Below are 55,309 nucleotides of genomic sequence, written 5' to 3'. Positions count from 1 at the left end.
TAAGCCACACCTTAATTTAACTGACGTAGAGCTCAACGCACTAGTTATCGCTTAAGCAGATCTCAGGTTAATTAAAAACGGTAATATTGGTGGCATTAAAGAAACCATGGCTAAATCAACAGAGATGGGCATGCAAACCTTTGACCAAGCGCTGTTTGAGCTTTACAGACAGCAACGTATTAATTATGCCGATGCGCTGCATCATGCGGATTCGCCAAATGACTTACGCTTGATGATTAAACTACGTAATAACGAGCAACAAGGCGCAGGCTTCTTACAAGGTGTGACCATTGATGGCCTTGATGACAAAGGCAATATGACTTAGTCTTAACACACATAAAAAAAGCGCCTAAGGCGCTTTTTTTATGTGGGTTTAAGTACTTTACTCACCATAACTGGCTTCAAAAAAACTCTCTAGAATGATCACCGCAGACATATTATCTACGTTACCTTTACCTAAATTTTTATAGCCACCACGTTCAAACAACCGTGCCTTTGCATCTGCAGTCGTTAAGCGCTCATCTTGGGTATGAACCGCAATACCGTAATGGTTGTGCAAACGATTAGCAAACTTTTTAGCTTTAAAGGTAACCTCTTGCGAGGTGCCATCCATGTTTAGCGGTAAACCGACAACCATTAAATCGGGTTGCCATTCTTTTACTTGCACAGCAATGTCATCCCAATTAGGGATGCCATCTTGGGCTTTCACCGCCTTTAAGCTGGTCGCACTGCCAGTGAGCTCTTGACCAATAGCAATACCAATACTCTTGGTACCAAAGTCAAATCCCATAACGGTGCGCTCACCTTGCGCTTTTACAATTTTTTTAGTCATGTTTGTCTTTTATGTTATTAAGCATGTCCAGCTTCGGGGCTTAATTGGCCAATATCAAAACCAAGCATAGAGACTGCCATTTCCCAGCGATTTTCTACTGGAGTATCAAAAATTATTTTAGGATCGGCTTTAATGATCAGCCAGCTATTATCAAGTAGCTCTTGCTCTAATTGGCCTTGTTCCCAACCGGAGTAGCCTAAAGTAATAATAAATTGCTCGGGTGCTTGGGCTGTGGTTAACGTGGCTAACACATCTTTTGAGGTGGTGATCATAATATCACTGCTCAACTTTTGGCTTGCCGAGTACCCAGGTTTAGGTGAATGTAGTACAAAACCACGGTCTGTTTTTACCGGCCCGCCAGCAAACACAGTCACTTGCGCGGCATGTTGAGATTTATCGTTATCAATATCAATTTTGTCGAGTAACTCACCTACGGTGACATCAATCGGCTGATTGATCACCAATCCCATAGCGCCTTCTTCGTTGTGTTCACAAATATAAGTGACGGCACGTTTAAAAAAAGGGTCTTGCATTGATGGCATTGCGATTAAAAAGTGATTTTCTAATGACTGCATAAGTTTTACCCTTTTAGTTATTGAATCTTGAGTATGGCATAGTCCCATGTTTTAACACTAAAAATTTATTCGAGTTTTCAGCGATGACACGATAAGCGTCATCGCTTTATATCTTTGAACTGATTCAGTGATAATTTATTTATTAAGCTTTTTCTCTATGGCGTCAAATAAAATGCCGGTAATTGAAATATCGTAAGCGGCTTCAATTTCTTTTACGCAGGTTGGCGCTGTTACGTTAATCTCAGTTAACTTATCACCAATAATATCTAAACCAACAAATATTAAGCCTTTTTCTTTCAAAGTAGGGGCGACCGCCTTTGCAATTTTAAGATCTGATTCGCTAATTGGGCGTGCTTCACCACGACCGCCTGCGGCTAAATTACCGCGTGTTTCGCCATTTTGTGGAATACGCGCTAAGCAATAAGGAATCACTTCACCATCAACAACCAATACGCGCTTATCGCCTTGAGTGATCTCTGGGATATAATTTTGCGCCATGGCAAAGCGGCTACCATGCTCGGTTAAGGTTTCGCATATTACGCCTATATTGGCATCATCGGCTTTTACTCTAAAAATAGAGGCGCCACCCATGCCATCAAGCGGTTTTAAAATAATATCTTTATGCTGGGCTAAAAACTCACGGATTTGTTTTTGGCTGCGTGTTACTAATGTATCTGGCGTGTGTTCACTAAACCAAGCTGTAAAGAGTTTTTCATTGGCGTCGCGCAAGCTTTGTGGTTTATTAATCACTAATGTGCCTGCTTGCTCTGCACGCTCTAAAATATACGTTGCGTAAATATATTCAGTATCAAAAGGCGGATCTTTACGCATTAAAATAACGTCTAAATCAGCCAGCGCTATGGTTTCTTTTTCTTCAAGTTGGTACCACTTTTGAGCGTTATCAAAAACTTGAGCTTTGGCTGCAGTGGCGTAGGCATTGCCTTGACGCAGCGATAAATCATCCATTTCCATGTAGTAAATTTCGTAGCCACGGGTTTGTGCTTGCATCATCATTGCAAAACCGGTGTCTTTTTTAATATTAAATCCACTAATAGGATCTGAAATAATACCTAACTTAATTGCCATGCGCTGTGCCTTAATTTATGTGTTTTTTACAACTGTAATCTTGATATGTGGGTGCTTTTAGTTATTTCAATTAGCTAAATCGCCAAATTGTAATTGCAGTGCACTTAAAACGGTTAACGCTGCTGTTTCTGTGCGAAGTACTCGCGGACCTAAGCGAATATCTACAAATTCTTGTTGTTTAGTTTGCGCCATTTCATCATCGGTAAATCCCCCTTCAGGGCCCACTAAAAAGCGTACGCCACCATCAGGAACAGTAATGGTTTTAATGCTGTGCTCGGCGCGCGGGTGTAAGGTTAATTTAATTGCATCGGTTTGCTGTTCAAGCCAGTGTTTTAAATCTACGGGAGGATTAATGGTTGGTACAAAGTTGCGTCCGGATTGCTCTGCAGCAGCAATGGCTATTTTTTGCCATTGCTGGTGTTTTTTTTCTAGGCGGTCGCCACTGAGTTTTACGCCGCAGCGCTGACTAAAAATAGGCGTTATTTCAGTGATCCCTAATTCAACCGACTTTTGAATGGTAAAATCCATTTTATCGCCACGGGATACACACTGGCCTAAATGAATCTTTAATGGCGATTCAACGTCATGAGGATTAAATTCAAGGGGCATAACAACCACGGTTTTTTTGCTCACTTCAATAATTTCACTGAGAAATTCCCCCCCTTCACCATTAAAAATAGAAACCTGCTCGCCCACTTTCATACGTAGCACACGGCCTACATGGCCTGCAGCGTCATCGTCAAGATTTAAAGGGGTGTTGAGAGCAATCGGTGATGATTGATAAATATGGGGCACTCGCATGGCAAATCACTTTTTTACATAGAGGTTATATCTCTCTATGGTAAGTAAGCAAAGGCTTGGGTGCAATTATTTATTTTTCATATTCGGGGGTTAAAAGCTCTGTTAACTCTTGTGCAGTTTGAGCTATGTCGGTATCACACGATAAATGGTTTGAATGGCATTCATCTTTTATGGGCTTAATTTCATACCCTTGATCTGTTTGAATAACCATATAGCGTTTTTCATGCAGTGAATTATAAATAAAGCGCTGTGTATCATCGGCGAGCAAGTAATCTGTTTGGTTAAACAGTACCCCCTGAATATTGTGGTGTTCGTGTAGGTAGCTTGCCAGCTCAGAAATGCTTATTTCGTTTTCAATATCGCAATAGCAATAATCTTTAACGAGTTCATCAAACATCATTTTAACCAGCTTTTGGGTATTAGCCCCGGCGATAACGATGTCTTTTTTAGCTGGATAATTTGAGTTTATATAGTATTTAATAAATGAACGACTAAACTCGTTGTCTATATCAATTAAGAGATAACTCGCTGTTTTTATTTCCATATGCCTAAAGTCCCTGTTAATTTACCAGACTATTAAATAGGGACGTTTAGTAACGGCTTAATTTAACCAGTTTGGTACTAAATTGAAAACATACTTATAAGTAAGTAACCAATAGCACAAAATACAGCAAATTCAATACACGCAATACCAATATTATCTTGATGATCGACTTCAAGTGCGGTGTCGATATTAGGCATTGAAATAATTTTTATAATATACGTTAAACAGTATAGTAACAGCCACATCACACCGCAATGCATTACCAAGGTAAATAAGTTTTCTACCATTTTACCATTTTGAAAGGCCGCACTAGATAAACCAGCATACGCCGCAAGTGCTAATCCAATTGACTTACCCGCATAGCGAATACCAATAGAGGTATTTTCTAAGCCAAAATTACTTTGCAATGAGGCGCCTTGATTTGCTTTAGCAAAGCGGTATTCACGTATTTTACTGTCCAAAGCAAACATTCCTTGCAACACAAAAAAGCTTACTGAGGCAATTAATAAATTACTAAACCCCTGAGTATGTGTCCATGTATATAAACCCAGCGCTAAAATACAATTGGCAATAAGCATCCCCGAGTCAACCAGCGCAGCACAGACGTTTTGCTTTAGTATTGCGGCTTCCTCATTAAAGCGGCGTAATATCCATTTACGATGGATTAAATGCCCCATTTTAATAAATGAAAAGAGCAGCACAATTAACAAAATCACTTTTAATGGGTTTGATTGTGCGGTGCTAATACTAATTTCATCAAATAAAAACGCCATGGTGGCTATAACAACAGATATTTCAGAGGCAAAACTAATCCCCATTGCAAAGTTATCATGCTGCGCCAATTCTTCTTTAAGTGCTTGTTTTGCTTTTATTTGAGTAACAATTCTTAAACTGATGATGATGACACAAATAACCACAAAACTAATAGCAATCGCAACTAAACTAGTGTTAGATAATGACAAATATGACATGGTGTTCCTAAATAGATTTACCTTGATAGGTTTTTAACCATTCTAGTATGGTTATTGGTGAGATAAAAGAGGGTATTGATGAGTAACGACACGCAGCTTCCTATTGAATTACAAAAACTCGGTGAAACACGCTTTGCCGCGCTGTACCCAGAGCAACAAAACCAGCAGCAGATAATACGGCTATTGGCGTTAAGTGATTTTGCTTGGCGCAGCTTAAGCTCTCAACCTGCGCTACTGTCTTGGTTACTGTGTGAGCACGAAATTAAAAATAGAGAAATTTTAGACCCTTTTGCACAGCTAGATATAACTAAAATAGAAGAGAGTGAGTGCCATAAGTTACTGCGCCAATACCGAGAAAAATACTGGTTAAAGGTGGCTTTTTTAGATTTATGCTGCAAAAACCCGATTGAAAATAGTATTAAATACATTAGTGAACTTGCTAATAAACTGATCGACAGTGCTAATCAATGGGCCTATAAAAATGTCGCTAAAACCAATGGTGAGCCATTAGATGAGCACAACAACCCGTTACCGTTAATGGTATTAGGAATGGGTAAACTAGGTGGACAAGAACTCAATTATTCATCTGATATCGATCTTATTTTTGCATATCCTCGCAATGTTAAAACCCAAGGTGGGCGTCGCTCGCTTGAAGCATCTGTCTTTTATACTAAAGTTGCCCAAAAGCTAATTACAGCACTTAATCAATGTACGGTCGATGGCCAAGTTTTTCGCGTAGATATGCGTTTGCGACCATTTGGGGAAAGTGGTCCGTTGGTAATGAGCTTTAACGCGATTGAAGATTATTACCAAGAACAAGGGCGTGATTGGGAACGCTACGCGATGTTAAAAGGGCGCTTAATTGGCACGCCTAACATTTATTGGCAGGAGTTTAATACGTTATTAAAGCCTTTTGTGTATCGCCGTTATATTGATTTTTCGGTTATTGAGTCGCTAAGAAAAATGAAGCTTATGATTGCCCAAGAGGTGCGTCGTAAGCGCTTAACCAATAATATTAAGTTAGGTGGTGGTGGCATTCGCGAAGTGGAGTTTATTGTTCAGGCTTTGCAAATGGTGCGAGGCGGCAGAGAGGCAAACTTACAAACGCAATCTTTATTAATTGCATTAAAAGAGTTAACACTAAGCCAAGTTATTGATGAGCTTGAAGCTAAAGATTTAAAAAGCAATTACTTATACTTACGCAAAGTAGAGCAATACCTACAAATATTTGATGATCAACAAACACAAACACTGCCCGATGATGAGCTAAATCAACAGCGACTCAATGTGTTGCTCGCTCAGGCAGATTTTGCGGCAACGCTTGTGAAAATAGAACATGTGATGAGCCAAATACATAACGAATTTACACAGGTTATAGGCGAAGAAACTGAACCACTTGATACCTGTGAAGGGGCGTTTATTAGTGCTTGGGATCACGGCGATGTTAGCTTTTTAAATGAGCCCAGAGATGAGTGGCAAACACCATTATACGACTTTAAACAACGACTTTCTAAAGCTAAAGTAGGCAATCGTGGGCGCGATATTCTTGATAAATTAATGCCGGCATTACTTAAACAGTTAAACGACTTTAATGCCAGTGCTAGCGCCTTTGCAACGGTATGCCAAATATTAAATAAAATTATTTCGCGCACCGCTTATCTAGAGTTGCTGTATGAAAATCCAGGAACGCTAAAACAATTGGTTTTACTTTGTTGTCACAGTAAATGGATTGGCGAGCATATTTCACTGTATCCAATTTTGCTCGATGAACTTATCGACCCTGCTGTGCTTTACAAGCCAACCCCATTAACTGCGTATAAAGATGAAATAAGACAGTATTTTTTACGCATTGAACATGATGATTTAGAGCTGCAAATGGAAGCGCTGCGTCAGTTTAAGCAAACCCATCAATTACGCATTGCCGCAGCTGATGCGACGGGCGTTATTGATGTAATGAAAGTAAGCGATCACTTAACAGCATTGGCTGAAGCTATAGTCGATCAGGCTGTAAATATTGCGTGGTACCACTGCGTAAAACGCTTTGGTATGCCACCTAACACCGATGATGAAAACAAGGGGTTTGCAGTTATTGCTTATGGTAAAACTGGCGGTTTTGAGGTGGGTTATGACTCTGATCTCGATTTAGTCTTTGTGCATAACCATGATGGTACAAGTTACACCAATGGTGATAAAGCGATTGACTCAAGGCAGTTTTATTTAAAACTCGCACAACGATTAATGCATTTATTTAATACCCGTACCGCCTCAGGTATTTTATATGAGTTAGATACTCGTCTGCGTCCAGAAGGTGCATCAGGGCTATTAGCTATTAACCTAGAAAGCTTTAATCATTATCAGCAAACGCAAGCATGGACATGGGAGCATCAAGCGCTGGTTAGAGCGAGGCTGATTTTAGGCCAAGCTGAATTAGTAACACGATTTGCACAAATTCGCGCCGAGATATTGTGCCAACAACGTGATGAAGATACTTTAAAAGCAGACGTGATTAAAATGCGCGAAAAAATGCGTGGCCATTTGGCTAAAGGCAATGCGCAGCAATTTGACTTAAAACAAGATGTGGGTGCCATGACCGATATTGAGTTTATAACGCAATACTTGGTATTAAAACATGCCCATGAGTTTACCCACTTATGCGATAATTCTGACAATGTGAGAATTTTAACTGATGCGGCTAAAATTGGCTGTATCAGCGATATTCAAAAACAGCAGCTTATTCAAGCGTATATAGACTATCGCTCACGCTATCATGTATTGAGCTTAGACCAGCAAGGTCGCTGCGTTAAACGCGAAGAGTTTAGTGAAAATATCAATAATGTTAGCACGGTTTGGAAGGCAATATTTGGGCTAGATTGAGCAATTTAATGTTATGCGCTCAGCAATATTTGAGCGCATATCAACAAAATTAAACCGAATGTAGTTAATTGCTTAGCTTTAAACAGTTTGAGCGTACAAATTCAGACGGTAGCTCGGTAATCACCGCTGCACGTTGTTTAGGGCAGAAAAACGCATACACTTCATTTGAAAAGTCATCATTAATAGAGCGGCTAACGCGGTATAAAGCGGAGTTAAAACTGCTATCTATACGAAAGTGATCTTTTATTACGTAATCTTTGTCTAAGTACCACATTAAAGTAATACCTTCGTTATTAGCATATTGGGTCAGTACAGTACGCAAGGTTGAGTCACGTTGAAAGCGGCGCGGGCCTACTTCTCCATTCCAATTTAAAGGCATAGGCTCTACTACAAAAGAGCGTTGGTTTAGCGCTCTGTCGAGGCTAAGATCGGGTTTTTCGAGTTGAATGACAAATTTGTCATTGTCTTTATTGACAGTAATTCTATCTCGAATTGATGCATAAAACCGCGATAACCCTTCAGCAGCAGCGTTGGTGGTTTGTTGATAATTAAGTGACGACGTACCATTTAGTAAAAAGTAAATGGCTGCACCAATTAACAATAAAGCTAAAAGTATATATCTAATCCAAAACCACATGGCTGTCACTCATCTTTGTTATTTTAATAACCCATCTTTAATAAAAAGAGGGGGCGTCTTTATCGGGTCGTGTTTTAAAACGTCTATGCAACCACATATATTGTTCAGGGGCGGCATTTATTGATTGTTCCATGCGCTGATTAACACGTGTTACATCGGCTTTATTATCGCCGCTTGGGAAGTTTTCAAGCTCAGGCACGATTTCTAGGTGATATTTTCCGTTGTCATCCCGACGCGTAATTAGGCTCATGGTTTCGCAATTTTTACTGCCTGCAAACATCAGTGTTCCGGTGGTAGTTGCTGTATTAGGTACTGCGTAAAATGGCACAAACTCACAGCGGTTACGGCCATAATCTTGATCAGGTAAGTAATAACAAACTTTTTTATTTTTTAAAGCTTTTAATAGCCCTTTTACGTCTTTTTTACCAACCATGTATTCGTTAGAGCGAAGGCGTCCATTGGTGGTGAAATATTCCATCAGCGAGTTATTGTGTGGGCGATAAAAACCAATACCTTGGCACTTTAATCCCATCACTCGACTTGCCATTTCAAGATGAAGCACATGTGGAATTAACAATAAAACGCCTTTTCCTGATTGTTGTACGCGTTCAAAGTGCTCAAGTCCTTTTATTGATCCTAATACTTTTTCGACCCGCCATTGTGGCCACCACCAAGCCATGCCGGTTTCAACCATGGCAATGCCAGTATTTTCCATGTTTTTTAATACTAAGTGTTGCTGCTCGGCTTCGCTCATCGAAGGGAAACAGTGTTTAATATTAACTTCAGCAATGTGCCTTCTACGCTTCATATATTTATGAACCAAGCGTCCAAGCTGCTTACCCATAGCTAATTGTAGTTTTTGTGGTAACCAAGAAATGAGATATAAAAACAAGACACCAATCCAAGTTAGCCAGTAACGAGGACCTAAAAAAGAGACTTTAAAAGGGGATGAGTTGACCACAAAAATTTCTCTAAAAAATAAAAGGCTAGTTTAACGCTATGCGCTCAAAAATACAAAAAGCCAGCAAAAAGCTGGCTTTAGTAATTATTTATAATGAAGTCGTGTGTTTAGTTAACCGTATTTAACCCTTGGTTTATACCCACTAAGTCTTCGCGGCTTAATGTGCCTGTTGCTTGTTTTAGACGAAGCGTTGACACAACATAGCGATAACGCACATCAGCAAGATTACGCTTTGCGTTGTACAAGTTTTGCGTACTGACGAGCACATCAACAATGGTACGTGTACCCACTTCAAAACCCGCTTCAGTGGCTTTTAGTGCACTTTGTGCTGAAATAACCGCTTGTTCAAGCGCTTTATAGGTCGCAATATCAGATACCACTTGGTTATAAGAAGTAATAACAGAGCGAGTTACTGCGCGATAATCCGTTTCAAAATCTTGGCTCGCAGCAACGTAAAATGCACGTGCTTGATCTGTTGCAGCAACCGTTGCGCCACCAGAGTAAAGTGGTACGCTAAAGTTAAGTCCAACAGATGTTGAATCTGAACGAGGCTGGTCGTCAAAACTAGCGCCATTTAACTCGCTATCTGTTAATGAGTCGCCGTAACTAGCATTTAAAGTTAGTTTTGGATAATGCCCTGCTTTAGCAAGTTCAATTTGCTCTTTAGCGATATCAACCGTAATTTTTGATACTTGCAGATTTAAGTTTTTGTCTTTCGCTATTTTAACTAAATCAGTTGCAGGCGTACTTGGCTTAACAGTAGAAAACGTTTCGGTGTTTAACATATCTAGCTTTGCATGGTATTTACCGGTGATCTCACGTAGTTGCTCACGGGCTGTTTCTACCGCATTATTAGCAATGATTTCTTGCGCTACTGAGTTATCAAATTGTGCTTGTGCTTCATGTACATCGGTAATAGCCGTTAAACCTACAGCGTAACGTTGTTTAGTTTGTTCAAGTTGGCGCTCAATGGCACGTTTTTCAGCTTGTACAAATTCAAGGTTATCAATAGCGCTTAATACGTTAAAATAGCCTTCAGCCACACGTACTATTAAATCTTGTTTAGCAAAATCGTACTGGCCACTAGCTTGCAGTGCTTGTTTGTCAGCAATGCCGAGTGAATTCCACGCGCCCAAATCAAATAGCGTTTGGCTTAAGCTAATACCACGTCTGAATTGGTCCGTTTCACTTTCGACTTTAACTTGGTTTGATAAATCGCCTACGCTTTGAAAAGAGGTCGAGTCACTTTTTTCATAACTCATGCTTAAACCAATTTGCGGTAATAGTGCGCTCATAGCGCGATCGCTTTGGTATGATTGTGCATCAGCTTGGGCTTTTGCTTTTAAAACGGTAGGATCGTTGGCTGTTGCGATTTCAAAAACTTGAAGTAAATCTTCTGCATTGGCTACGGTTGAGCCCAATGCGCATGATAAACTAACCAGTGCAGCAAGGATGTTCTTTTTCATGTGATGTTCGGTCCTTAGACAATTTTTGTACTAGTAGCATGTTAACCTGTTTTAACTAATAACTAAAAAAAAAATTAGTAAAACAGCGTTCTCAAGTGTAACAGAATATATACCTAAATGACGTTGATGTATTTGCACCCTCAAAAAGGAAAGAATAGATGGCGAATAAAAGTCGTATTAAATTTACCCATGACGATGTGAGATTAAAACCAATTGAAAATTTGTATGATGGTTTTTTTAAAATAAACCTTTATCAATTTAAGCATGCCTTATTTGCGGGTGGAGAGTCTGAGGTAATTCGTCGAGAAATTCTTGAACGCGGAGATGCGGTCGCAGTTTTACCTTATGACCCAGTGACTGAGCAAGTGCTGCTAATTGAACAAATTCGAATTGGCGCAATTAAAAGCAAACACACGCCTTGGCTGTTAGAATGTATAGCGGGCATGACCGATGGCAGTGAAGATTACGAGTCGGTTGTTAAAAAAGAAGCGTTTGAAGAAGCCGGGCTTAATTTAACAGAGCTTGAGTTTATGTTGTCTTACCTTTCAAGCCCCGGCGGTACTACAGAGCGTTTGTTTTTATATTTAGCTCATGCCGATTTAAGCCAAATGAGCACCGGCATTTATGGGTTAGACACCGAAGGTGAAGATATTAAAACGCATATTATGGATTTAGATGAAGCATTTGAGCGACTCAATCGTGGCGAGATAGATAATGCGGCTACGGTAATTTGCTTGCAATGGTTAGCACTAAATCGCGACAGAATACGTAAGAAGTGGGCATAGTTTTTAATTTTTTAATAGTAATGGCGGTATTTTGACAGCACTTTTAACGACTAATCGATACATTCAAAGCCTTCCAAAGTATTTAACACTTTGTGAGCATAATTACGTACGCCTTTTAAAATTACTACCTAGTGAACGAGCGATTGGCAGTGTTAGAGAAATCAAACTGGGCCACAGTGAATTTGCCATCAACATAGATGACATTGCCAAGTACACCCTTGATGTATCTATTAAACAGTTATCAGGAATGGTAAGTGGTATTTCGCCTTTGTATTTAACAGTGCGCTTATATAATGATGCTAAGGTAGCCGAAATTGTCCACCATGATTACCACCAACGAATCAAACCTTCCTATGGCTACCCTAATCCTAAGATGCATCAAAAAGATGAAAAATATCAGTTGAATGCTTTTTTATATGATTGGTTGGTTGCCTGCGTAGAGCGAGGTCAATCAACACTTAATTGGGATGTAAATAATGGCTTGGTTTGATGATACGTATTATTTTGAGCAAGCCCAGCTTCGTATAGCCCATATAACGGATTGTCACCTTTTTAGCGATAAGCAGGGCGAGTATTTTGGGGTTAACACCGCAGAACATTTTACTAGGGCACTTACAGATATAGCAAAACAGCAGCCTGATGCCTTGATATTTGGTGGCGATTTAACCCAAGATCACAGCTTTAATTCCTATTTATTATTTGCTGAACTGATTCATAATAGTGACCTTGATTGCCCCGTATTTTGGGTTCCCGGCAATCATGATGAAATTGATCAGCTCAATTTAATTAGTGGCGGGCAAATACAACGCGCTAAACATATTGTGGCGCAAGGGTTTGAACTGATATTAATTAATTCTAAAGGAAATACTCCTGCTGGGTGGGTGACGCCCTCGCATTTAGAGGAAATTATGGCGTGTTTAGTCGATTCAGATAATCGTCATATTGTATTTTGCCATCATAACCCATTGCCTATTAATGGCTACCTAGATAAACACATGCTAGAAAATGGGCCGCAGCTATTAAATTTATTAGTTAATAATGGCCGCGTTGATGCGCTGTTTCATGGGCATGTTCACAATGACTACCAACAGCAATTTAGAGAGCTTGATATTTACGCGACACCGGCCAGTTCCGTGCAGTTTACAAAGCACAGTGCTACTTGGCAGCAAGAAGATAAAGGGGCGGCTTATCGTATGCTGCACTTAAATGCTGAGCAACAAAAGGTGCATATACGCACGGACGTGGTATGGTTAAACGAGTAATCTATATTCACGGTTTTAATAGCTCTGAAAAATCATATAAAGCTGTGCGCTTTGGTGAGCTTATGGCACACTATGATGTTGATTATTGTGTGCCACGCTTAAATCATGAACCTATAGAGGCGATTATAGCGCTTGAACAACTATTAACACCGAATACCGTATTATTGGGCAGCTCGTTAGGTGGTTTTTTTGCCACGTATTTATCGCAGCGTTATCAAATTCCTGCGGTGGTAATTAATCCTGCCGTTGCCCCATATACATTATTAGAGCCTATACTTGGGCCTAATTATAATCCGTATCAAGATTATAATTACCAATTACAATCTCGTCATATAGATGCGTTAAAAGCATTAACGGTGACAGAGTTAAAACACCCTGAACTGTTGTATTTATTACAGCAAACAGGGGATGAAGTGTTAAATTTTCAGCACGCAATAAAGTATTACTCACAATGTAAACAGTTAATTGAATTTGGCGGCGATCATAGCTTTAATGGCTTTGAGCGAGCTTTTTCAAGCATTGTCGATTTTCTTAAAATCAGATATTAGCGTATATAAAGATAAAAACTATGACTCAACAAAATTATAACGCCGAAGCCATTGAAGTACTTAATGGATTAGAGCCGGTAAAACGCCGCCCAGGCATGTATACAGACACATCGCGCCCCAATCATTTAGGCCAAGAGGTTATTGATAACAGTGTTGATGAAGCAATGGCCGGGCATGCGACGCGTATTGATGTCATTTTGCATGAAGATAACTCACTTGAAGTGAGCGATGATGGTCGGGGGATGCCGATAGATATTCACCCTGAAGAAGGTATTCCTGGGGTTGAACTAATATTCACCAAATTACACGCAGGTGGTAAATTTTCAAATAAAAATTACCAGTTCTCTGGTGGTTTGCATGGGGTAGGTATCTCGGTCGTTAATGCGCTATCTACCCGCGTGGAAGTAACGGTTCGCCGTGACGCACAGCAATTTAGAATGGCTTTTGAGCATGGCGATAAAGTTGAAGATTTAAATGTTATTGGCTCAGTGGGTAAACGCAATACCGGTACTACCGTGCGCTTTTGGCCAGATACCAGCTATTTTGATTCTGCTAACTTTTCACTGACTAAGCTTAACCATTTATTAAAAGCCAAAGCGGTACTATGCCCAGGTTTGCGTATTAAGTTTGTAAATAAACAAACGAAAGAAACCCAAGAGTGGTTTTATGAAACCGGCTTAAAAGATTACTTAGTAGAAGCAGTTAAAGGCTATGAAATACTGCCTAAAGACCCATTTGTAGGTGAGTTTTCAAGTTCTATTGAAGGCGCTGATTGGGCCGTTGTATGGATGCCTGAAGGCGGTGAGTCAACAGCCGAAAGTTATGTAAACTTAATTCCTACCGCACAAGGTGGCACCCACGTAAATGGCCTGCGCCAAGGGCTTTTAGAGGCGATGCGTGAATTTTGTGAATTTAGAAACTTATTACCACGTGGTGTAAAGCTCACCCCAGATGATATTTGGGAACGTTGTAGTTATGTATTGTCGGTAAAAATGCAAGACCCACAATTTGCAGGGCAAACCAAAGAAAAACTCTCATCACGTTCATGTGCTGCGTTTGTATCGGGTGTCGTAAAAGATGCTTTTAGCTTATGGCTAAATGAGCACACTGACACTGCAGAGTTACTCTCTGAATTGTGTATTTCAAATGCACAGCGTCGCTTACGCGCGGCTAAAAAAGTAGTTCGTAAACGTGTTACTTCAGGCCCTGCATTACCAGGCAAACTGACCGATTGTAGTGCTGCTGATAATGACCGCACGGAATTGTTTTTAGTAGAGGGTGATTCAGCGGGTGGCTCAGCTAAACAAGCGCGAGATCGTGAGTTCCAAGCAATCATGCCACTAAGAGGTAAAATTTTAAATACTTGGGAAGTAGAATCAGGGCAAATTTTGGCCTCTCAAGAAGTGCATGATATTTCAGTGGCATTGGGTATTGACCCCGATTCAAGTGATTTATCAGGGCTGCGTTACAATAAAATATGTATATTAGCGGATGCTGACTCGGATGGACTGCACATTGCCACTTTATTGTGTGCCTTATTTGTGCGCCACTTCCCACAATTGGTAAAAACTGGGCATGTGTATGTTGCTATGCCACCGCTGTTTAGAATTGATATTGGTAAAGATGTTTATTACGCGCTTGATGAAGATGAAAAAACGGGCATTTTAGCGCGTATAGAAGCAGAGAAAAAACGCGGTAAGGTAAACGTGCAACGCTTTAAAGGCTTGGGTGAAATGAACCCGCTACAATTGCGTGAAACAACCATGGATCCAAATACCCGTCGTTTAGTGCAGCTAACACTTGATGAAGAAGAACAAACAATGGAAATGATGGATATGTTACTTGCTAAAAAGCGTTCATCAGATCGCCGCCAATGGCTTGAAGATCACGGTAACAAAGCACAAGTTTAATAAGCCTTTGGGCTACAGGAGAGGCAAATGAAAAGACTATTTAGCACACTGTTGTTACTCGGCTTTATGTCATCGCCAGTGATGGCGAAAAATATTCTCGACAAGCTGACGGCTGCCCCAGGGTTTGAAATAAGCTTATTTGCTGATGATGTTGAAAATGCTCGGCAAATTGCAGTATCAAGCCGGGGTATAGTGTATGCAGGGTCGCGTAATGCGGGTAATGTGTATGCATTGATTGATCATAACAGCGACGGCGTTGCAGATAAAAAAATAGTGATTGCAGAGGGACTCAATATGCCCTCGGGTTTAGCGATTAAAGACGGTGACTTATATGTCGGTGAAGTGCACCGTATTATTCGTTTTAAAAATATCGATAAACACCTCAAAAACCCTGAGTATGAAGTGTTTTATAGCGATTTACCGTCAGAGCGCCACCATGGCTGGAAATTTTTACGCTTTGCGCCAAACGGCGAGCTGATTATTCCGGTGGGTGTTCCCTGTAATATTTGCGAAGAAGATCCTCGGTTTGGTCGTATTTTTTCGTTAAACACCGACACCAAAGAAATAACCACTTTAGCCAAAGGTGTGCGCAATACTGTAGGCTTTGACTTTCACCCTAGCACGCAAATGCTATGGTTTAGCGATAATGGCCGCGACATGATGGGGGATGATATTCCACCCGATGAGCTAAACCGCATCACTAAAGAAGAAGAACATTTTGGTTTTCCATACGTGCATGGCGGCGTTATTGTTGATCCGGAGTTTGGTGAAGGCAAAAACATTGCTGACTACACTCAACCTGCATTGGCATTAGGTGCGCATGTTGCGCCATTAGGTATTCATTTTTATACCGGCAAGCAGTTCCCTGATAGCTATAAACAACAGTTATTTGTAGCTGAGCACGGTTCATGGAACCGCTCTAAAAAGGTCGGTTATAAAGTGGCAGTGGCAACTATAGAAAATGCCAAGGTAACAAAGTATACGCCACTGATCACCGGCTTTATGCAAGACGAAACGACATTTGGACGCCCTGTTGCATTTGCACAATTAAATGATGGCAGTCTATTGGTAAGCGATGATTACGCAAACGTAATTTACCGCGTAAGCTATAAGAAAAACTAGGTAAGCTTTAATGAGTGATACAGATACCTTGCTAATGCAAGGAATTGAACAACAAACAATGGGGCGTTTTACCGAAGACGCCTATTTAAATTATTCAATGTACGTGATCATGGATCGTGCCTTACCGCACGTTGGTGACGGCCTAAAACCAGTGCAACGTCGTATTATTTATGCGATGAGTGAGTTGGGATTATCGGCAAATGCAAAATACAAAAAATCAGCCCGTACCGTGGGTGACGTATTAGGTAAATACCATCCTCATGGTGATAGTGCCTGTTATGAAGCCATGGTGCTGATGGCGCAGCCGTTCTCTTATCGCTACCCCTTGGTGGATGGGCAAGGTAACTGGGGTGCAGCTGATGATCCTAAGTCATTTGCGGCAATGCGTTACACTGAAGCGCGTTTATCTAAATTCTCTGAGGTATTACTTAAAGAATTAGGTCAAGGGACCGTTGATTGGACGCCAAATTTCGATGGCACAATGGATGAGCCTTTAGTGTTGCCATCGCGCTTACCGCATATATTACTTAATGGGGTAACTGGTATTGCTGTGGGTATGGCAACCGATATACCACCGCATAATGTGCGTGAAGTGGCCAGTGCCTGTTGTTTATTACTTGATAAGCCAAAAACAGAGCTCGAAGAGTTACTGGATTTAGTGCATGCGCCAGATTACCCAACCGATGCTGAAATAATTACGCCTAAAGCTGATATTCACAAAATTTATAAAACCGGCCGTGGCTCAATTAAAATGCGTGCAGTGTATTGTGAAGAGCAGGGCGATATCGTCATTACCGCTTTGCCGCACCAATGTTCGGGTGCAAAAGTACTTGAGCAAATTGCAGCGCAAATGAACGCTAAAAAGTTACCAATGGTGGCTGACTTACGTGATGAGTCTGATCACGAAAATCCAACCCGTATTGTGATTGTGCCGCGTTCAAACCGAATTAAAGCTGAGCCATTAATGGCGCACTTATTTGCAACAACCGATCTTGAAAAAAATTACCGCGTAAACTTAAACATGCTGGGCTTAGATGGCCGTCCACAGGTTAAAGACTTACGTAGTATTTTAACTGAATGGTTAACCTTTAGACGTGAAACAGTGCGTCGTCGTTTGCAATATCGACTCGATAAAGTACTCGCAAGATTACATATTTTAGAGGGCTTGCTTGCTGCCTTTTTAAATATTGACGAAGTTATAGAAATTATCCGCTCTGAAGATAAGCCTAAACCATTATTAATGGAACGCTTTGAGTTAACTGATATTCAAGCGGAAGCCATTTTAGAATTAAAACTTCGCCATTTAGCAAAGCTTGAAGAGTTTAAAATTCGTGGTGAGCAAGACGAATTAGCCAAAGAGCGTGACAAATTAGAGCAAACATTAGGCTCAGACCGTCGCATGTCGACGTTGCTTAAAAAAGAAATTCAAGAAGCCGCAGAAATGTATGGCGACGATCGTCGCTCACCTGTTATTGAGCGTGTGGAAGCCAAAGCACTGAGCGAAAAAGATTTAATCCCTTCAGAGTCTGTGACTGTTGTTCTATCTGATAAAGGCTGGGCACGTGTTGGTAAGGGTCATGACTTAGATGTAGAAGGGTTAAATTACCGTGCCGGTGATGGCTATAGAGCATCAGCGCGAGGTAAAAGTAATCAACCTGCGGTATTTTTAGATTCAGCTGGGCGTGCATTTGCGACCGATGCCCACAGCCTACCTTCTGCAAGAAGCCAAGGCGAGCCTATGACAGGGCGCTTTAACTTAACCTCAGGCGCAAGCTTTGAGCACGTAGTTATGGGTGAAGACGCTCAAGTATTGCTAATGGCTTCTGATGCCGGTTATGGCTTTATTACTGACTTTAAAGATTTAGTCAGTAAAAACAAAAACGGTAAAGCCTTAGTGAGTGTGCCAAAAGGTGGTGTGTTACTTTCGCCAATTCGCGTTAATGACGTTGCCAGTGATTACTGTATGGCAATTTCTAACGAGGGGCGAATGTTGTTATTCCCACTGCGTGATTTACCTAAGCTAGGTAAAGGGAAGGGCAATAAGATTATTTCTATTCCGGGCGCTAAAGTACAAGCGCGCGAAGAGTTTGTAAAAGTATTAGCTGTTGTGCCGCAAGGCAGCAGTGTTACGCTGCATGCAGGTAAGCGTAAATTGACGCTTAAACCAAGCGACCTTGAGCATTACCATGGCGAGCGAGGCCGCAGAGGGAACAAGTTACCTCGTGGTTTACAGCGCGTTGATGAAGCCGTGGTAGAGTTAACACCTCAGCAAGTTGATGAGCCAAATTCAGATACTGAGCAAAGTTAAAACACTCGAAAAATTAGACTAAACTAGATAACGGCTTACTTAGGTAAGCCGTTTTTTTATGACTGTTTTATTTCAGCGAACGCTTGTGCGCTATTTTCTCGTCTGCGCAACAAAATAACGTTATAATAAAGCAATACATGATTGTGGTTATATTGGAGAGGCGCACTTGCTAGCTGTTATACGTATTTTAATAATGCTGTTGTTTATATTATTAAGTTGTTTTTTTGGTTTGTTGTTATCAATATTTAGACCATTTCATCCTAATAATGTACATGTTATTGCAAGTTGGTTTGGCTCAATGGCTAAAATGCTTGGGGTTAAATTAGAACTAAAATATCATCCCGATGCGCTTAAGGTGGGGCCTGCTGTGTATGTAGCGAATCATCAAAATAGCTACGATTTATTTACTATTCCAGCCATGGTACCAAAAAATTGTGTGAGCGTTGGCAAAAAAAGTCTTAAATGGATCCCATTTTTTGGGCAGCTTTATTGGTTGTCGGGTAATATTTTAATCGACCGTTCAAATCGTTCAAAAGCTGCTGGCACAATCTCAAAAGCAGCGGCTAAAATAAAACAAAAAGGCTTATCGGTGTGGATGTTCCCTGAGGGGACGCGTAGTTATGGTCGTGGTTTACTCCCCTTTAAAACCGGTGCATTTCATACCGCAATGAGTGCAGAGGTGCCTGTTGTGCCAGTATGTATGAACACAACCGATAAAACCATTAAACTAAATCGCTGGGATAATGGTACAATTTACATTGAAATGTTAGCCCCCATAGCACTTGATAACAGTATCAGTGCCCGTGAACATGCTAAAAGTGTGCACAGTATTATGGCTGCTAAAATAACAGAATTAGATGCTCAAGTGAGAGAGAAATAATGGAAAACTGGCGTGAAATAAGTGAAGACATCGTAACTTCACTACTTGAAGATGGTTCCGATCCAGAAATTCTTTATGAAGTAGAACACCACTTTGTATGTGAAGACTTTACTAAGTTAGAACAAGCGGCATTGGCTGCGTTTAAACTAGGTTACGATGTAGAAGAGCCAGCAGAACTTGAGCTTGAAGACGGTGAAAAAATTTGGAGTTTTGACATTGTTGTTGAAGCCGAATTAGATGTCGACGTGATAATGGAAGACGTTGACAAACTCGCGCAACTTGCTGTTGAATGCGATGTTGAATACGACGGTTGGGGCACTTACTTTCAAGAGTAAGGATTACCAATGCAAAAGGCGAACAATATGTTCGCCTTTTTTGTGTCTTATTGGATCTGTATTGTAATTACAGCCACTTTTTATTTTTAAAGTAAATACCAATCCCACCAGTTAAAACAATTAAAAACACCACAAATGCAGTGAATGCATAGGGGCTTTCTGTTCCAGGTATACCGCCGACATTGACCCCCAATAATCCAGTTAAAAAGCCCAGCGGTAAAAATAAAGCAGCCACCACCGACATTACATACATCCGCTGATTTAATTGCTCAGAGACCTGGTTTGTAATGGTTTGTTGGATAACAAGTGCGCGCTCTATTGAACTATCGAGCTCTTCTAAATAGCGAATAAGTAAATTGGTGGTTTCATTTAGCTTGGCTTTATCATCGTCAAAAAGCCATGGGTAATGATTATTAACCATGCTACTGAGTGCTTCTTTTTGTGGTTTTAAGTAACGTTTTAGCGCGATGGTTTGACGGCGAAGTTGCGACAAGCCTTGGTTATCAAACTTTTTACTGGGCTCATCAATTTCCTCTTCAAAATCATCTAAGCTTTCATCTAGCTCATCAATTACTGTTTGCATACGTGAAGTGAGCTTGTGCGCTAATGTACACACCAATTCAGAAATACTGCATGGCCCCTCATTATTATTCAACGAGGCTAGAATATCTTGCACTGATAATAATCGGCGCTTACGCGTGGTGATCACCACATCGTTATTTATAAATAACCGAATAGACACCATGTCTTCAGGGCTTTGTGCTGGATTTAAATTAATTCCACGTAAAAACAGCATATGGCCATTCGTTGTAGGAGTAATACGAGGGCGTGTTTCATCAGCAGTGAGTGATTCCAGTTCATAGTCGTTTAACAGCCCGCAGTTTTTTAACCAATCCACCGCATCTGTTTGGCTGTAGTCCATATGCACCCACAGTTTTCCATCAGTTGGTTGCCATTGGTGTAATTGTTTGCTGTTTTCTATGGGGCGTGCACCGCCTTTTTCATCAAGAATAAGCGCATGAAGTAAGCCATTAATCATAATAATTTCTCATCGATAGTATATTTTTAATACAGTTAACTGTAATGTATTTAGGATCTGTTTATCTTTCAAGGTTAAATTTTCAGCAGTCTATTTGGTATTTAGGCAAGGCAGAGTGTGGTTATTCCCCATAAATAGGCGATAACACAACATCAATGCCAAATAGGCGCTGCCCGAAGGGTTCTGCCTAGGGGCAATTAACTCTTTGTTGCTCGATTTTTACTTAGCCCACTAGGTTACAAACCTCGCGCCGCGATTAAATTGCCCCTAGTTTGAACAAATATTAATTCGTAAAGGTCAACAGACCCTAGTTAAATAAATAAAATTTAGCTTTACTTTGTATATGTTAAACTGAGTTTAGCAACAAAAACTTATGTTTTAGCCTATGGTTAAATGCATACGTAAGAGCTGCATTGTTAAACGAGTTAACTTAAAAGGTCAATCAAATCGGCTTATCGAGTAGATTAATTTATTTTGTTGGTGTTTTATTTGCTGTAGCGTATAAAACACTTTTTTTACTAAGGGCACATTTATGACGACAAAAATAACAGTTGGTTGGCGTGAGTGGTTGAGTTTACCCGAGCTGGGCATCGAGCAAATTAAAGCAAAAATAGATACCGGTGCACGTACTTCCTGTATTCATGCAATTAATATTGAAGAATATGAAGTGGAAGGCGAAAAATGGGTTAAATTTATAGCCCAACCATTGCAAGAAGACGAGCAAACGCAAATTACCTGCAATGCCAAAGTTAAAAAAATGAAGTACGTTACCAGCTCTAGTGGCCAAAAAGAACTGCGTTACTTTATTGAAACTACATTACATGCTGGCGAATTTAGTTGGCCAATAGAAATTACATTAACAAGTCGTGCGTCAATGAAGTTTAGAATGTTATTAGGACGCACAGCTATGGAAAATCGTATAGTCGTTGATCCGGCTTTATCACATTTATTATAAGAATTCGTTGAGTAGCAAACATACTTATATGTGCTTGCTCAACATAATTTAGTTAAGGTTTTAACTATGAAAATTGGTATTTTATCTCGCAACAAAAATTTATATTCAACGCGTCGTTTAATTGAAGCGGCTGAGCAACGTGGTCATGAAGTAAAAGTGATTAACGCGCTACGTTGTTATATGAATATAAACTCAGATCAACCTGAAATCCATTACCGCGGCGAAAACCTAAAAGATTTTGATGCCATTGTTCCGCGTATTGGCGCATCAGTTACTTTTTATGGCTGTTCTGTATTACGCCAGTTTGAAATGATGGGTGTTTATCCGGTTAATGAATCTGTGGCTATTTCTCGTTCGCGCGATAAATTACGTTCTCTACAATTATTATCACGCAAAGGCGTAGGCATGCCAGTAACAGGCTTTGCTAGCAAGCCAGATGACGTAAAAGACTTACTCGAAATGGTAGGTGGCGCACCGGTCGTTATTAAGCTACTTGAGGGCACTCAAGGTATTGGTGTGGTACTTGCTGAAACACGTAAAGCGGCTGAAAGTGTTATTGAAGCGTTTATGGGGTTAAAAGCCAATATCATGGTACAAGAATATATTAAAGAAGCGGGTGGTGCGGATATTCGTTGCTTTGTACTCGGAGATAAAGTGATTGCTGCAATGAAACGTCAAGCACAAGAAGGTGAGTTCCGCTCAAACCTTCACCGTGGTGGTAGCGCTACACTGGTGCGTATTACGCCAGAAGAGCGTAAAACAGCGGTTGCAGCGGCAAAAGCAATGGGCTTAAACGTTGCTGGCGTTGACTTACTTCGCTCATCTCGTGGTCCTTTGGTTATGGAAGTAAATTCATCGCCAGGTCTTGAAGGGATTGAAGTGGCAACAGGTAAAGATATTGCGGGCATGGTGATTGATTTCATCGAGAAAAATGCTGCAAGTAAAGGAACGGCAACTCGTGGCAAAGGTTAAAATTAACCGACCTTTCACCCTATTAGGTGAAAGTATTGGTGTAGGTGAACGTAAAACACTCGCGCTAGAAGCTGCAAAGCTTTACACCCATTCACCGCTTAATATTCCTATTGAAGTGGTTAACGGTGTAATGGAAGGCCCTGTATTGATGGTGTGTGCGGCTATACACGGCGACGAACTAAATGGGGTTGAGGTTGTGCGCCAGTTACTGGCTAAAATCGACCCTAATCAGCTTCGTGGTACATTAATTGCGGTCCCGATTGTGAATGTATTTGGTTTTATTCATAAATCGCGTTATCTGCCCGATCGCCGTGATATGAACCGAAGTTTTCCGGGGTCTGAGCGTGGTTCATTAGCAGGTCGCATGGCGTATATGTTTTTTAACCAAGTAGCTGTGCATTGTACGCATATTATTGATTTGCATACGGGGGCGATTCACCGTACTAACTTACCGCAAATTCGCGCTAATTTAGCCGATGAAGCAACAGCGCAAATGGCTAAAGCCTTTGGTACGCCTGCGGTTATAGATGCGTCATTACGTAATGGCTCGCTGCGTAGTGAAGCCGCTAATTTAGGTATACCTGTTATTACTTATGAGGCGGGTGAAGCACTGCGCTTTGACCCTATTGCGATTGCTGCAGGCGTGCAAGGGGTTGATTATGTTATGCGACATTTAAAAATGATACGCGGTAAACGTCCTAAAAAACTGCCTGATCCTGTGATTGCAAGCTCCACTAGTTGGGTGCGTGCAGAAGTAGACGGCATAGTAAGAGCGCAAGTATCGTTAGGTGAGCGAGTAATGAAAGGCCAAGTGCTTGCTTATATTAGCAGTCCGCTTGGCGATTCAGAACTTGAACTCCTTGCTCCTCGAAGTGGTATTATTATTGGCCAGCAAACTATGCCACTGGTAAATGAAGGCGATGCCGTATTCCATATTGCTTATTTTGCGCATGCAAATAGTTTGGTAGAGCAGCAGTTAGAAACGTTTATTGATGAGATAAATGATTTAGATGATGAGCTGAAAACGGCTGAACTAAATAATTAATACCAATTTGCTCAATTAAGTGAATTGGTATGACTCTATCTGTAGATATAAAAAACCGCCTTAGTTTTAAGCTAACGCGGTTTTTTAATAGGTGTTGTTTAGCTACGCGGTTTAGGGCCAATAATGCGTTTAATTTTAGGCGCTTTTGTTGGTTTAGGCTCCGTATTAAGCACTAACACCGGGCGGGTAACAAATAAGTTATTAGGGTAAATCACTCTGTGGCCATCAACGTGTTCGAGTAAGACATTCATCAGCCCCATTTCAATAATACGCCCTTCAATGGCGTTAGCTCCATCCACAATTCTCACCCAATAACCTACACGGCAGTCATTTTGAATAAACATCAGTAAAAACGCGGTTAAGTTACTCAGCAATGACCACGCCGCAAATAATGCAACGCCTAGCATGGCAAATAAAGAAGAGCCTAATACCAGTAAACCACGCAGTTCTATTCCCCAAAAAACTAATACTAAACACAGCATCACAAAGGCGAGTATTATTTTTAGTAGTAGCTCTGCACGGTACTTTCGGTGTAAATCGATTTTACCTCTGATAGCTTTTTCGAGTAATTTTTTAGTTACTTTTAATAGTAGCGGAAAGCTCAAAAGGGCAATCACGGTCACGATAAGTTTATATTGTGTGCCCAAAAGCTCTAAAAGGGTGATTAATTCCAAAATGTATTCTCACAATAATGATAGGCGCAAAGTGTAACGTTTAACGTAGGCGCGCAGTAGTGATTTTAAAAAGAATTTTTGACGCTGAGCAGCCATTGTACCGAGTCAACATCATCATATTTATTTAGCGGCGCGGCTATATCAAGGTGGATCATGGTACCTGCATTGGCACGACTTGGCGCAAGGCGCAAACCTAAGCCCACATTTTTTAGCACTGGGGTGTTCTCAACTTGATACTGAGTGTTCGAGTCGTTGTTATACCAAGCTCGACCAATATCTAAAAAGGCCGCCCCTCCCACTTTAAACAGCTGTAGTAAGTCATATTCCCAGTAATAGCGCTTTTCTAAACTGACTAAAAAACTCCGATCCCCATGTTGAAATTCCATAGGATAGCCACGAAGTCCAGTTTCGCCCCCTAGGGTGAGCTGTTTATCATTGGTGAGGTTTTTTGCGTATTGCAGCCTTGCTTTTACATACCAAGATTGATCAATACTGGTATTTAAATAATATTGAATTTGGCTAGTAGTGAGCAAGTTTTCGAGCTGTTTTTTCTCGTTATTCCAATAGCCTTGAATATCTGCATGAAAACGCCAAAGGGTATGGTTAGTGCTAAAATGGGCTTTGTTAAAATTAAACGAGTACACAGCGCGGCTATCGTCGTTACTCATTGATTCATCGGAGTAGCCCAGGGTGGCTTTGATATTCCAGCCTAAATTTAAATCCTCAGTACGATAAATACTGTCAAAGTTACGTACTTTTATAAAGTTATCTTCAAACCAATGGCCGCTGATGTAGAGGTAACTTAAGCTTCTGTTTTCAGCCACTGCTGTAGTGGTAGAATCAATCGCTTTGAAAGTGTGTTGCTCATCAATATAACCAAGGCTCAAGCGCTGGGTCCAGTTATGACTAAGGGCTTTAGAGTGGCCAAAAAATACCTGGTTTAGGTCGGTTTTTTGTTCAAACTCACTAAACTTTTCACCTCTGATGTATAAGGCTTCTTCTCGTTGGGTTGAGTAACTCAGGGCGCCATAACTATAGGGCGTATCTATGGCATAAAACGGGTAGGTTAGTTCAACTAAATGACTTTTGCCGTCGCTGTTGTCGGCATACTCTAAACGCCCTCGGTAGCGAGTTGATAAGATATTAGGATCATCGTAAACAAATAAATAACCATTTCGGTCACTGTCTGTTTTACGTGCAAACGATAACCGTTTGCCCCAACCAAATAAGTTAGATTCGCGAAAACCAATACTTGATTTATTTTCACCACCACTACGGCTAAAACTAAGTTCGGGCAGTAAAGTCCATAAGTCTCGAGTAATTACTGTTACATTAATATTTCCATCACAATTTTCGTTAGCAATAATTTGTGCATCATATAAATAACTTTGTTTTCTCAGTAACCGCTCAGATTCGGCCAGCGCTTTTGGATTAAAGGTATCGCCTGACTTAAACAGTAAAATACTCTTAATTACCTCAGGCTCGGTTTGTATGTGCGCCCGATTGGCAAAACGAAATAATGCATTGTTTTCAGCCTCTAGTTCAGTATTAAATACATTAAGCTGTTGCAAAGTAATGGAGGCAATTTTAGTGTTACTTTGTGCTGTGAGTGTTGGAGTTTGAGATGTAATTTGACGACGCAAATTATTTTCATGAGTTTGTGATGAGTCGTCATTAGGGCAGCTTTGGGCTAGTGGCGCTTCTTGCGCGCAAACGCTGAGCATAAACATACTCGAAATAGAAAGGCTAAAACAACTACGTGCAATCCATTTTCTATTTAACATTGACCCTCTTTAGCGCTATTTTGCAAAATAAAACACTTACTCTTAGCTTACATCATTGTTATTGATATGTAAGTAAAAGACAGATTTAGTTTTATTTTTAGAGCGATTATAAGGTATTAGCTATGCATTTAAGTTAAATAAAATGTTAACGCTGCCAATAGGTTGTCGGCATCTTGTCCTTCACCATTAATCCACACACTTTGGCTGTAATGCTCAAAATTTAAATTAAATGTGTGGTTAGCATAGTTAAAACGCAGTTGATGACGATCTGCCCCAGCGGCATACTCATTAATGCTAATTTCATCGCTGTGCAAAAATAACGTTCCCCACAATTCAAAGTCTTCATCGTGCGGCAGCTCTGTTGGTTTAACAATAATACATTGATGTGTGTGATCGTATTCAAGTTCGGTCATAAGGGGCTTATTGCGTTGCTAGGTAGTGTCGAATTGCGGTTAAAAACTCACCGCCATACTTGTTTAATTTAGTAAAACCAACCCCCGACACTTTTAAAAACTCACTGTCGTTAGTAGGCATAAGCTGCGCCATTTCGGCTAGCGTTTTATCGTTAAATACTACATAAGGCGGCACATCATCGGCATCGGCTAACTCTTTACGCAATGCACGCAGGCGAGCGAATAGTTTTTTATCGTAATTAAACTGCGCTAACTTATCCTGATAAACGTGTTTAGCTTGTAAGCGAGGCTCGGCCAATTGCAGCGCATATTCACCTTTTAAAATAGCGCGTGCAGCTTCAGTTAAACGCAATGAAGCGCCTTGGGTTATATCTTGGCTTAATAGCCCTTGATGAATAAGTTGGCGTAAAATACTAAGCCAAAATTCACTGCTTTTATCTTTACCTATGCCATAGGTACTAAGTTCATGGTGATTGTTATCACGAATGCGGCTAGTATTCGCGCCGCGTAATAACTCTACAATGTAACCTAACCCAAATCGTTGTTGCGCGCGATACACACACGAAAGCGCTTGCTGTGCGACTAATGTGCCATCAAAACTTTTAGGTGGATTTAAGCAAATGTCACAGTTCCCACAGGGCTCGCGTTGGTACTCACTAAAGTAGTTCAATAATATTTGACGACGACACGTTTGTGCTTCGGCAAAGCTGGCCATGGCATTAAAGCGCTGCTCTTCTACGCGGCGGCGTTGTTCATCGTCAATATCTTCAAAAAAGCGTCTAACTCGGCCTATATCGGCAGGGTCAAAATACATGATGGCCTCTGCAGCCAGTCCATCTCGTCCAGCACGGCCTGTTTCTTGGTAATAAGCTTCAATACTTTTTGGAATGTCGTAATGCAGAACAAAGCGTACATTAGGCTTGTTAATTCCCATACCAAAGGCAACGGTGGCAACCACAATTTGAATATCGTCACGGGCAAATCCGGTTTGCACAAACTGACGTTGCTCGTTACTCATTCCCGCATGGTAAGCGGCAGCATTAAGGCCTGCATCAGCAAGCTTTTCAGCTATATCATCAACACGTTTACGACTGGTGCAATAAATAATACCACTTTGATTTTTTTGCTCTTTTAAATAACGCAGTAATTGCACCATAGGTTTAAATTTTTCTTCTATGGTGTAACGAATATTAGGGCGATCAAAACTGCCGGTATGAATGTAGGGCTGTTGTAGCTTGAGTTGCTCAACAATATCAAAGCGAGTCGCTTTATCGGCAGTGGCAGTGAGTGCCATCATAGGCACATGTGCAAAGCGTTGTTTAAGCTCATTTAAACGAAAATAATGCGGTCTAAAATCGTGACCCCAATGAGAAACACAGTGTGCTTCATCAATAGCAAACAAGCTAACATTCAAATGAGAGAGCCGCTCTAAAAAGTCGCGTTGTAGCACTTTTTCAGGAGCTACATAAAGTAGCTTTATCAGCCCTTGATGCAATTGCTGATACACTAATTGTTGTTCTTCGCGAGCTAGGCTGTTATTGACATAAGCGGCCTTAACTCCCAGTGCTTGTAACTGGGTGACTTGATCTTGCATTAAAGAGATCAGCGGAGAAATAACAATGGTGACTCCTTCTAATACCAACGCGGGTATTTGGTAACACACCGATTTACCACCACCGGTGGGCAGTAATACTAATGAATCTTGGCCATTAATGGCGGCATCAATTACTGCACTTTGACCGTCGCGAAATTCACTGTAACCAAACACTTGTTTGAGTACAGTTTCGGGTTTACGCACAAGCGTATTAGGAGAAGGAGTTAGTGTATTCATCGGCGCTATTTTAGTGGTTTTTTATCAGGATGTCTTTAGCTTTCATTACTTGGTACACACATCTGTAGTGATAAACTAAAATCTGCAGGGGGTTACAATAGCCTCAAGCTGTGCTTTACTCATCGTACCACTGAAAACATAGAGAATAATAATGAATAAAGAAATGTTGATCGATCAAGTAGGGGCGCTGTTTGTTAATAACATGCCCTTTAACCAGTTTTTAAAAATAGCAGTAGAGTCACTTAGTACTGAACAAGCTAAAATATCATTTCCTTGGCAAGACGTATTAATTGGTAATCCGGCGCAAAAGATTCTTCACGGTGGAGTGATTTCTGCGGTGCTCGACAATGTAGGCGGAATGCTTGCTGCAGCAAGTGTAATAGGAAAACTAGACGATGCCGACTTACCCAGTGTGCATAAAAAGTTAGCAACGCTGGGCACCATAGATTTACGTACTGATTATTTACGCCCAGGTAAAGGGGAGGTATTTATTGCCAGCGCCACACTTATTCGTTCAGGAAATAAAGTGTGCGTGTGCCGGATGGAGTTACATAACGAGCAGTCGGTACAAATAGCGTTTGGAACGGGCACGTATTTAGTTGGCTAAAAAGTGAGAGGGGGTTAAACTTACGGCCTTTTAAATCATCAAGTGGTTATTATGTCGATTGATACCGAGCAGCGAAAGGGCGCCATTTTTGCCTGCCTCGCCTTTTTTATGTGGGGCCTAGCACCCATTTATTTTAAGATGATCCAACATGTATCAGCATTTGAAATTTTAATGCATCGTGTTATTTGGTCCGTGATGTTTCTTATTTTGGTGGTGAGTGTGCTCAACTACTGGGATAAAATTAAACGCATTTTAATCCAACCTAAATTAATTCTGATGCTAGTTGTTACCTCGACCTTACTGGGGTTTAACTGGGGGTTGTTTATATGGGCTATTAATAACAACCACATGCTAGATGCCAGCTTAGGCTACTATATCAATCCTTTGTTAAATGTATTACTTGGTATGGTGTTTTTAAACGAGCGGTTACGTAAGTTGCAAGGAGCTGCTGTTGCCTTGGCTTTTACAGGTGTTTTATTACAGTTAATTAGTTTTGGTTCATTTCCGATTGTGGCATTTTCGTTAGCGACTTCTTTTGCGTTATATGGCCTATTACGTAAAAAACTACAGGTTGATGCCCTGCCTGGGATTTTAATTGAGGCATTAATATTATTACCGGTGGCACTGACCTATTGGTGGTTAATGGTGCCGACTGAAACGTCTAATTTACCAGCGAATGATTGGCTAACTAATGCGCTATTAGTAAGTGCAGGTATAGTGACTACGCTACCATTGCTGTGTTTTACCGGCGCGGCTAAGCGATTGCAATACACAACGCTTGGGTTTTTTCAGTACATAGGGCCTAGCTTAATGTTTATTTTAGCAGTGGTGTTTTATGGTGAAGTGTTTGATGCTGAGCGTGTAATTACCTTTGCGTGTATTTGGAGTGCACTGGCTATTTTTAGTTGGGATTCATACCATCAGTCGCGTAAACGCAGAAAAGCAGCCATTGTCGCCTCAGGTGTGGTTTAGTTAAACTAAACCACTTTATTACGCCCCGACTCTTTGGCTTTGTAGAGCTTTAAGTCGGCTTGTTTTAATAGTTCGTCAATTTGATAGGTTTCACTGTGGCTGAAGCCTATCGACAGCGTAAGCTTGATTTGTGCTTGGCTAAACTCATGGCTATTAAGCTCAATAAATAATCGAAAGCTTTCTAGTCGTTTTAGTGCTTCTTGCTCGGTCAGTTCAGTAAAAAATACCGCAAATTCTTCTCCGCCTAAACGGGCAACCAATTGGTTTTCAAAATATTTATTAAAGCATACAGCCAGCCCTTTAAGCACTTCATCTCCGGCATCATGGCCATAGGTATCATTAATAGCTTTAAAATGGTCAATATCAAGCATAGCTAACATGGCTGGTGCTTTTGCTTTTTTAAACTGCTTTAATGACTTGTTAGCCTCTTCAAAAAAGTAACGACGATTAGGGAGTTTAGTTAAGTAATCTGTATTGGCTTGTCGTTTTATAGTTTCGATATGCTCTAGCATATCGACGTTTTGGCTTAACCGGCAGTAAAATTCTTCACTGTTAAATGGTTTGTATAAATAGTCATTTGCTCCATTTTTTAAAAATAAAGCGGATAAATTAGACGAAGTAGCGCCTGAAATGCCAATTATGGCTTTTTCGTCATTACTATAAATGCGTCTAATTTCATTACACAGCTCAATACCGCCCATATTAGGCATTTCTTTGTCGGTAATAATCACAGAAATATCGGGGGTGCTTTCAAGCTCTTTAAGCGCCTCTAGGCCATCGGCTGCTTGTAATATTTGATATTTGTGACGTGTTAATAAACTACATATGTATTGGCGTGTTGACGCAGAGTCATCAACAACCAATACTTTTACATGCTTATTACGGGGCAGGCGGTAAAGCTGCTTTTCTAAATACTCGTAGGCTTGTTTATTGCCTTTGATGATGTAATCAATAATGGGGTATTTTTCAACGGTGTCACGGGTATGCTTATCGATATTGCCTGTCATCACTATGGTAGGAATATCTGCTGCAATGGTGCATGGAACCGCTTCACCTTGTGGCGCGTCAGGTAATATAAAGTCGACCACTGCGCAAAAATAATGGTGCTTACTTATAAGCTCTTTAGTCTCAGCCAAGGATTGAGCAATATCAACCTCGTAGCCGACTTTTTGCGCGATATGCTTTTGCACTCGCGCAATAGTAGGAGTGTCTTCAACAATAAGTATTCTGTGCGTCACGTAACAGCCTTGTTTAAATTCTGCAAAAGTGTTTGCTTATACAAGTTGTAACTGCTAAAACGCCAAAAAGCAACTATTGTAGTGACTTATAGATTGTCTGCCTCAGAATAATAATCTTGGCTTATTGGTGTTGGCCCTGAAATTTTTGAGCGTCCAAATAATGTATGGAATTTTGTTTTGCAGGTTGTTAACTTTAAATATTTAACCCATGCTCGCTCAATTGGGTTACTTGGCTCTATTATGCCACTGACAGCATTTACAAATTGTTGCTGATGTTCGTTTTGTGGCTCAACTGTTTTGTTATACAGGCTTTTTAAAACAACACCGTGCTGTTCTAAAATACTTGCCTCTAACAGGGTAAAGTGTCCGCTGCGGCTAAATCCGCGTGGAAAGTTTTGGTCATCATAAAATTGACGTTGACTTACGAATGCTTGACGAAGTAGTGAAATATCATTGCTCATAGCTGTACCCTCATACCAATTATTAGCTGGAGTATGGGACATAATCGCTATTTTTTTAAACAAAAAATTTTTATCGTGAGGATAAAAAATTGGACATAGATTTATTAAAAACATTTGTTGAAGTGGTGCGTACTCGCCATTTTGGTAAAGCGGCAGAAAACCTATATATAACGCAGTCTGCGGTGAGTTTTAGAATTCGCCAATTAGAGCAGGGCTTAGGCGTAAATTTATTTATTCGTCAGCGTAATAATATTCAACTCACTGCACCTGGTGAGCGTTTGTTACCGCATGCGCAAATGATTATTACCGGCATGCAAAGAGCCAAAGTGGATGTTGCACTTGCAGATAATATGCATAAGCAAATTAGTCTAGCAGGTACGCCTAATATTTGGGATGCATTTTTACAGTTTGGTATTACAAATATTGTATCGGCGATGCCTGGTGTATCGCTGGTGGCAGAAGTGAAAGCGCAACAAGAAAGCACTCGCTTATTGTTGGAGCGCACCCTTGATTTAGCTATTTTGTTTGATCCTCCTAAAGTTGATGAACTTGTGGTTGAACGTATTTGTGAACTGCCCATTATTCCGGTGAGTGGTTACGATACGGCAACCAGTGATAACTTTTTTGATAATCAATATGTGTATGTTGATTGGGGAACCACGTTTTCTCTTTGGCATGCGCGTCAGTTTACCGGTAAAACACCGCCTTATTTTAGAACCAGTACAGGGCGTATAGCGCTTGATTTAATACTGCAATGTGGCGGTAGTGCGTTTATTCCACAGGTATTAGTTAAAGATCATTTAGAAAAAGGCGAACTTTTTCATGTAAAAGGGGTAGAAAATACCTCAAGAGATGTATTTGTTGCCTATCATAGAGATAACGAACAGAAAGAGTTGATAGAAACCTTGGTTAATTTGTTGTCGCAAATGACACCGAGTTTATTGAAACAAAGTAAGTAGTCGGTAGGCAGTTTATTTTACATGTTATTTTGATTTCAGATTTAATGCAGTTTTATTAACTTAAAAAGACAAAAATGTGTCCTTTGTAATATTTTTGTCATTTAGTGGTGACACACTGCTGCTGTTTTAAAAATTAGTCTATTGTGATTATCGAGGAAATAACATGAAATTTGCAAAATCGAGCTTATGCTTAGCCCTACTTAGTGGTTTATCTTTTAATGCACTTGCAGAGGTAGACATTTACGGTAAAGCAAATGTAACCGTTCAATCATCTGATGATGGTGAAGGGTCGTTTACTGAAATTAAAAGTAATGCATCTCGTTTCGGACTTAAAGGGTCTGAAAAAATTTCAGACGGTTTAGAAGCGGTTTATAAGTTTGAATTTCAGGTTGATGTGTCTGATGCCGATTCTAAAGGTGATGACGACAATATTTCAGCGCGTAATCAATATGTGGGCTTTAAAGGCGGATTTGGTCAGGTTGTGATAGGCCGCAACGACACCGCGCTTAAGCAAGCGCAGGGGAAACTAGATCTTTTCAACGATCTTGAAGGTGATATAAAAAATACCTTTAAAGGTGAAAATCGTCTAGGTAACTCAGTATCTTATGCTTCAAACTCATATGAAGGTTTTAAAGTATTAGCGTCATTTATTGCAGAAGACGACGTAGATGCCAAAAATGGCTACTCAGTGGCGTTAACTTACGGTGATGCAGGCCTTAAAAAGAGCGTTGTATATGCTGCCATTGCTGCTGATAGCGAAGTAAATGGTTACGATGTAGTGCGTGCAACAGTTCAAGGTAAAATTGAAGATTTTAGACTTGGCGCGATGTACCAAACACAAGAAAAAGTAGATGGCAGCGCTGAGGCTGACGGTTACTTAGTGAATGCAGCTTACCTTATGGGTAGCAACACTTTCAAAGTGCAATACCAAACAATGGATTTTGATGACAGCGATGATAAAAGCGCGGTATCGGTAGGTGTTGACCATAAGCTAAACAAAAACCTTAAAGTATTTGGCTTTTACTCAAGCTTTGATATGGACAACAATGTTGACCAAGATTACCTAGGTTTAGGTATGGAATATAAGTTTTAACTAAACCTTAGTTAAAACACTCCCTTTTAACCGCACTCAGTTGAGTGCGGTTTTTTTTTGCTTTAAATTATTTACTTATCTGCGCATAATAGCCAAGCATTTGGAATGAGGTGTAACTCCTCAACTATTCCCGTAACTGTGATCAGTTTTACTGTAAGTCAGATACAAATGCCTTAAAACTTCATATAACGAGCGGGTTAACTCATTTTCTTTTTGGTACGTATTAGTACTGAGTGTGGGTGTTTCCCTGCCTAGGATAATTTTTTGCACACTCACACCTCTTTAAACTTACCGCTTTTAACCGTTAACAACGTTTCTTGGCGAGTGGACAATACATTAATTCTTAAGCACATTAATGTGAGCATTGAGCGTGGTAAATTTATTGGTTTAATTGGCCCTAATGGGGCAGGAAAGTCGAGTTTACTGCGGTGCTTATATCGATTTAATAAGCCATCAGCAGGCGACATTAAATTTAACGATACCGATATTTGGCAGCTAAAAAGCGAAGACTATGCCAAGCAAGTTGCGGTAGTGCTACAAGAAACACCGTCGCAATTTAATCTCTCGTTATTCGATGTTGTAGCTCTAGGGCTTACCCCGCATAAAACGCTATTTAGCTCGACCACTCAAGCAGATAAACAAAAAATAGCGCAGGCTATTAGTCGTGTTGGGCTTGAATCTCATAGCAATCAGTCATTTGACTCACTATCTGGCGGTGAAAAGCAACGAGCGCTTATTGCCAGAGCGATTGTGCAGCAACCACAGCTACTCATTATGGATGAACCCACAAGCCACCTTGATGTTAAATATCAAATTCAATTAATGGAGCTGGCTAAATCTTTGGGCATTACTGTGTTTGCTTCATTTCATGATTTAAATTTAGCGGCAGCCATGTGCGATGAGTTAGTGGTTATTAAAAACGGAGAAATCGCTAGCGCGGGAAAGCCTAATAAGGTGATCACCGAGCAAATGCTTGATGAGGTTTTTGGTGTTTGCGCGCAAGTTAATACTCACCCTCAAACGGCGTCCAATGGCGAGTCTATTCCCCATATTACCTATTATTATGGATACCAATAACATGGCGATTATGTCTAACCATGGTGTGGCGTTAATTATTGCACTGTTATGCGCTGTATTTAGTTTATTTGTGGCATTGAGCTTTGGTGCTGCCCCTACCTCGCTCGCAGATGTATACCATAGCTTAACTTTTTCAAGCGAGGCCTCATTTACCAGCCGCATTATTATTGAATTAAGAATGCCACGTACGTTACTGGCTTTTTTGGCCGGCAGCGGTTTAGCGATTGCTGGATTGATATTACAAACAGTTACTCGTAATCCATTGGCTGACCCTTATTTGTTTGGTATTTCGTCGGGAGCATCATTAGGAGTCGTAGTATTAATGGCTTTTGTTGGAATAGGCGCAGGCATTGCGCTATCAGCAGCAGCCTTAATTGGCAGTTTAGTAGCAATGGGGTTATTAATTTTAATTGCTGGCAGTCAACGCAACGCCCAAGTTGAGTCGATGTTATTGGCTGGGGTGGCCTTATCATTTTTATTTAGCGCCTTTACCAGTTTGTTACTTTATTGGAGCGATCCACAGGCCGTCGCGGCTATTTTATTTTGGACTTTGGGAAGTTTTGCTAGGGCGCAATGGCCGTCACTGTTATTACCTGCCTTGGTCATCATTACATGTACAGTCATTATGTTAGGTTTTAGACGCCAACTTAATGCCATGTTGTTAGGTGATGAAAGCGCAACAACGCTTGGTGTACGGGTGCATCGCTTTCGAATTTTAATGCTTATTTTAAGCTCATTGATCACAGCCGTATTGGTTGCTATGTGTGGCGGAATTGGCTTTGTTGGCTTAATGGTGCCGCACATAGTGCGCTTTTTTATCTCTCAAGGCAGTAGTGTTGGATTGTTAATGACCGGATTAGTCGGGGGCATATTTATGGTGTGGGTCGATGTACTGGCACGTTCATTACTCGCTAACCAAGAGCTGCCAATAGGGGTGATCACGGCGGCCATTGGTAGTCTATTCTTTTTAAGTATCTTGTATTTTCGTAAGCGCCAGCTGGTGGGTAAATAATGAAAACATTAATGGTACAAGGTACCACCTCCGATGCGGGTAAAAGCACCTTAGTGGCAGCACTTTGCAGAGTGTTTGCTAACCAAGGGGTTAATGTTGCACCGTTTAAACCACAAAATATGGCACTTAATAGCGCCGTAACGCACGATGGTGGCGAAATTGGCAGAGCCCAAGCATTACAAGCCATAGCCGCAAAAGTTGAACCTGAAATCGACTTTAACCCTATATTACTCAAACCCAATAGTGATACCGGCGCACAAGTTATTATTCATGGTAGAGCTATCAGCAATATGGAAGCCGATGCTTACCATGACTACAAAAAAGTGGCTATGGATGCAGTATTAACCTCGCATAAGCGTTTAGCTAAACGCTTTGATTTATTACTGGTAGAAGGGGCTGGCAGCCCAGCCGAAATTAATTTACGCGCAAACGATATTGCAAATATGGGTTACGCCGAGCAAGTGGATTGCCCTGTTATTATTATTGCCGATATTGATAAAGGAGGAGTATTTGCGCACTTAGTCGGGACTTTGGCGTTATTAAGCGAGTCTGAGCAAGCACGAGTAAAAGGCTTTGTGATTAACCGTTTTCGTGGTGATATTAGTTTATTACAAGGTGGGCTAGATTGGCTCGAGGAGTACACCGGTAAACCTGTATTAGGGGTATTACCTTACTTGCACTATTTAGCACTTGATGCAGAAGATGCTGTCGCCATAGATAATAATGTGACCGATACCAGTATAAATATTGCTGTACTGTTAGTGCCACATATTAGTAACCATACCGATTTTGATGCTCTGCGATTACACCCGAATATAAATATAACCTACGTGCGCCATACACAAGCAATTCCTGCTGTTGATTTAATTATTGTACCTGGCAGTAAAAATGTACTCAGCGATCTCGCGTTTTTAAAAAATGAAGGCTGGGATCAGCAAATTAAGCGCCATCTACGTTATGGTGGCAAAGTATTGGGTATTTGCGGTGGTATGCAAATGCTGGGTAACACTATCAGTGATCCAAATGGGGTGGAGTCATCGTTGGGGCAAGTGACGGGTTTAGCGCTTAGCGATTTTGATACGCTATTGGGTGAGCAAAAAGTGTTAAGCCGAGTGAGCGCAGTGCTTAATTTAAATGAGCAACAGGTTGCATGTGATGGCTACGAAATACATGCAGGTATTAGTCAAGGAAAGGCGCTCTACAAGCCACTCATTCGCTTTAATAAACACCCCAATGACTTTAAAACCGATGGTTTTGTGAGTGACGATAATGCCATTGCTGGTACCTATTTACATGGCTTGTTTGATAGCCCTGCAGCCACAGAGCAGCTGTTAAAGTGGGTGAAACCAGAAAGTGCAATTAGTGCGATTAGTATAAATGAGCATCGTGAACGCCAATTAGAACGCCTAGCTGATATGTGTAAAGCGCATTTAAATATTGAACAAATTATTAAAATTTATCAAGGACATAACAATGACTGAATCAACTAACGACAAGCACCAACAGCGCCAACAAAAAGTAAAAGAACAGGTTGATGCGCGAGTAGCCGCAGCGCAACGAGAAAAAGGCATTTTTCAGGTTATTACTGGTAACGGTAAAGGCAAATCGACTTCTGGCTTTGGTGTGGTTGCACGCTGTGTTGGGCACGGCAAAAAAGCTGCAGTATGTCAGTTTATTAAAGGCACATGGGAGTGTGGTGAGCGTAATTTACTGCAAGGTGCTGGGGTTGAATTTGCTGTTATGAACACCGGGTTTACGTGGGATACGCAAAATAAAGAGGCCGATACCGCGGCAGCGCAAGCAACATGGCAAGAGTCAAAGCGGATGCTAAGCGACAGCAGTATCGATGTGGTATTACTCGATGAACTCACCTATATGGTGACCTATGGTTATATCGACCTTGAAGAAGTGGTTGTTGCTGTAAATAATAGACCGCCTATGCAATCGGTAATTATTACTGGTCGTGCTGCGCATCGCACCTTAATAGAGCTTGCCGATACGGTAAGTGAAGTACGTAATGTAAAACATGCGTTTGAGTCGGGCGTAAAAGCATTGAAAGGCTTTGATTACTAATGTTAAAGCGTATTGTTTTTGGGCTGTTATTGTTTGCTGTTAATGTACCTCAAGCCCTAGCTGACAAGCCGCTTCGTATAGTGGCTTTAGCACCACACATAGTTGAAAATTTATATGCTATTGGGGCGGGTGATTTAATAGTGGGCACGCTGGATTACGCAGATTACCCGCAAGAGGCGACTAAAATTGAGCGTATTGGTGGCTACAATGGCATTTCTATTGAAAAGTTACTCATGCTAAAACCTGACATGGTGATTGCGTGGAAAAGTGGTAATCAGGCTGAAGATTTAGCACAAATAAAGCGTTTAGGAATTGAATTATATTTAAGTGATCCACGTTCTATTGAAGGGGTTGCCTCGGAAATACTAAAACTAGGTCAAATAACGGGTCATATTGAGCAAAGTAAACAAGTAGCCGAGACATTTACGGCCAAACTCAACGCAATTAAAGTTACACAGAAAGATAAAACCACGCTTACTGGGTTTTATCAGTTGTGGCCTGAGCCTATGATGACTGTATCAAAAAATACATGGATCAATCAGTTAATCGAAACTTGCCAAGTAACCAATGTATTTGCAAACAGCGACACAGATTACCCACAAATTAGCATCGAAAACGTGATAGTTACTAAGCCACAAGTTATTATTATTCCTGATGAAAAATCAAAAAGGGTAATGCCTACGGTAAATTGGCAGCAATGGCCTGAAATCCCTGCGGTAAAGTATGAGCAATTTATTAGCGTCAATGCTGATTTATTACATCGGTTTACCCCCAGAATGTTGGATGGATTAGCGCAGATGTGTGACAAAGTAGATATATCTAGAGAATTTATTAAGAGTCAATTATGAGCAACTGGTCATCTTTTTTAAACCATGAACTTAGCCAAACATATATGCAGCAAACCCTTGAATATATTGCGAATAAACGAGCCGAAGGCACTGCTGTATATCCGCCAAAATCACAGGTGTTTAGCGCATTTGATGCAACTCCACTTAGCGACATTAAAGTGGTTATATTAGGTCAAGACCCTTACCATGGAGAAGGGCAAGCGCATGGTTTGTGTTTTTCAGTATTGCCTGAGGTTAAAAAGCTCCCGCCTTCGCTTAAAAACATTTATAAAGAGTTAGTAACTGATATTAATGGCTTTACCACGCCAGAACACGGCTATTTACAAGGCTGGGCAGAGCAAGGTGTATTTTTACTCAATACTGTATTAACCGTAGAGCAAGGGCAAGCCCATTCCCATAAACACTTAGGTTGGGAGCAATTTACCGATAACGTGATTGCTCATATAAATGAGCACTGCCAAGGTGTGGTGTTTATTTTATGGGGCGCACATGCTCAAAAAAAAGGTAAAAGTATTGATCGCCAGCGCCATCATGTATTGGTAGGGCCTCATCCTTCGCCGCTTTCAGCGCATCGCGGCTTTTTTGGTTGCCAGCACTTTTCCAAAACCAATGAACTGTTAATAGCGCAAGGGGCGCAGCCCATTAATTGGCAGGTATAGGGTAATAGGCATTAAAAAAGGCTTTCATTAATGAAAGCCTTTTTAGTTGCTTATGTTGGTTAAAACTCTAACTCATCAATAGCAACACTATCTGCAAAATAGTCAAGCTCCTGTAGTTCTTTGCGCAAACGTTGCTTATCTTTTATTGCTTCTATTTCGCGCCATTTTCTTTTTTTATTTTTTTGAGAGGTTTTTTTCGATGTATCAGAACCTTCTAATATCTCTATTATTTCGTTTAGGCTATCCATTGATTATCTCCTATTGACCACTTTTTGAACCTCGGCAGTATCTATACCACAGCTATTAATAAAATAGAATATAAATGTGACGAAACTGTTACTAACGGGTGGTATTTTGATGAAGATCAATGAGAACAGCACTTAAATGGGGACAAGGCGAGTATTTAAAATAAAATTGCAGGTATAAAAAACGCCGCAATAAGCGACGTTTTTAAACTCTTAAAACAGCGGTTAGTTACATCGCTTTAAAGCGTGCTTCTAATTGTTCCTGTGCATCTGCAAATGAGCGAATACCTTCAGCGAGTTTTTCAGTCGCCATGGCATCTTGGTTATGTAACCAACGGAACTGTGTTTCGCTAAGTGGCTCAGGTTTTGGCTCTTTAGTAATATCACTTGCTAGCAAGTATTCTTCAGCACCTTCTAAATTACCCAAATCTTCTAAAAGATTAGGGCTAATTGTTAGCTTATCGCATCCTGTAAGGGCAATAATTTCACCGGTATTACGAAAGCTTGCGCCCATAACTACGGTTTTGTAGTCGTGACGTTTGTAAAACTCAAAAATGCTACGTACAGATTGCACACCCGGATCTTGAAGCGGATCGGTTGGTTTTTCCATACCGTTTGCCACGTGCCAATCTAAAATACGGCCAACAAATGGAGAGATTAAAAATACGTTTGCATCAGCACAGGCACGCGCTTGGGCATCGCTGAATAATAAAGTAAGGTTACACTTAGTGCCTTCTTTTTCTAATTGCTCAGCCGCTTTAATACCTTCCCACGTTGACGCTATTTTAATTAAAATTTTGTCTTTGCTTACGCCTTCTTTTTCGTAAAGGCTCAATAGCGTGTGTGCTTTATTAATTGTTGCTTGGGTATCAAATGATAAACGTGCATCAACTTCGGTAGAAATATAACCCGGTACAATTTCACTAATTTCTTTACCAAGTAATACTGCAAAATAATCACAAGCCAACTCTAGCTGTTTTGCAGGCTGCTGCTCTGTTTCTTTTGCATACTGCCATGCTTTATCTAGATAAGGTTTGTAAGCTTCAATCTCGCTCGCTTTTAAAAGTAGCGATGGATTGGTAGTCGTATCTTCAGGTTGATGTTTTTTTATGGCTTCTATATCGCCCGTGTCGGCCACGATAGAAGAATGTTGTTTAAGCCTTTGTAGAGCGCTAGTCATTTGCTTTTCCTCATTCCAAGCAAGTTAAAAGAAAATCTAAACTACCTTAATATAGCTATACTGCAACAGTGTGACAATGCTTGATAGGTCTTATGTCCTTATCAATAAAAAAACGGTAACGGTTGAGTTTTAGGTAGGATAATTTTAAACAAAACGTGCTTTTCGTTTCATTTAATGTTGAAATTGACATTAAATAATTTACAAGTCAATAGCTAACTATGATCACTGTTATTTCACCAGCAAAGAATCTTGATTACGACACGCCACCCGCAACAGATAAGTTCACTCAACCTGAATTACTTGAGCACAGCGAAGCGCTCATGAAAGTATGCCGTGAACTAACTCCTGCGCAAATTGGCAGTTTAATGAAAATTAGCGATAAACTCGCAGGCCTCAACGCAGCGCGTTTTAGTGAGTGGGCACAACCATTCACTACCGATAATGCTAAACAGGCCGTGCTTGCCTTTAACGGCGATGTATACGGGGGGTTAGATGCTAATACCCTCACTACTAAGCAGCTTGATTACGCTCAAGACCATTTACGTATACTTTCGGGATTATACGGAGTATTAAAGCCGCTTGATTTAATGCAGGCTTATCGCTTAGAAATGGGTACAAAACTTGAAAATAGCCGAGGTAAAAACTTATATGAGTTTTGGGGCAGTGTTATTGCTAATAAACTTAACGACGTATTAGCGGCACAAGATGCACAATACTTAGTAAATCTAGCCTCTAACGAATACTTTAAAGCAGTAGATAAAAAAACGCTTAACGCACACATTATTACACCACACTTTAAAGACTGTAAAAACGGCCAATATAAAGTGATTAGCTTTTACGCTAAAAAAGCGCGCGGCATGATGGCACGCTACATCATTGAAAATCAAGTGACTCAATTAAGCCAACTCAAAGAGTTTACTGTGGCCGGCTATTACTTTAGCCCAGAGGCAACCACCAAAGAACTTGAACCGGTATTTTTACGCGAAGAGCAAAACTAACACATCGTTTAAAGTATTTAATAAGCCATGCATTGCATGGCTTTTTTATACTGGCGTTATTTTTGCAAACCTTAGATTACTAACCCTAACTAAGGTATAAAATAAATGCTCTCAATTCCCTCAATTACAGAAGCCGAAAAGTTGATAGAAGAAAAGCTCGGCGGTTGGTTTGATGTAGTTATAAGTCATATCCCAAACTTTATCGTTGCAGTAATTATTGCCATTCTATTTTCATTTATTGCCCGTTTGGCAGGCAAAGGAATGAAAAATGTTTTACGTCGCTCGCTCGACTCTACGCAAATTGCCGATTTAATGGCCTCAATATTTAAAGTTATTGTACTGAGTGTGGGGGTATTTATTGCCCTTGATTTTATGGGCTTAAAAAGTACTGTCACTTCTCTGCTTGCTGGTGCAGGTATTGTTGGTCTTGCCATTGGTTTTGCTTTTCAAGATATGACCGAAAACCTGATAGCGGGTATTGCCATGGGAATTCGTAAACCGTTTAAAGCGGGTGATGTCATAGAAACCGATAATGTGTTTGGTTCGGTACATTCAATAAACTTGCGCAACACACTAATAGAGAGCTTTTACGGGCAATTGATACTGGTACCTAATAAAATACTATTTAGAAATGTACTGCGTAATTACAACACCTTAGGGGTAAGACGAATAGAAGTGCCGGTGGGTATTTCTTACGCTGACGACATAGAAAAAGCCAGTGAGGTCATCGTCGACAAAATTAACCAATTTGACTTTGTGATCCGCAAAAATGAAACCGCTGTTTATGCCGAAGGCTTTGGTGATAGCAGTATAAACTTGTTGGTGTGGTTTTGGATCAAATACCCCGGTGAGCCTGATTTTATGACAGTGCGTCATAAAGGAGTTGTGGCCGTAAAGCAAGCACTTGATGCCGCTGATATAAGTATTCCGTTTCCTATTCGTACCCTTGATTTTGGTATTAAAGGCGGTGAAAAACTCGATGCCATGATAAGCGATAAAATAAGTCAGCAGTCAGCAAATAAAGAGGGTGACAATAATACTGATGCAAGCCAAGGTGAGTAAATAATTTAAAACCCCGAAGGTAAAAGCATTGGGAAATAGTTACTGACTATCAGCGCGTTTTTACAAAGTAAAACGCGCTTTTTATAATAAATAATATAAGGGTCTGTTGACCTTTGCGGATTAAAATTAGTTCAAACTAAGAGCTATTTAATCGCGACGCGAGGTTTGTTGCCTAGTGGGCTCGATAACTGCTCCTGCGTTATTCTACTGGCTTACATCCATGTAATAATAAGTAAAAACCGAGCAAAGCTTCCGCGTCCAGCTCACGCTCCTTACCACCATCCATGTAGCCAACAAAGAGTAAATGTCCCTGGGCAGAACCCTTGGCTAAATACCAAACAGACTGCTGCAAATTCAACCTTGAAAGAACAACAGACCCAATTGATAATCTGAAGTAATTAAAGCCTTGCGCTAACTGCCTTAAAAACGCCTCAATTAGAAAACTATATCGATAAGGTTTCTCATCTCAAAATAGATTATTTAATCAACCGAACTAGAGCCCAAGCTTGATGTAAGCGCTTTATAATAAGTGTCTATAAACAAAGGTTTCAAAAGTATAAGCAGCTGCAATGAGCGTCGCGATTGGTGCGTAAACTAAAAGGCATTTAATTAAGTATTTAAACTGGCTTGGGAATATGCTTTGCAGTGAATTATATTGTGCAAACCATAAAAAAAGCGCCGCTTGTGTTGGAGAAACAAGCAGCGCTGAGGGATAAGTTAAGTGTATTAGTTAAGAAAAAGTTGTATTAAATGACACTAATTTTGTTATGAATGATTTTAACCCCATCCATATTTTCTAAAAACTTTTGTGCAAGAGCGCGTTCAAAACCGTTATTGGCTTCGCCTTTAAGTTCAACGTCACCGTCATTAACGTGTACGTTTAGTTTTTCTAACTTTAAATTTGGGTTAGTGCGCAATTCATGAGTAATAGATTGTTGTAAATTAGGGTGTGTAGCCACACTGCTAACTACGGCTAAATGCGTTGCTGCACTGACTTTAAAAGCAGAGACTAATAAAAATAAACAACAAAACGAAATAAAACCGATAGTAAATTTAATGCGACTCATAACTATATCCTTAGTGTGTTACTAAAAAACAACGCCATTACTCGGCGTTTTAATACTCGTATATTCGATAGGGTTACAAGTTTCATTCCAAGATTAACTGTTTGAAATAACTTACTATTTTATTAATTAGTTATTCAGCTAAGTATTTTTTACATATTACTATGAATAGCTTACTCACTGTTTTTAAGCCACAAAAAAGCCGACAAACGTCGGCTCAATTAAATGTGTTAAAGCTAAAGCTATTTTTTCTTTTTAGCTTTGGCTTTTTTCTTCGCTTTCATTTTTACTGGATCTTTACGCTTTTTAACCGGTGGCTTGGCTTCTTTATGCTTTGGCTCTAATCCTTTAAATACACGGCGTTTTAGCTTTTGCTCTATGTAACGTTCTACTTTGTAAAGTATGCCAATGTCGTGCGCTTCAATGAGTGAAATTGCAATACCTTTTTTACCCGCACGACCCGTACGGCCAATACGGTGTACGTATACATCTGCAGTACGTGGCATATCAAAATTAATTACGTGGCTTATATCAGCTACATCAATACCGCGGGCCGCTACATCGGTAGCGACTAAAATGCGGGTTTTGCCACTGTGGAAGTTTTCCATGGCTTTCATGCGTTTGTCTTGTGGCATTTCACCACGTAGCCACGCAGCTTTTACGCCGTTATTAGTAAGCTCACCAATTAGGGTTTCGAGGCGCTCACGGGTTTTTACAAACACAATCGCTTTACTAACATCAGGGCCATTTAAAGTGTTAACTAATAGCTCTAGTTTATGGCGGTAGTCGTCGGCTAAATGAACCCATTGATGAATTTTAGCTTTTTCTTTGCGTGATGATTCGGCTTCAAGTAGCGCGGGGTCGTTTAAAATACGCTCTGCAAATAATTCTACGCTGTCACCTTCAAGAGTAGCTGAGAATAAAAAGCACTGACGGCGGTTCTTAGCTTCATCACAAATGCGCAGCATTTCTTTACGAAAACCCATGTCGAGCATGCGGTCGGCTTCATCAAGAATGAGCATTTCTACGTTTTCTGCATGGAAGTTTTCGGTTTCTAAATATTCCATTAAACGCCCAGGTGTGGCGATTAAAATGTCATTATTATTTTCAAAAATTTCTTTGTGTGTACCGTAGTTTATACCGCCGGTAACCACCCCAATTTTTAACTGGGTTTGTTTTGCAAGTAACTCACATTGTTCATGAAGTTGATAAGCAAGCTCGCGCGTTGGGGTCATAATTAATACCCGTGCAAAGCCCGGATCACGACGTGGGAAATCCATTAAATATTGAATTGCCGGAATTAAAAATGCCGCCGTTTTACCCGTACCTGTTGGTGCCGACGCTAAAATATCGCGTCCTTGCAACGCCTCAGGAATGGCTTGTTGTTGAATGCTAGTGGGGGTTTCATAGCCCATTTTATTAATAGCATTGAGTAGCTTATCATCAAGATCAAATTCAGAAAATTGCATAGAGTGTCAAAAATAGGGGACAATTGCCGTTAATTATACGCACTTAAACCTGCTTGGTGAATGAAAAGGTGAAAAAATGTCTGGTTTTGCATTTAAACAATTTAAGGTTGAGCACGACCAGTGCGCCATGAAGGTCTCTACCGATGGTATTTTACTGGGCGCATGGGCTGATTTAAGCCACGCAAATACGTTACTTGATATAGGAACAGGCACAGGGTTACTGGCTCTAATGTGTAAGCAACGAGCGCCACATTTAAAGGTGAGTGCGGTTGAAGTTGATGAAACCGCCTACCAGCAGGCTTTACAAAATTGCCAGCAAAGTCCTTGGCCGGATATTAGTATTTACCATCAGCCTATTCAGCAGTTTGAGGCTGCAGGTTTATTTGATTGTGTTATAGCTAATCCGCCTTATTTTAATCAAAGTTTAAAAGGTGATAATGCAGCGCGAAATACCGCTCGCCATACCGATGGTTTAAGCTTTGCAGAACTGCTTGGTGCGTTTAGGCAACTAAGTCATCAACATTCGCGTTTTAATCTTATTTTACCCACCACTGAGGCGCAGTTATTTATAACATTAGCACAGCAGCAAGGGCTGTATTTAAATCGCCTTTGCCAAGTACAAGCTATGCCAAATAAGCCCTTTAGCCGCAGTTTGATGACTTTTAGTTTTGATGATGGCGAAGTAAGTAAAAGCACCCTATGCATAAGGGAGTTAAGTAATGCTTACAGTCAAGACTACATTGCACTGTGCAAGACGTTTTATTTAAATATGTAATACCACGCTGTATGCCTAAAGCATTTTTACGTAGAGTGTTTTATAAAGGATTGTTAGTATGGCACCATTATTGACTCATGTTTAAAGTAATCTGATGAATTTATTAACTAAAAAAACAAAAAAAATACTATTACTAGCCCTTTTAGCGGGCAGCTTATTTAACACCTCTGAGGTTTTTGCTAACCCCACACCGGTTGGGCTTTGGAAAACTATTAACGAAGAGACCAACGAGGCTAAGTCGTACGTGCGCATTACTGAGCAAGATGGCGTGCTGACTGGTAAAATTGAAAAAATACTCAATAAAGCCAAGCAAGATGCACTTTGCACCGAGTGTGATGGTGATAAAAAGAATCAGCCTATGTTGGGGATGACCATTATTGAAGATGTGACCTATGCGGGTGACGGTAGTTGGGAAGACGGTGAAATTCTCGACCCAAATAACGGTAAAACCTACAGCGTGCGTTTAACACCGCAGCAAAATGGCGAAAAACTAGAAGTGCGCGGTTATGTGGGCTTTTTTTACCGTAACCAATACTGGTTAAAAGTAGAATAGTTAAGAATTAAAAAGCGCTGCATGGCAGCGCTCTTTGCAATAGTGAGTTATAGGGTTTCAGCGTACTCTGTCATCACTTGTTCTACCCACGTGGCAATACGCTCGTCGCTTAGCTCGTACTGACTGTCTTCATCTAATGCTAAACCTACAAACTGTTTACCGTCTTCGGTAAGTGCTTTTGATGCTTCAAATTCGTAATTACTGTCGTTCGGCCAAAAGCCTAATTGAGTAATGGCTTGGGCATTTATTTCGTCGTGAAGCATGCCTAATGCGTCTTGAAACCACTGACCATACCCTTGCTGATCGCCCATACCAAATAACGCAATGGTTTTACCATTTAGGTCAACGTCTTTTATGTCGTCCCACTTTGATTCCCAATCTTCTTGAATTTCGCCAAAGTCCCACGTAGAAATACCAAAAATGATAAAGTCATATTGCTCAGCGTTTTTAAGCGGCTCGTCTTTAATATTATGTAAGCTGACAATGTCGGCGCCAATAATATCGCGTATTTTTTCTGCCGCCATTTCGGTATAGCAGGTAGTAGAACCAAAAAATAAACCAATTTGCATCGTATTTATCACTGTGTAATTGCCTGTTATGATAGGCTCAAGTTTACCGTAAGGTATTTTTAATTGATACCTTCTCCCGTGGTATTACCAACATGAGATCACAACGTGACAACGCTATCTGACGATTTACCTGAACAAAATACTGAGCTAAGCAGCAATAGCGACTTTTTAGAAACCTTTTTAGATAGCCTCTATTTAGAGCAAGGCGTAAGTGAAAACACACTGAGCGCTTATCGCAGTGACTTAGATAAGTTTTGCCAATTTTTAAAAGGCGAAAGCTTAATGACGGTAACCAGCTTAGATGTTGAAAGTTACCTAGCACACCGCGTTGATTTAGGGCTAAAACCACGCAGCACTGCGCGAAGTATTAGTGCATTAAAACGTTTTTATCAGTACTTTGTACGCGAAAAAATAATTAGCGACTCACCTATGGTCAATATTGCTCAGCCAAAGGCAGGGCAGTCGTTACCAAAAACGCTATCTGAGGCCGAAGTAGAAGCGCTATTAAGTGCGCCCAACATTGAAGAGCCAATGGGGCTGCGCGATAAAGCCATGCTGGAGTTACTGTATGCAACAGGCCTGCGGGTAACTGAGCTGGTGGGGCTTAGAATGGAGCAAATAAATTTGCGCCAAGCTGTGGTGTTTGTAAAAGGTAAGGGAAACAAAGAGCGGCTAGTGCCTTTAGGTGAAGAAGCTATGTATTGGCTCGAGCAGTTTTTAAAGCTCGGGCGCGCACAAATGATAAAACACGCCACCGATTTTGTATTTCCTTCTAAACGAGGGGTAGGCATGACACGACAAACTTTTTGGCATCGGATTAAACACTATGCTATTTTGGCATCCGTTGAGTCGCCGTTATCACCCCATACCTTGCGACATGCATTTGCAACGCATTTATTAAATCATGGGGCTGACTTGCGTGTGGTGCAGATGATGCTTGGCCACAGCGACCTATCAACTACCCAAATTTATACGCATGTAGCGAATGAGCGATTAAAATCGGTGCATGCTGAGCATCACCCTCGTGCTTAAGCGAATTTTTTTGTCACTAAGCCGGTTATATAGACACGATAAGATAAGTATTTTTAGGATAGAGAACCCGTTATGAAAAAATTAATGTTAGCAGGTGCCATGTTGTGCACTAGTTTGAGCGCTTTTGCTAATAGCGTTGCAGTCACTCCGGATGCTACAGATCCTATCGTGACGAAATTTGCCGCGCTAGGGGTGACCGTTAAACAAATTAATCCAAGCCCAGTTGCAGGCTTAAAAGAATTGATCACCAATAAAGGTGTGCTGTATGCAAGTCCTGACGGTCAATTTTTAATGCAAGGTACGCTAATCGATTTAAACAACCGTAGTAACTTAACCGAGCAAGCACTTAATGGTGTTCGCCAATCAGGGTTAAAAGAATACGAAGACTCAATGATTGTTTACAAAGCACCTGAAGAGAAGCACAGCATTACTGTATTTACCGATATTAGCTGTGGTTACTGTCGTAAATTACACCGTGAACTAGATGACTTACTTGACGCGGGTATTACCGTTAAGTATTTAGCGTTTCCGCGTGGCGGTCTGCAAGGATCTGGTTACGCTGATTTAATGAATGTATGGTGTGCGAAAGATCAGCAAGAAGCATTAACTGAAGCTAAATCAGGTGCAGATACCCAAATTGTTAAAGGCTGTAGCGCACCTGTTGCTGAGCATTATCAGTTAGGCCAGAGTTTTGGTATTAGCGGTACACCGGCTATTATTTTAGAAGATGGCACGATGATCCCAGGTTATCAGCCTGCTGCGGCATTAAGCGCAGCGCTTGAGGCTAACAAAGCGGGCTAAGCAATACCGCGAGTATGTGTTTAAAAAGGCCTTAATGGCCTTTTTTTGTCTTATATCATGAACATCATAAGTTAAAAACTAGCATGAAAAAAATGATCATTGCGCGAGAACCCGTTGACGACTCTCATCTGCCGAGCCATCTTCACCCTGTTATTAAGCAAATTTATGCCACGCGAAATGTGTCCCATGCCGATGAGCTAAACAATAGCGCAGCTACACTCCACGACTTCAAACTTTTTAAAGATATAGACAAAGCCAGCCAACTGTTAATTGAAGCCCTACACGCACAAAGCAAAATACTTATTGTGGGCGACTTTGACGCCGATGGCGCAACCAGCACCGCCACCTTAATGCAAGGGCTGGCCATGTTTGGCTTTATCCACTTAGATTACTTAGTACCAGACCGCTTTAGTTTAGGGTACGGTTTAAGCCCAGCATTGGCTGAGCAAATAGTGACGATGCAGCCCGATTTAGTGATCACCGTCGATAACGGGATTTCGTGTATCGCAGGCATTGATATTGTTAAAGCCGCAGGCATTAAAGTGCTGGTAACAGATCACCACTTGCAGGGTGAACAACTGCCTAACGCCGATGCTATTGTTAACCCTAACCGCCACGATTGTGATTTTCCCTCTAAGTCGATAGCCGGTGTTGGGGTGGCATTTTATTTACTCATTGCCCTGAGAAGCGCATTGCGTGAACAAGGTTATTTTGAGCAGCATCCCATGCCAAATATTGCTGATTTGCTGGATATCGTAGCGTTAGGTACGGTAGCCGATGTGGTGGCACTGGATGCAAATAACCGTACGTTAGTACATCAAGGCTTGGCTCGTATTCGCAGCGGTAAAACTCGCCCAGGTATTACCGCACTGATTGAAGTGGCTAATCGCAATGCCGCGCGCTTGAGCGCCAGTGACTTTGGTTTTTCGCTTGCACCACGCTTAAATGCAGCAGGGCGCTTAGACGACATGAGTCTAGGCATAGCGTGTTTACTTAGCAACGACATAAATCAAGCAAGGCGCATAGCCGGTGAGCTTGATAGCTTAAACTTTGCCAGACGTGAAATAGAGCAAGGCATGCAAGTAGAAGCGCAAGCGGTGCTCGATAGGCTCGCCTTTAAAGAAGACAGTGTGCCCGATGCCATTTGTTTGTACCAAGACGATTGGCACCAAGGGGTAATTGGTATTTTAGCCGGGCGCTTAAAAGAAAAGTACCACCGCCCAACGGTGATATTTGCGGGTGGCGAAAATGGTGAAATAAAAGGCTCATGTCGCTCAATTGAAGGCTTGCATATGCGCGACTTACTTGAGGGATTAAACACCGCGCAACCCGGTTTAATTAATAAATTTGGCGGCCACGCAATGGCGGCAGGGTTAAGTATTAACGAGCAGCAATTTACTGAGTTTAAACGCGCGTTTGATAGTGCGGTTAGCGAGCAACTCAGTGAAGAAAGTAAACGCTGTATTGTATTTACTGATGGTGAACTACCTAACGACTGCTTTAGCATGGATTTTGCGCAATTATTAAAGCAATCAGGCCCGTGGGGGCAGCAATTTCCTGAGCCGATATTTGAAAACACCTTTGAAGTGATACAGCAGCGCATTGTGGGTGAAAAGCACCTAAAGTTAGTCCTTAAACACCAATCTGCACGTTTAGTTGACGCCATAGCTTTTGGCATTGATGTAAAAGCGTGGCCAGATACCGAGGCGCAGTTTGTTAAAGTAGCGTACCAGCTCGATATAAATGAATTTAGAGGTAAATTTAGCTTACAACTGATTGTAAGAGAGCTTGAAAAAGTAGGCTAAAAAATATCTTCAAACCATGCATAAAAGGCTAATAAAACGCGCGGTTTTTTGTTAAAATCGGGCGTTTTTATTATTTGATGATTTTTGATTGCGCTCAGTCTCTTTTTTTAGTGCGCAATAACCTAGCCATTTTGGAGTAATGTACATGTTTGAAGTGAATCCTGTGATTAATCAAATCAAGGAAATTCGCGAACGTACTGAACTGCTTCGGGGGTACCTTTGACTACGCTCTTAAACAAGAACGTTTAGAAGAAGTTAACGCCGAACTTGAAGATTCAGCCGTATGGAATGAACCTGAGCGCGCACAAGCCCTTGGTCGTGAAAAGTCAGCACTAGAGGCTGTTGTTGAAACCATTGACACCTTAGTGGCAGGTACTGACGACGTTGAAGGGTTACTTGAACTGGCTGTTGAAGCCGAAGATCAAGACACCTTTGATGAAGCGCAAAGCGAACTGGCTGATTTAAATCAGCAACTCGAAGGCTTAGAGTTTCGCCGTATGTTTTCAGGTTCTCACGATTCAAACGATGCCTACCTTGATTTACAGTCAGGTTCTGGCGGTACTGAAGCGCAAGATTGGTGTAATATTTTACTTCGTATGTACTTACGCTGGGGTGAAGCAAAAGGCTTTAAAGTAGAGCTAGTTGAAGCGACCGATGGTGATGTTGCCGGTATTAAAGGCGCAACGGTGCGTTTTTCTGGCGAATACGCTTATGGTTGGTTACGCACCGAAACAGGTGTACACCGCCTAGTTCGTAAAAGCCCATTTGACTCAAGTGGCCGCCGTCATACCTCGTTTGCTTCTGCGTTTGTTTACCCAGAAGTTGATGACAACATTGAGATTGATATTAATCCGTCTGACTTACGTATAGACGTTTACCGTGCATCAGGCGCGGGTGGTCAGCACGTAAATACCACTGAATCAGCGGTACGTATTACTCACGTGCCAACTAATACTGTGGTGCAGTGTCAAAACGAGCGCTCGCAGCATAAAAATAAAGCCCAAGCAATGAAGCAGTTAAAAGCGAAATTATTTGAGCTTGAGCTACAACAGCAAAATGCAGAAAAGCAAAGCCAAGAAGACAACAAGTCTGATATTGGCTGGGGAAGTCAAATTCGTTCTTACGTACTTGATGACTCGCGTATTAAAGATTTACGTACCGGCGTTGAAAACCGTAATACTCAAGCGGTACTCGATGGCGACTTAGACAAATTTATTGAAGCCAGCTTAAAATCTGGTTTATAACCACCAAGCTAAAAAAGAGCTAAAAAATGACTGATCAAATCCAAGACGAAAATAAGTTAATCGCTGAGCGTCGCGGCAAATTAGACGCTATTCGCGCAAATTGCCCAGCCAACGGTCATCCAAACCAATTCCGTCGTGAGCATTACACGGCAGATTTGCAGGCTGAGTTTGGTGATAAGAGTAAAGAAGAATTAATCGAATTACAGCACGTAGTATCGATTGCAGGTCGTATTCTTGCTAAGCGTGGTCCGTTTATGTCTATTCAAGATATGAAAGGCCGTGTACAAGTTTATGCATCAAAAGACGTACAAAAAGATTTAAAAGCAAAATATGGCCAGCTTGATATTGGCGATATTATTGGTGTTAAAGGGCCGCTTAATAAATCGGGTAAAGGCGATTTATACGTAGATATGGCTGAGTACGAACTACTGACTAAGTCACTTCGTCCACTTCCTGAAAAATTCCATGGCCTATCGGATCAAGAAACGAAATACCGTCAGCGTTATGTTGATTTAATTACTAACGAAGCAACGCGTGAAACATTCCGTATTCGCTCACAAGTGGTTGAAGGTATTCGTCGCTTTTTAGCAGACCGCGATTTTATGGAAGTAGAAACGCCAATGCTACAGGTTATTCCTGGTGGTGCATCTGCGCGTCCGTTTGTGACTCATCATAATGCGCTTGATATCGACATGTACTTACGTATTGCGCCTGAGCTTTACTTAAAGCGTTTAGTAGTAGGTGGTTTTGACCGTGTATTCGAAATTAACCGTAACTTCCGTAACGAAGGGTTATCAACGCGTCACAACCCAGAATTCACCATGATTGAGTTCTACCAAGCATACGCTGACTACATTGATTTAATGAACATCACCGAAGACATGTTACGTACAGTTGCAACTAACGTACTGGGCAGCCCAATTGTGGTTAACACCACTAAAGATGAAAACGGTGAAGTGATTGATTCAGTAGAGTATGACTTTGGTCAACCGTTCACACGTTTAAGCATGAGCGACGCAATCTTAAAATACAACCCTGAGTTTGATGCTGCGGTATTCAACGACCCAGAAAACCACTTTGAAGAATTAAAAGCGTACGCTAAACAAGTACACGTTAAAATTCCTGAAAACTGCGTATGGGGCCCAGGTAAGTTCTTATGTGAAATATTTGAAGAGACGGCTGAGCATATGCTTATCCAACCTACATTTATCACAGGGTATCCGTGGGAAGTGTCTCCACTTGCACGTCGTAACGACGAAAACCCATTTGTAACTGACCGCTTTGAATTCTTTGTTGGTGGCCGTGAGCTTGCAAATGGTTTCTCTGAGCTTAATGATGCACAAGATCAAGCTGAGCGTTTTTCTCGCCAAGTTGAAGAAAAAGACGCAGGTGATGATGAAGCAATGCACTACGACGAAGACTACATTCGCGCGCTAGAGTATGGTTTACCACCAACAGCGGGTGAAGGGATTGGTATTGACCGTTTAGTCATGTTGTTTACTGACTCATCAACTATCAAAGATGTTATTTTATTCCCGCATATGCGCCCACAAGCAGACTAAGCTTGAAGGAATAAACTAAAAAATTATCAACGCCGCTAACTAGCGGCGTTTTTTTGCACTATTGTTTGTGAGACATTGCCTAAACTTCACATTAGGGCTTTTAATTAATAAGTACTACACCGATAATTAAGTGTAAGTATACAAGTAAATTAATCTTTAATTCAGCTTCATTATCATAAAGTTGCTTGACTGCTTAGCAACATTACAGCAGTGCTATAACTTTTTGGTATGATTGTTTTTTAAACATTATGTTGTATTTATGTGAATTTTTTAGCTAAAATGTGGCCGAAATTTATACACGGTCATTCTTAGTCGTAAAAAATAAAAATTTCTAAAGGACTTAGAGAAATAATATGAAAGCTAAACGAGTAGAATCTTTACCTGATGAGAACACTACAGAGCAACAGCGAGAAGCGTATTATCGCGCGTGTATTGCCGAGTTTCAGAAGTTAGGCTATCAAGAGCAATACCTTGCTGAACTTACGGACGAACTAGTGCCAGTGATGGGTGTAAATTCAAGCACCCCAAACACCTAACCTGATTATTTTTCAAACTAATTACACTTTAAAACCAGGCATGTGTGCAATCTATAGCCATATAGTCACTTTTGTCAGAAAAGTGTTTGACATATTTTCTGAAATCTTTATTATACGCCCCACAAGACGGAGAGGTGTCCGAGTGGCCGAAGGAGCTCCCCTGCTAAGGGAGTATAGAGTTTGTAGCTCTATCGAGGGTTCGAATCCCTCCCTCTCCACCATTTTTTAAATGGCGCATCTTGTAAAATAAAGTATGGGCGCATAGCTCAGCTGGATAGAGTACCTGGCTACGAACCAGGCGGTCGGAGGTTCGAATCCTCCTGCGCCCACCATACTTTACTCTCTTTTAGAGAACGCTCTGCTTAGAGTTAAAACAAGCAAAATGAAAGTGGGCGCATAGCTCAGCTGGATAGAGTACCTGGCTACGAACCAGGCGGTCGGAGGTTCGAATCCTCCTGCGCCCACCACTTTCAACTCTCACTTAGAGTTTAAATAAGTAAATATGAAAGTGGGCGCATAGCTCAGCTGGATAGAGTACCTGGCTACGAACCAGGCGGTCGGAGGTTCGAATCCTCCTGCGCCCACCACTTTCAAAAATAAGCCGGCAGTAAGTCGGGTATTTCTCGCCTGAAATCAATCAAAGCAAGGATGTGGATAAAGTAACCTACTGCGAACCAAGCAGTCGGAGGTTCACTCTTACAAGATACGTCCTGCGCCCAGCACTTTCATACATAAGCCGACATTAAGTCGGTTTTTTTTGTGCCTGAAATAAATCAAAGCGTGGATGTGGATAGAGTAACCTACT

55 protein-coding genes, 4 tRNA genes, 1 pseudogene and 1 riboswitch are annotated in these 55,309 nt (G+C 40.9%); of the genes and pseudogenes, 38 read left to right on the top strand and 22 right to left on the bottom strand.

Features of this window, described 5'->3' with window-relative positions; all coding sequences use genetic code 11:
• Positions 1 to 325, top strand: a pseudogene (locus A9479_RS11775) (hypothetical protein); the annotation flags it as partial.
• A gap of 57 nt (positions 326 to 382) precedes the next feature.
• On the opposite strand, the gene ruvX reads toward A9479_RS11775, so the two are convergent.
• The 6 genes from ruvX to A9479_RS11745 form a co-directional block, all read right to left on the bottom strand.
• Positions 383 to 832: a Holliday junction resolvase RuvX gene (ruvX, locus tag A9479_RS11770; RefSeq protein ID WP_064663514.1), complete on the bottom strand. Its 450-nt coding sequence runs from the start codon at positions 830 to 832 to the stop codon at positions 383 to 385.
• 17 nt (positions 833 to 849) lie between these two features.
• Positions 850 to 1,407 carry a YqgE/AlgH family protein gene (locus A9479_RS11765; protein ID WP_064663513.1) on the bottom strand — a complete coding sequence of 186 codons (558 nt, stop codon included), beginning with the start codon at positions 1,405 to 1,407 and terminating at the stop codon, positions 850 to 852.
• A gap of 135 nt (positions 1,408 to 1,542) precedes the next feature.
• Positions 1,543 to 2,493, bottom strand: a complete 951-nt coding sequence (gshB, locus tag A9479_RS11760; RefSeq protein ID WP_013465847.1) for a glutathione synthase — start codon at positions 2,491 to 2,493, stop codon at positions 1,543 to 1,545.
• Between the two features lie 66 nt (positions 2,494 to 2,559).
• The gene (gene rsmE, locus A9479_RS11755; protein ID WP_064663512.1) at positions 2,560 to 3,294 is read right to left on the bottom strand and encodes a 16S rRNA (uracil(1498)-N(3))-methyltransferase; all 735 of its coding nucleotides are present in this window, start codon (positions 3,292 to 3,294) and stop codon (positions 2,560 to 2,562) included.
• A 70-nt stretch (positions 3,295 to 3,364) separates the two neighbouring features.
• A complete protein-coding gene (locus tag A9479_RS11750; protein ID WP_064663511.1) occupies positions 3,365 to 3,838 on the bottom strand; it encodes a hypothetical protein in 474 nt (157 codons plus the stop codon).
• 77 nt (positions 3,839 to 3,915) lie between these two features.
• Positions 3,916 to 4,809 carry a hypothetical protein gene (locus tag A9479_RS11745; RefSeq protein WP_013465844.1) on the bottom strand — a complete coding sequence of 298 codons (894 nt, stop codon included), beginning with the start codon at positions 4,807 to 4,809 and terminating at the stop codon, positions 3,916 to 3,918.
• Positions 4,810 to 4,887: 78 nt separating this feature from the next.
• Between A9479_RS11745 and glnE the strand changes: the two genes are divergently transcribed.
• Complete coding sequence (gene glnE, locus A9479_RS11740) at positions 4,888 to 7,683, top strand: bifunctional [glutamate--ammonia ligase]-adenylyl-L-tyrosine phosphorylase/[glutamate--ammonia-ligase] adenylyltransferase (RefSeq protein ID WP_064663510.1); 2,796 nt, start codon at positions 4,888 to 4,890, stop codon at positions 7,681 to 7,683.
• Between the two features lie 64 nt (positions 7,684 to 7,747).
• On the opposite strand, the gene A9479_RS11735 is transcribed toward glnE, so the two are convergent.
• The 3 genes from A9479_RS11735 to tolC all read right to left on the bottom strand — a co-directional run bounded on the left by A9479_RS11735 (position 7,748) and on the right by tolC (position 10,747).
• The gene (locus A9479_RS11735; protein WP_064663509.1) at positions 7,748 to 8,320 is read right to left on the bottom strand and encodes a toxin co-regulated pilus biosynthesis Q family protein; all 573 of its coding nucleotides are present in this window, start codon (positions 8,318 to 8,320) and stop codon (positions 7,748 to 7,750) included.
• Between the two features lie 37 nt (positions 8,321 to 8,357).
• Positions 8,358 to 9,281: an LpxL/LpxP family Kdo(2)-lipid IV(A) lauroyl/palmitoleoyl acyltransferase gene (gene lpxL, locus A9479_RS11730; protein WP_064663508.1), complete on the bottom strand. Its 924-nt coding sequence runs from the start codon at positions 9,279 to 9,281 to the stop codon at positions 8,358 to 8,360.
• A 107-nt stretch (positions 9,282 to 9,388) separates the two neighbouring features.
• Positions 9,389 to 10,747 carry an outer membrane channel protein TolC gene (gene tolC, locus A9479_RS11725; RefSeq protein WP_013465840.1) on the bottom strand — a complete coding sequence of 453 codons (1,359 nt, stop codon included), beginning with the start codon at positions 10,745 to 10,747 and terminating at the stop codon, positions 9,389 to 9,391.
• 158 nt (positions 10,748 to 10,905) lie between these two features.
• On the opposite strand from tolC, the gene A9479_RS11720 reads away from it, so the two are divergent.
• The 9 genes from A9479_RS11720 to rraB all read left to right on the top strand — a co-directional run bounded on the left by A9479_RS11720 (position 10,906) and on the right by rraB (position 19,897).
• Positions 10,906 to 11,532, top strand: coding sequence for an NUDIX domain-containing protein (locus A9479_RS11720; protein ID WP_064663507.1), 627 nt, complete (start codon positions 10,906 to 10,908; stop codon positions 11,530 to 11,532).
• Positions 11,533 to 11,563: 31 nt separating this feature from the next.
• On the top strand, positions 11,564 to 12,022 hold the full coding sequence (locus tag A9479_RS11715; protein ID WP_064663506.1) for a DUF1249 domain-containing protein: 459 nt from the start codon (positions 11,564 to 11,566) through the stop codon (positions 12,020 to 12,022).
• Positions 12,009 to 12,794: a metallophosphoesterase gene (locus A9479_RS11710; protein WP_064663505.1), complete on the top strand. Its 786-nt coding sequence runs from the start codon at positions 12,009 to 12,011 to the stop codon at positions 12,792 to 12,794. Before A9479_RS11715 ends, A9479_RS11710 begins: the two co-directional genes overlap by 14 nt.
• Positions 12,779 to 13,342 (top strand): YqiA/YcfP family alpha/beta fold hydrolase, encoded by a 564-nt coding sequence (locus tag A9479_RS11705; protein ID WP_008110593.1) that lies wholly within the window; start codon positions 12,779 to 12,781, stop codon positions 13,340 to 13,342. Before A9479_RS11710 ends, A9479_RS11705 begins: the two co-directional genes overlap by 16 nt.
• Before the next feature lie 20 nt (positions 13,343 to 13,362).
• Positions 13,363 to 15,252, top strand: a complete 1,890-nt coding sequence (parE, locus tag A9479_RS11700) for a DNA topoisomerase IV subunit B (RefSeq protein WP_013465836.1) — start codon at positions 13,363 to 13,365, stop codon at positions 15,250 to 15,252.
• Positions 15,253 to 15,279: 27 nt separating this feature from the next.
• Positions 15,280 to 16,374: a sorbosone dehydrogenase family protein gene (locus tag A9479_RS11695; protein ID WP_064663504.1), complete on the top strand. Its 1,095-nt coding sequence runs from the start codon at positions 15,280 to 15,282 to the stop codon at positions 16,372 to 16,374.
• Between the two features lie 10 nt (positions 16,375 to 16,384).
• Positions 16,385 to 18,682, top strand: a complete 2,298-nt coding sequence (parC, locus tag A9479_RS11690; RefSeq protein WP_013465834.1) for a DNA topoisomerase IV subunit A — start codon at positions 16,385 to 16,387, stop codon at positions 18,680 to 18,682.
• Positions 18,683 to 18,848: 166 nt separating this feature from the next.
• Positions 18,849 to 19,562: a 1-acylglycerol-3-phosphate O-acyltransferase gene (locus A9479_RS11685; protein WP_029610024.1), complete on the top strand. Its 714-nt coding sequence runs from the start codon at positions 18,849 to 18,851 to the stop codon at positions 19,560 to 19,562.
• The gene (gene rraB, locus A9479_RS11680) at positions 19,562 to 19,897 is read left to right on the top strand and encodes a ribonuclease E inhibitor RraB (protein ID WP_008110603.1); all 336 of its coding nucleotides are present in this window, start codon (positions 19,562 to 19,564) and stop codon (positions 19,895 to 19,897) included. The genes A9479_RS11685 and rraB overlap by 1 nt, the downstream gene beginning before the upstream one ends.
• 67 nt (positions 19,898 to 19,964) lie before the next feature.
• Here rraB and zntB read toward each other — a convergent pair whose 3' ends face one another.
• A complete protein-coding gene (zntB, locus tag A9479_RS11675; RefSeq protein ID WP_013465832.1) occupies positions 19,965 to 20,936 on the bottom strand; it encodes a zinc transporter ZntB in 972 nt (323 codons plus the stop codon).
• A 532-nt stretch (positions 20,937 to 21,468) separates the two neighbouring features.
• Here zntB and A9479_RS11670 point away from each other — a divergent pair.
• From A9479_RS11670 to A9479_RS11660, 3 genes are all read left to right on the top strand, one after another.
• Positions 21,469 to 21,891: an ATP-dependent zinc protease gene (locus A9479_RS11670; protein ID WP_008110607.1), complete on the top strand. Its 423-nt coding sequence runs from the start codon at positions 21,469 to 21,471 to the stop codon at positions 21,889 to 21,891.
• Between the two features lie 66 nt (positions 21,892 to 21,957).
• Complete coding sequence (gene rimK, locus A9479_RS11665; RefSeq protein WP_008110610.1) at positions 21,958 to 22,863, top strand: 30S ribosomal protein S6--L-glutamate ligase; 906 nt, start codon at positions 21,958 to 21,960, stop codon at positions 22,861 to 22,863.
• On the top strand, positions 22,850 to 23,908 hold the full coding sequence (locus A9479_RS11660; protein ID WP_008110612.1) for a succinylglutamate desuccinylase/aspartoacylase family protein: 1,059 nt from the start codon (positions 22,850 to 22,852) through the stop codon (positions 23,906 to 23,908). Before rimK ends, A9479_RS11660 begins: the two co-directional genes overlap by 14 nt.
• Before the next feature lie 98 nt (positions 23,909 to 24,006).
• Here A9479_RS11660 and A9479_RS11655 read toward each other — a convergent pair whose 3' ends face one another.
• The 4 genes from A9479_RS11655 to recQ form a co-directional block, all read right to left on the bottom strand.
• Positions 24,007 to 24,582 (bottom strand): mechanosensitive ion channel domain-containing protein, encoded by a 576-nt coding sequence (locus tag A9479_RS11655; RefSeq protein ID WP_013465831.1) that lies wholly within the window; start codon positions 24,580 to 24,582, stop codon positions 24,007 to 24,009.
• Between the two features lie 65 nt (positions 24,583 to 24,647).
• Positions 24,648 to 26,366, bottom strand: coding sequence for an outer membrane protein assembly factor (locus A9479_RS11650; protein WP_064663503.1), 1,719 nt, complete (start codon positions 26,364 to 26,366; stop codon positions 24,648 to 24,650).
• A gap of 128 nt (positions 26,367 to 26,494) precedes the next feature.
• Positions 26,495 to 26,779, bottom strand: a complete 285-nt coding sequence (locus A9479_RS11645; RefSeq protein WP_013465829.1) for a DUF3630 family protein — start codon at positions 26,777 to 26,779, stop codon at positions 26,495 to 26,497.
• Between the two features lie 7 nt (positions 26,780 to 26,786).
• Positions 26,787 to 28,610: a DNA helicase RecQ gene (gene recQ / locus A9479_RS11640; protein ID WP_028835655.1), complete on the bottom strand. Its 1,824-nt coding sequence runs from the start codon at positions 28,608 to 28,610 to the stop codon at positions 26,787 to 26,789.
• Positions 28,611 to 28,761: 151 nt separating this feature from the next.
• Between recQ and A9479_RS11635 the strand changes: the two genes are divergently transcribed.
• Together A9479_RS11635 and rarD are read left to right on the top strand one after the other, a co-directional pair.
• Positions 28,762 to 29,217, top strand: coding sequence for a thioesterase family protein (locus tag A9479_RS11635; protein WP_028835656.1), 456 nt, complete (start codon positions 28,762 to 28,764; stop codon positions 29,215 to 29,217).
• A 51-nt stretch (positions 29,218 to 29,268) separates the two neighbouring features.
• Positions 29,269 to 30,189, top strand: coding sequence for an EamA family transporter RarD (gene rarD, locus A9479_RS11630; RefSeq protein ID WP_028835657.1), 921 nt, complete (start codon positions 29,269 to 29,271; stop codon positions 30,187 to 30,189).
• Between the two features lie 5 nt (positions 30,190 to 30,194).
• Here rarD and A9479_RS11625 read toward each other — a convergent pair whose 3' ends face one another.
• Both A9479_RS11625 and A9479_RS11620 read right to left on the bottom strand, forming a co-directional pair.
• Entirely contained in the window at positions 30,195 to 31,427 is a 1,233-nt protein-coding gene (locus A9479_RS11625) for a diguanylate cyclase (RefSeq protein WP_064663502.1), read from the bottom strand.
• Positions 31,428 to 31,513: 86 nt separating this feature from the next.
• Complete coding sequence (locus A9479_RS11620) at positions 31,514 to 31,888, bottom strand: DUF413 domain-containing protein (RefSeq protein ID WP_008110628.1); 375 nt, start codon at positions 31,886 to 31,888, stop codon at positions 31,514 to 31,516.
• Positions 31,889 to 31,977: 89 nt separating this feature from the next.
• Here A9479_RS11620 and A9479_RS11615 point away from each other — a divergent pair, with 89 nt between their 5' ends.
• The 8 genes from A9479_RS11615 to ung all read left to right on the top strand — a co-directional run bounded on the left by A9479_RS11615 (position 31,978) and on the right by ung (position 39,609).
• On the top strand, positions 31,978 to 32,847 hold the full coding sequence (locus tag A9479_RS11615) for a LysR family transcriptional regulator (RefSeq protein WP_013465823.1): 870 nt from the start codon (positions 31,978 to 31,980) through the stop codon (positions 32,845 to 32,847).
• Between the two features lie 163 nt (positions 32,848 to 33,010).
• Positions 33,011 to 33,940 (top strand): porin, encoded by a 930-nt coding sequence (locus A9479_RS11610; RefSeq protein WP_064663501.1) that lies wholly within the window; start codon positions 33,011 to 33,013, stop codon positions 33,938 to 33,940.
• A 61-nt stretch (positions 33,941 to 34,001) separates the two neighbouring features.
• Positions 34,002 to 34,126: riboswitch (cobalamin riboswitch) on the top strand.
• Between the two features lie 78 nt (positions 34,127 to 34,204).
• Positions 34,205 to 35,017, top strand: coding sequence for an ABC transporter ATP-binding protein (locus A9479_RS11605; RefSeq protein WP_033102555.1), 813 nt, complete (start codon positions 34,205 to 34,207; stop codon positions 35,015 to 35,017).
• Position 35,018: 1 nt separating this feature from the next.
• Positions 35,019 to 36,029: an iron ABC transporter permease gene (locus A9479_RS11600; protein ID WP_028835661.1), complete on the top strand. Its 1,011-nt coding sequence runs from the start codon at positions 35,019 to 35,021 to the stop codon at positions 36,027 to 36,029.
• On the top strand, positions 36,029 to 37,510 hold the full coding sequence (locus A9479_RS11595; protein WP_064663500.1) for a cobyric acid synthase: 1,482 nt from the start codon (positions 36,029 to 36,031) through the stop codon (positions 37,508 to 37,510). The genes A9479_RS11600 and A9479_RS11595 overlap by 1 nt, the downstream gene beginning before the upstream one ends.
• Positions 37,503 to 38,102: a cob(I)yrinic acid a,c-diamide adenosyltransferase gene (cobO, locus tag A9479_RS11590; protein ID WP_028835663.1), complete on the top strand. Its 600-nt coding sequence runs from the start codon at positions 37,503 to 37,505 to the stop codon at positions 38,100 to 38,102. The genes A9479_RS11595 and cobO overlap by 8 nt, the downstream gene beginning before the upstream one ends.
• The gene (locus A9479_RS11585; RefSeq protein WP_064663499.1) at positions 38,102 to 38,950 is read left to right on the top strand and encodes a cobalamin-binding protein; all 849 of its coding nucleotides are present in this window, start codon (positions 38,102 to 38,104) and stop codon (positions 38,948 to 38,950) included. The genes cobO and A9479_RS11585 overlap by 1 nt, the downstream gene beginning before the upstream one ends.
• Positions 38,947 to 39,609: a uracil-DNA glycosylase gene (gene ung, locus A9479_RS11580; protein ID WP_064663498.1), complete on the top strand. Its 663-nt coding sequence runs from the start codon at positions 38,947 to 38,949 to the stop codon at positions 39,607 to 39,609. Before A9479_RS11585 ends, ung begins: the two co-directional genes overlap by 4 nt.
• Positions 39,610 to 39,668: 59 nt before the next feature.
• On the opposite strand, the gene A9479_RS11575 is transcribed toward ung, so the two are convergent.
• Entirely contained in the window at positions 39,669 to 39,857 is a 189-nt protein-coding gene (locus A9479_RS11575; RefSeq protein WP_008467780.1) for a DUF3545 family protein, read from the bottom strand.
• Between the two features lie 226 nt (positions 39,858 to 40,083).
• Positions 40,084 to 41,034: a transaldolase gene (gene tal / locus A9479_RS11570; RefSeq protein WP_064663497.1), complete on the bottom strand. Its 951-nt coding sequence runs from the start codon at positions 41,032 to 41,034 to the stop codon at positions 40,084 to 40,086.
• Between the two features lie 218 nt (positions 41,035 to 41,252).
• On the opposite strand from tal, the gene yaaA reads away from it, so the two are divergent.
• On the top strand, positions 41,253 to 42,032 hold the full coding sequence (gene yaaA, locus A9479_RS11565) for a peroxide stress protein YaaA (RefSeq protein ID WP_028835667.1): 780 nt from the start codon (positions 41,253 to 41,255) through the stop codon (positions 42,030 to 42,032).
• Between the two features lie 105 nt (positions 42,033 to 42,137).
• The gene (locus A9479_RS11560; protein WP_064663496.1) at positions 42,138 to 43,094 is read left to right on the top strand and encodes a mechanosensitive ion channel family protein; all 957 of its coding nucleotides are present in this window, start codon (positions 42,138 to 42,140) and stop codon (positions 43,092 to 43,094) included.
• A gap of 199 nt (positions 43,095 to 43,293) precedes the next feature.
• Here A9479_RS11560 and A9479_RS19955 read toward each other — a convergent pair whose 3' ends face one another.
• From A9479_RS19955 to srmB, 3 genes are all read right to left on the bottom strand, one after another.
• On the bottom strand, positions 43,294 to 43,446 hold the full coding sequence (locus A9479_RS19955) for a hypothetical protein (RefSeq protein ID WP_197487253.1): 153 nt from the start codon (positions 43,444 to 43,446) through the stop codon (positions 43,294 to 43,296).
• A gap of 394 nt (positions 43,447 to 43,840) precedes the next feature.
• The gene (locus tag A9479_RS11555; RefSeq protein ID WP_064663495.1) at positions 43,841 to 44,161 is read right to left on the bottom strand and encodes a BON domain-containing protein; all 321 of its coding nucleotides are present in this window, start codon (positions 44,159 to 44,161) and stop codon (positions 43,841 to 43,843) included.
• Positions 44,162 to 44,400: 239 nt separating this feature from the next.
• Positions 44,401 to 45,627 (bottom strand): ATP-dependent RNA helicase SrmB, encoded by a 1,227-nt coding sequence (gene srmB / locus A9479_RS11550; protein WP_064663494.1) that lies wholly within the window; start codon positions 45,625 to 45,627, stop codon positions 44,401 to 44,403.
• A 76-nt stretch (positions 45,628 to 45,703) separates the two neighbouring features.
• Between srmB and A9479_RS11545 the strand changes: the two genes are divergently transcribed.
• Positions 45,704 to 46,402 carry a tRNA1(Val) (adenine(37)-N6)-methyltransferase gene (locus tag A9479_RS11545; RefSeq protein ID WP_064663493.1) on the top strand — a complete coding sequence of 233 codons (699 nt, stop codon included), beginning with the start codon at positions 45,704 to 45,706 and terminating at the stop codon, positions 46,400 to 46,402.
• A 94-nt stretch (positions 46,403 to 46,496) separates the two neighbouring features.
• On the top strand, positions 46,497 to 46,955 hold the full coding sequence (locus A9479_RS11540) for a DUF2147 domain-containing protein (protein WP_016900533.1): 459 nt from the start codon (positions 46,497 to 46,499) through the stop codon (positions 46,953 to 46,955).
• A 47-nt stretch (positions 46,956 to 47,002) separates the two neighbouring features.
• Here the strand turns inward: A9479_RS11540 and fldB are convergent, their stop codons facing one another.
• Complete coding sequence (fldB, locus tag A9479_RS11535; RefSeq protein WP_008467792.1) at positions 47,003 to 47,524, bottom strand: flavodoxin FldB; 522 nt, start codon at positions 47,522 to 47,524, stop codon at positions 47,003 to 47,005.
• Positions 47,525 to 47,629: 105 nt separating this feature from the next.
• Here fldB and xerD point away from each other — a divergent pair, with 105 nt between their 5' ends.
• The 10 genes from xerD (at position 47,630) to A9479_RS11485 (ending at position 55,091) form a co-directional block, all read left to right on the top strand.
• Positions 47,630 to 48,556 (top strand): site-specific tyrosine recombinase XerD, encoded by a 927-nt coding sequence (xerD, locus tag A9479_RS11530; protein WP_008467794.1) that lies wholly within the window; start codon positions 47,630 to 47,632, stop codon positions 48,554 to 48,556.
• Between the two features lie 72 nt (positions 48,557 to 48,628).
• On the top strand, positions 48,629 to 49,357 hold the full coding sequence (gene dsbC, locus A9479_RS11525) for a bifunctional protein-disulfide isomerase/oxidoreductase DsbC (RefSeq protein ID WP_008467797.1): 729 nt from the start codon (positions 48,629 to 48,631) through the stop codon (positions 49,355 to 49,357).
• Between the two features lie 83 nt (positions 49,358 to 49,440).
• On the top strand, positions 49,441 to 51,162 hold the full coding sequence (recJ, locus tag A9479_RS11520) for a single-stranded-DNA-specific exonuclease RecJ (RefSeq protein WP_064663492.1): 1,722 nt from the start codon (positions 49,441 to 49,443) through the stop codon (positions 51,160 to 51,162).
• A gap of 145 nt (positions 51,163 to 51,307) precedes the next feature.
• Positions 51,308 to 52,406, top strand: a protein-coding gene (gene prfB, locus A9479_RS11515) for a peptide chain release factor 2 (protein WP_139232429.1) whose coding sequence is annotated in 2 segments (ribosomal slippage) — positions 51,308 to 51,382 and positions 51,384 to 52,406 — 1,098 coding nt in all. Because the reading frame shifts where the segments join, the coding sequence is not laid out codon by codon here.
• A 26-nt stretch (positions 52,407 to 52,432) separates the two neighbouring features.
• Positions 52,433 to 53,968, top strand: a complete 1,536-nt coding sequence (gene lysS, locus A9479_RS11510; protein ID WP_008467803.1) for a lysine--tRNA ligase — start codon at positions 52,433 to 52,435, stop codon at positions 53,966 to 53,968.
• 353 nt (positions 53,969 to 54,321) lie between these two features.
• On the top strand, positions 54,322 to 54,504 hold the full coding sequence (locus A9479_RS11505; RefSeq protein ID WP_013465804.1) for a hypothetical protein: 183 nt from the start codon (positions 54,322 to 54,324) through the stop codon (positions 54,502 to 54,504).
• Positions 54,505 to 54,632: 128 nt separating this feature from the next.
• Positions 54,633 to 54,725: transfer RNA gene (locus A9479_RS11500), tRNA-Ser, on the top strand.
• A gap of 34 nt (positions 54,726 to 54,759) precedes the next feature.
• Positions 54,760 to 54,836: transfer RNA gene (locus tag A9479_RS11495), tRNA-Arg, on the top strand.
• 58 nt (positions 54,837 to 54,894) lie between these two features.
• A tRNA-Arg gene (locus A9479_RS11490) sits at positions 54,895 to 54,971 on the top strand.
• Positions 54,972 to 55,014: 43 nt separating this feature from the next.
• A tRNA-Arg gene (locus tag A9479_RS11485) sits at positions 55,015 to 55,091 on the top strand.
• Positions 55,092 to 55,309: the final 218 nt, after the last annotated feature.

It is taken from the genome of Pseudoalteromonas sp. MQS005, assembly GCF_001661605.1.
GTDB classification, from domain to species: domain Bacteria; phylum Pseudomonadota; class Gammaproteobacteria; order Enterobacterales; family Alteromonadaceae; genus Pseudoalteromonas; species Pseudoalteromonas tetraodonis.
The sequence above is the reverse complement of the archived record's forward strand: the minus strand, read 5'-3'. Positions and strand labels throughout refer to the sequence as shown.

Bases quoted from the DNA above. Each gene is read 5' to 3' on its own strand.
- A9479_RS11575 (WP_008467780.1), bottom strand. From the start codon at position 39,857: ATGGATAGCCTAAACGAAATAATAGAGATATTAGAAGGTTCTGATACA.
- A9479_RS11560 (WP_064663496.1), top strand. From the start codon at position 42,138: ATGCTCTCAATTCCCTCAATTACAGAAGCCGAAAAGTTGATAGAAGAA.
- glnE (WP_064663510.1), top strand. From the start codon at position 4,888: ATGAGTAACGACACGCAGCTTCCTATTGAATTACAAAAACTCGGTGAA.
- A9479_RS11745 (WP_013465844.1), bottom strand. From the start codon at position 4,809: ATGTCATATTTGTCATTATCTAACACTAGTTTAGTTGCGATTGCTATT.
- lysS (WP_008467803.1), top strand. From the start codon at position 52,433: ATGACTGATCAAATCCAAGACGAAAATAAGTTAATCGCTGAGCGTCGC.
- ruvX (WP_064663514.1), bottom strand. From the start codon at position 832: ATGACTAAAAAAATTGTAAAAGCGCAAGGTGAGCGCACCGTTATGGGA.
- A9479_RS11705 (WP_008110593.1), top strand. From the start codon at position 12,779: ATGGTTAAACGAGTAATCTATATTCACGGTTTTAATAGCTCTGAAAAA.
- A9479_RS11595 (WP_064663500.1), top strand. From the start codon at position 36,029: ATGAAAACATTAATGGTACAAGGTACCACCTCCGATGCGGGTAAAAGC.
- A9479_RS11765 (WP_064663513.1), bottom strand. From the start codon at position 1,407: ATGCAGTCATTAGAAAATCACTTTTTAATCGCAATGCCATCAATGCAA.
- gshB (WP_013465847.1), bottom strand. From the start codon at position 2,493: ATGGCAATTAAGTTAGGTATTATTTCAGATCCTATTAGTGGATTTAAT.
- A9479_RS11645 (WP_013465829.1), bottom strand. From the start codon at position 26,779: ATGACCGAACTTGAATACGATCACACACATCAATGTATTATTGTTAAA.
- rsmE (WP_064663512.1), bottom strand. From the start codon at position 3,294: ATGCGAGTGCCCCATATTTATCAATCATCACCGATTGCTCTCAACACC.
- fldB (WP_008467792.1), bottom strand. From the start codon at position 47,524: ATGCAAATTGGTTTATTTTTTGGTTCTACTACCTGCTATACCGAAATG.
- A9479_RS11600 (WP_028835661.1), top strand. From the start codon at position 35,019: ATGGCGATTATGTCTAACCATGGTGTGGCGTTAATTATTGCACTGTTA.
- cobO (WP_028835663.1), top strand. From the start codon at position 37,503: ATGACTGAATCAACTAACGACAAGCACCAACAGCGCCAACAAAAAGTA.
- A9479_RS11695 (WP_064663504.1), top strand. From the start codon at position 15,280: ATGAAAAGACTATTTAGCACACTGTTGTTACTCGGCTTTATGTCATCG.
- rraB (WP_008110603.1), top strand. From the start codon at position 19,562: ATGGAAAACTGGCGTGAAATAAGTGAAGACATCGTAACTTCACTACTT.
- A9479_RS11670 (WP_008110607.1), top strand. From the start codon at position 21,469: ATGACGACAAAAATAACAGTTGGTTGGCGTGAGTGGTTGAGTTTACCC.
- dsbC (WP_008467797.1), top strand. From the start codon at position 48,629: ATGAAAAAATTAATGTTAGCAGGTGCCATGTTGTGCACTAGTTTGAGC.
- A9479_RS11635 (WP_028835656.1), top strand. From the start codon at position 28,762: ATGAATAAAGAAATGTTGATCGATCAAGTAGGGGCGCTGTTTGTTAAT.
- zntB (WP_013465832.1), bottom strand. From the start codon at position 20,936: ATGATTAATGGCTTACTTCATGCGCTTATTCTTGATGAAAAAGGCGGT.
- recJ (WP_064663492.1), top strand. From the start codon at position 49,441: ATGAAAAAAATGATCATTGCGCGAGAACCCGTTGACGACTCTCATCTG.
- A9479_RS11545 (WP_064663493.1), top strand. From the start codon at position 45,704: ATGTCTGGTTTTGCATTTAAACAATTTAAGGTTGAGCACGACCAGTGC.
- parE (WP_013465836.1), top strand. From the start codon at position 13,363: ATGACTCAACAAAATTATAACGCCGAAGCCATTGAAGTACTTAATGGA.
- A9479_RS11735 (WP_064663509.1), bottom strand. From the start codon at position 8,320: ATGTGGTTTTGGATTAGATATATACTTTTAGCTTTATTGTTAATTGGT.
- A9479_RS11505 (WP_013465804.1), top strand. From the start codon at position 54,322: ATGAAAGCTAAACGAGTAGAATCTTTACCTGATGAGAACACTACAGAG.
- recQ (WP_028835655.1), bottom strand. From the start codon at position 28,610: ATGAATACACTAACTCCTTCTCCTAATACGCTTGTGCGTAAACCCGAA.
- A9479_RS11710 (WP_064663505.1), top strand. From the start codon at position 12,009: ATGGCTTGGTTTGATGATACGTATTATTTTGAGCAAGCCCAGCTTCGT.
- tal (WP_064663497.1), bottom strand. From the start codon at position 41,034: ATGACTAGCGCTCTACAAAGGCTTAAACAACATTCTTCTATCGTGGCC.
- srmB (WP_064663494.1), bottom strand. From the start codon at position 45,627: ATGCAATTTTCTGAATTTGATCTTGATGATAAGCTACTCAATGCTATT.
- ung (WP_064663498.1), top strand. From the start codon at position 38,947: ATGAGCAACTGGTCATCTTTTTTAAACCATGAACTTAGCCAAACATAT.
- A9479_RS11540 (WP_016900533.1), top strand. From the start codon at position 46,497: ATGAATTTATTAACTAAAAAAACAAAAAAAATACTATTACTAGCCCTT.
- A9479_RS11720 (WP_064663507.1), top strand. From the start codon at position 10,906: ATGGCGAATAAAAGTCGTATTAAATTTACCCATGACGATGTGAGATTA.
- A9479_RS11620 (WP_008110628.1), bottom strand. From the start codon at position 31,888: ATGAGCAATGATATTTCACTACTTCGTCAAGCATTCGTAAGTCAACGT.
- A9479_RS11585 (WP_064663499.1), top strand. From the start codon at position 38,102: ATGTTAAAGCGTATTGTTTTTGGGCTGTTATTGTTTGCTGTTAATGTA.
- A9479_RS11750 (WP_064663511.1), bottom strand. From the start codon at position 3,838: ATGGAAATAAAAACAGCGAGTTATCTCTTAATTGATATAGACAACGAG.
- yaaA (WP_028835667.1), top strand. From the start codon at position 41,253: ATGATCACTGTTATTTCACCAGCAAAGAATCTTGATTACGACACGCCA.
- A9479_RS11650 (WP_064663503.1), bottom strand. From the start codon at position 26,366: ATGTTAAATAGAAAATGGATTGCACGTAGTTGTTTTAGCCTTTCTATT.
- parC (WP_013465834.1), top strand. From the start codon at position 16,385: ATGAGTGATACAGATACCTTGCTAATGCAAGGAATTGAACAACAAACA.
- A9479_RS11555 (WP_064663495.1), bottom strand. From the start codon at position 44,161: ATGAGTCGCATTAAATTTACTATCGGTTTTATTTCGTTTTGTTGTTTA.
- rarD (WP_028835657.1), top strand. From the start codon at position 29,269: ATGTCGATTGATACCGAGCAGCGAAAGGGCGCCATTTTTGCCTGCCTC.
- A9479_RS11610 (WP_064663501.1), top strand. From the start codon at position 33,011: ATGAAATTTGCAAAATCGAGCTTATGCTTAGCCCTACTTAGTGGTTTA.
- tolC (WP_013465840.1), bottom strand. From the start codon at position 10,747: ATGAAAAAGAACATCCTTGCTGCACTGGTTAGTTTATCATGCGCATTG.
- rimK (WP_008110610.1), top strand. From the start codon at position 21,958: ATGAAAATTGGTATTTTATCTCGCAACAAAAATTTATATTCAACGCGT.